Genomic DNA, 57,671 nt, shown 5'->3' with positions numbered 1-57,671 from the left:
AGGATAATCTGGTCAATTTCGTGGTCAACACGCCGGTGAACAACGACCAGACGGCCAACGTGCATGGATGGGAATTCGCGATCCAGCACAGCCTGTGGGACACCGGGCTGGGCTTCATCCTCAACTACACGATCGTCGACGGCAATGTGCACTACGACAATACCAAGCCGGCGACCGTCAACCAGTTCGCGCTGGTCGGGCTGAGCGACACGGCGAACGCGATCGCCTATTACGACAAGAATGGCCTGCAGGCGCGCGTCGCGTATAACTGGCGCGCGACGTACCTGTCGGGCACCGGCGCCAACCCCAGCTACACCGCCGCCTATGGCCAGGTGGATGCCAGCGCGAGCTATGAGGTGCTCCCCGGCTATTCGGTGTTTGTCGAGGGGATCAACCTGACCGGCCAGGGTCGGCGTTCGTACCAGCGCAGCGAGCAATATGTCACGGTCGTCGCGCCGGGCTATGCGCGCTACACGGCGGGGCTGCGCGCCCGCTTCTGAGCGGGCACGCGCCTGATACGGTAGAATGCGCTTCCGGCCCGGTGGGTCGGAAGCGCATTCGCTTGGTGGAATTCGGGAATCGATATGGCGGATCAACGACCAGTCACGTTCGACCTTTATGCGCAGGTGCGGATCGATCGGCGCCGCATGCCGGCGTTGGGCGATGCGGTGCAATTGTGCCTGGTCGTGCCCGACGAGTTCCGCCAGTTGCAGAATGCCTATCCGATCCTGTTCCAGCGCGACGCCAGCCGCACCGCGTTCCAGGCGGTGGCGCTGTTCGGCTTTGCGCCGGGGGAGAATTTGTACCTGGATGGCGCGGGCTGGGATGCGCCCTGCCTGCCTCTGGCGATGGCGACGCGCCCCTTTCTGGCGGGGCCGCCCGCCGTGGAGGGCGGCGTGCCGCAGCTGTACATCGATCAGGACAGCCCGCGCATGCGCTATCCCGGCGATGCCGACTATGCGCAGGGAGCGGCGCTGTTCGATGCGGCGGGGCAGGCCAGCCCGTATCTGGACGCCGTGCTGGAGGGGCTGGGCCGGCTGGACGCGGGCTATCGCGCCGCTGCCGGCTTTTTCGAGGCGCTCGATCGCCATGACCTGATCGAGCCGGTGTCGATCGGGTTCGAGCAGGTGGACGGCACCGTTCGCCAGATCGTCGATTTTCACGGCATCCATGAGGAGCGGTTCGCGGCGCTGGATGGCGAGGCGCTGGGCGAACTGCACGCCGCCGGGCACCTGCTGCCCGCCACGATGGCGATGGCGTCGCTTGCCAATCTGGCGCCGCTGATCGCGCGCAAGAACCGGTCGCTCGTCGATGGCTGAGCCGCAGGGGGACAGCTTTGCGGGCATGGCCGCGATTCCCGAGATTGCCATCGCTGTGGGCGATGCGGACGCGCTGGACCGCGCGCTCCGCCGCGCCGATGCGCCGTTTGTGGTGCGCGGGCTGGTGGCGGGGTGGCCGCTGGTCGCCGCCGGACGCCAATCGGGCAGCGCCGCGCGCGATTATCTGCTCGCGCGGCACCGGAACCTGCCGTTCCCCTATGCCGTCGGTGCGCCGGGCGGCGGCGACCGGCTGTTCTACACCGATGCGATGGCGATGAACCATCGCACCGCCAGCGGACGACTGCCCGACATTTTCGCCCAGATCGATGCGCAGGAAAGCGCGCCCGATCCGCACCTGGTCTACCTCGCCTCGATCGACGTCCGGCGTTTCTTCGACGGGGTGCACGAGGAGAACCCCGTGCCGCTGGGCGCGCGCGATCCGCTGGTCACGCTGTGGGCGGGCACGCAGACGCGCGTGGCGGCGCATAACGACTTTCCCGACAATCTTGCCTGTGTCGCGGCGGGGCGCAGGCGCTTCACGCTGTTTCCGCCCGACCAGTTCCGCAACCTGTATCTCGGCCCGCTCGACAACACGCCGGCTGGCCGCGCGATCAGCATGGTCGATCTGCGCGCGCCCGACTTCGCGCGCTATCCGCGCTTTCGCGAGGCGCTCGCCGCTGCGCAGACCGTGGTGCTGGAGCCGGGCGACGCGATCCATATCCCGTCCAACTGGTGGCACCATGTCGAGGCGCTCGATCCGTTCAACATCCTGGTCAATTACTGGTGGCGCGATACCCCGGCGTGGCTGGGCCAGCCGCAGGACGCGCTGCACCTCGCGCTGCTGACGATCCGCGACTTGCCGGCGGACGAGAAACGCTATTGGCGCGACCTGATCGACCATTATGTGTTTGAAAATCCGCAGGCGATCACCGCGCACCTGCCGAAATCGGCGCAAGGGGTGCTCGCGCCGCTGACGCCCGATACCGCAGGGCGGCTGCGCGCGTTCCTGCTGCGGCAATTGAGCCGATAGCGGCCGCAGGGCAGCACGGCTGGCGACGAAAACAGGGAGAGGTCATGGTCCGCAGGCGACAGACGGTAACGATCCGGCACGTGGCAGCCGATGCCGGGGTGTCGCTGCAGACGGTGAGCCGCGTCATCAACAAGGAGCCCGGCGTGCGCCCCGAAATGGAGCAGCGCGTCCAGGCGTCGATCGCGAAGCTGGGCTATGTCCCCTCGATCGCGGCGCAGCGGATGAGCGGATCGCGATCGTACCTGATCCTCGCGCTCAACGATCGCGAGCGCACGATCGCCGATTGGCGCGCCAAAGAGGGCAATGACTGGATGGGCCAGATGCTGCTGGGCGGGATGCTGACCTGTGCCAGCCATGGCTATCGCATGATCGTGGAACTGGTCGACACGCACAGCGACCATATCGAGCGCGAACTGCTCGCCGCGATCGCCGCGCTCCAGCCCGATGGTGCGATCCTGACGCCGCCGCATTCGCAGAATCCGCGAATCGTGGAACTGCTGGATCGCCACGGCATCAGCGTGGCGCGGATCGGGTCGCTCGCGCCCGGGCCTGGCTTCACGCTCACGCTGGGCGACGAGGCGGCGGCCCGGCTGGCGACCGAACATCTGCTGGCGCTGGGGCATCGCCGGATCGGCTTTATCGCGGGGTCGCCCGAGTATGAGTTGAGCGGATGGCGCGTGAATGGCTGGCGCGCGGCGATGGAGGCGGCGGGGCTGCCGGTCGAGGGGCTGCTGGCGCAAGGTGATTTCAGCTATGCCTCGGGGCTGGAGGCGGCGCGCATGCTGCTCGACGGCGCGGCGCCCACTGCGATTATCGCAGGGAACGATCAGATGACGCTGGCGGCGCTGGCGGCAGTGCGGGGCAGGGGGCGGGAAGTGCCGCGCGACTTGTCGCTCATCAGTTTCGACGACACCCCGATGGTGCGCTTCGCCAATCCCCCGATCACCGCGATCGCCCAGCCGATCGCAGAGGTCACGGCGTGCGCGGTAGAGCGGATCATCGCCGCGCGATCGGGCAAGCCGGTTCCGGATGCGCCGTTCATGGGCCAGTCGACGCTGGTGCAGCGCGACTCCACCCGCGCCATCGCCGACTGATCGCCCGCGACCGCGTTCAAGCCGCTCCCCCGGGATTCGCGTTTGCATTGGGCTGAAGGCGCGATTTCCGCGCTGAAACGTGCTGCCCGCGTGACAATATACTCATGGTATTGCGCTTGACGCGCATATACTCATAGTATTATTACACTCCCTGATAGCGCTACCACATTGGTGCGGACCGCCTGCACAAGCAGGGGTTTTTTTTGGGGAGAACTGAAATGGTGTCTCGTATCGATCTCGCGCGACGCGGCCTTTTGGGCGCCGTTGCCGTTTCCAGCCTGATGCTGCCGACGCTGGCCGCTGCGCAGACCGCGCCGGTCGAATCCGCGCCCGCCGCCGATCCCGCCCAGACCGCGCCCGAGACCGAAGGCGCCGACGCGATCGTGGTCACCGGCTACCGCGCCTCGCTGCAGAGCCAGACCAACGCCAAGCGCGACTCGATCGGCTTCACCGACACGATCTTCGCCGAAGACATCGGCAAGTTCCCCGACACCAACATCGCCGAATCGGTCAACCGCATCCCCGGCGTCACGATCAGCCGCGAAGTCACCGGCGAAGGATCGAACGTCGCGATTCGCGGCCTGGGCACCAACTTCACCCGCGTGCTGCTGAACGGTGCGCCGGTTGCCATCGCATCGGTGCGGTTCGACGCGCAGAGCACCAACCGCGAAGTCGACCTCGACCTGATCCCGACCGAGCTGTTCACTCAGCTGACCGTCAGCAAATCGCCCACCGCCAGCCAGCTTGAGGGCGGCGCGGCCGGCACCGTCAACCTGCGGTCGGCGCGCCCGTTCGACAATCCCAAGCCCTATATCAGCTATGGCCTCCAGGGTTCGAAGGTCAGCGGCGCCGAGAAATGGGGCTATCGTGGCTATGCGCTGGCCAGCGCGACGTTCGGCGATTTCGGCATCCTGGTCGGCGGTGCGGCGGTCAAGAACCGCTTCCGCGTCGACGGGTTCGAGACGATCGGCTGGACTAACCCCAACCTGACCGCGACGCAGAGCACCAGCGCCACGCGTAACGCCACCGGCGGCGGCAACTGGACCATCCCCGGCACCGTGCCGGTCAACGCCGGCAACGGCCTGACCACCGGTGCGACCATCGACCAGGCATTCCTGCTGGCCAACAATCCCGGCGCGACGATCGAGCAGATCGACAACGGCCTGCTGCCGCGCCTGGGCCGTCCGCGTACCGAAATCGGCGAGCGCACGCGCTATAACGGGCTGGTCTCGCTCGAATGGCGGCCGAGCGACGCGCTGCACTTCTACCTCGATGGCATGTACGCAAAGCGCGACACCGATTTCACGCGGTCGGCGATGAACTGGGCGGTCCGCAACGGCGCCACCATTCCGCTCAACACCACCTATGACAAGAGCGACTGCTCGGCCGGCTGCACCGTCACCGGCGGCACCTATGCCAATTCGCAGTTCTTCCTCGAATATCGCCCCTATCGCGATCGCCAGGATTATTGGGGCGTGAACCCCGGCATGGAATTCACGATCAACGACTGGATCAAGGGCGATTTCCAGGCGAACTACACCAAGAGCAATTTCCGCCGCGAAAGCCCGACGGTGCTGGTCATCACTCCGCCCAGCAGCGGCGTGACGACGACCTACACCAACAATGGCGGCATCCCGGACATCAAGGCGAACATCGACCTGAACGATCCGAAGAATTTCGGCTGGGCCGGCGGCGGGCGCGTCAACCTGAACGGCGAAGAGCGCAAGACCGAGACCAAGGGCGTTCGGGGCAGCCTGTTGTTCGGCGATGCCCAGCGCTTCAACATCCGCGTCGGCGCTGCCTATGACGACACCCAGCGTCGCATCCTGGCGTTCGACAACACCAATCCGTGGCAGGCCGCGATCTGCGGCAACAACCCCAGCGTCGTGCTGCCCGGGCCGAACCGCCAGCCGGTGTGCGATGGCGCCAACCAGCCGGGCACCGTCGCGCCCGCAGGCTATCCGACCTATGCGGGCTATGGCACCGGCTATTCCGCCGGCATGCCGCCGCTCACCTATGCCGGGTCGATCGTCCCGACGGCGGCAGTGCCCAGCTATCTGGTCAAGGGCTCGAACGGCTTCGTCACGGTCGACTGGAACAAGTTCAAGGCAGCGACCAACTATGACGCGCTGCTCGCCGGCGCGACCGAAGTCGGTTCGGGCAGCAGCGGCGCCAATGGCGGCCTGATCCGCGAAAAGGTGACCGGCACCTTTGTCGAGGCGAACAACGTGTTCGACATCGGCGACACCGATACGCTGCGCGTCAATGCGGGCGTGCGGTATGTCCGCACCGAACAGATTGTCGGCGGGCGCACCACCGTGCCCAATCCGCTCAACGTGCGCGCCGGCGGCGTGACTTGCCCCGGCACCAGCCCGACCTTTGCGCTGGACGGTTCCTGCTACCCGGCGATCGTGAACTTCACCGAGAATACGCGCAAATATTCCAATTTCCTGCCCTCGGCGAGCGTTGCCTATAGCTTCGGGAACAAGGCGGTGGCGCGCGGCTCGATCTCGCGCACGATGACCCGCCCCGATCCGAACCAGCTGCTCCCCGGCGCGTCGTTCACGTCGCCGTCGGCGGACCTGGGCTCGCTCGGCAACAACGCGCTCAATCCGTATATCTCGAGCAATATCGATCTAGGCTTCGAATATTACACCGGCGGCGAAGGCGTGATCGCGTTCGCGGCGTTCCGCAAATCGATCACCGGCTTCACGGTGAACGGGCTGCGCACCGTGCCGTTCTCGGCGCTGGAACCCTATGGCATCACCTATGCCACGCTGACCCAGCAGCAGCAGCTGGCGCTGATGTCGCGTGCGACTGCCGGCCAGACGGCGGAGCAGGTGCCGATCCAGATCCAGCAGCAGGTGAACGCCGACGGCAAGCTGAAGGTCAACGGCCTGGAATTCCAGGTCACCCAGCCGCTGGACTTCCTGACCAGCGCGATTGGCGTGCGGGGCTTCGGCGTGCAGGGCAACCTGACGCTGATCGACCAGCGCGGCGAGGGCCAGGGAGCGCCCGCGATCGCCCTTGGCGTCGCGCCGACCACCTATACGCTGACCGGCTATTACGAAGGCAACGGCCTGTCGGCGCGCCTGACCTACACCTATAACGAAGGCTCGCAGAATTCGGGGCTGAACCAGAACAGCATCCCGTCCGCCGCATTCTTCGGGCGCGATTATGCGCAGCTCGATTTCTCGGGCAACATCGATCTCGGCAAGATCCTGGGCAACAAATACCTGCCGACGCTGGTGGTGAATGTCATCAACATCACCAAGGAAGCGCAGAGCAGCTACTTCCAGTTCGAGAACGCGACTTTCAACGAATATAATCCGGGCCGCTCGGTGCTGGTGGGTATCCGCGGCCGCTTCTGATCATACTCCTACCCTGGGGTTCCCTTGGGGGCCGGCCGAGCGATCGGCCGGCCCCTTTTTCATGCGCGCGGTTCCGGGGGCGGCGTGCGTCCCGCGAAAAGCAATTCGGCACGTGCGGGCAAGTCGCTCGCCGACCCCCGTGATAGGCAGGGCGCCACACTGGATTGCGACGGAGAAGAATATGGCGACCCTCATCAGCGTGCCCGAGGTGACCGGGGCGGCGGCATGGCGCGGGGATCGGCTGGGGACGAGCGGCGAATGGATCTACCGCCTGAGCGACGCGCAGGTCGCGGAGCTGGAGGCGCTGGGCACGCGCTTCGTCGCCGAAAACCCCGATCTGCGCACCGTGCAGGCCGAGGAGTATCCGCTGGTCGCTTGTGCCGAGGCAGTGGCCGAATGGCGGCGCGACGTGGATTTCGGACGCGGATTCGTGCTGGTGCGCGGGCTGCGCACGCAGCTCTATTCCGACATATTGTCGTCGGCGATCTATTATGTGCTGGGGCTGCACATGGGCGACCCCATCCGCCAGAACGAGATGGGCGACCTGCTCGACCATGTCTATGCCACGTCGGACAAGACGATGGACGATCCGACCGCGCTGTCGTCCAAGGTGCGCGACAAGCTGGTCTATCATTCGGACAGCTCCGACATCGTCGCGCTGATGTGCCTGCGCCCGGCGCGGAGCGGGGGCGCATCGTGCCTGGTCTCGGGCGCGGAGATCTATAACGAGATCCTGCGTCGCCGCCCCGATCTGGCGCCGCTGCTGCTCGAACCCTTCCACTGGGACTGGCGCCGGCAGGACCATAGCGCGCCGGCGGATACCTATACCTCGCCGGTCATCTCGATGGTGGATGGCGTATTCAGCATGTACGCGGGATCGCTGTATATCCTGACCGCGCAGGACTATCCGGGCGTGCCCAAGCTGACCGAGGATCAGATCGAAGTGCTGCGGTTGTTCGACGAGATCACCTATGAACCCGGCATGGCGATCGAAATGGATTTCCGGCCCGGCGACATCCAGTGGCTGTCCAACTATGCCGCGCTCCATTCGCGCACGTCGTTCGACGACTGGCCCGAGCCGCAGCGGCGGCGCCATCTGCTGCGGCTGTGGCTGAGCAGCAAGACCGATCGCCCGGTGGTGCCCGATTTCGGCAAGAACGGCGTGGTCCAGGTCCGCGCCGCGCCGCGCGACGGCAAGCCCGAGCATCCCGACGCGCATTTCGATATCGCATCGGTATCGGTGCCGCGCCTGATTTCCTGAGCTTTCCCCCCGTGGGGCGACCAGTCCTAAAAAGGACGGTCGCCCTTAACGGTCACGCGAACGCGGGGCCGGACGCTCACCGCCTTCTGGGACGGGCCCGGCCTGGTCGGCGCATGGCTCAGCGCGCGCTGAGCTTGACGATCGTCGGCGCGCTGCCGAGCCGGATCGTATAGGCATCGCGCTCCAGCGTGCCGGTGGAGGGGGTAAGCGCCTTCGCGCCGGGCGTCGTTGTCTCGATGCGCAGTCGGGCGACCGGCGTGGCTGCCGTGGCGGGATCGAGCGTCACGTTGATCGCGCCGCTGACCGGCGTGTAGGTGACATTGGCGATCTTGCCCGCGTCCAGCGTGATCCACGCGCCGGCAGGGGCGACGAACAGCCGCGAGCGGGCGCCATCCTTGGGCTGGATCTGCACGCCGTCCTTGCCCTGCGTCACGTCACCGCCAAAGCCGAGCCAGCCAAAGGTGGGATCGTTCACCAGATAAGTCGCGGCGGTGAGCGCATGGCCATAATAGCCCATGCCATAGTCGCCGCTATACGGGTCCCAGTGCATCCGGTCGGGCCAGCTGTGGAACGCCGCCGACGAGAAGCCGGTCTGGTCGATATTGGTGATGCCGCCCATCATCCCGCCATAGGCGACACGCAGCAGATGCAGGTCCGTGGGGTTCTGGCGATAGGCGTCGAACAGCGGCACGGCGTTCAGCGCCGATCCGTAATGGTGGATCTGACGCTCGATCCGCGCATATTTGCCGCCGTACAGGAAATCCCAATAGCGCCGCGCATTGCCGTTATAGCCCCAGCTGGGGATCGTCGGGTCATAGCCCAGGATCACTTCGCGGGTGACATCGGCCTGGGGCTGGTATCCGAAATAGCGCATCCAGGCGTAGACTTCGGGCTGGCCGGTCGAATCCCACGGCATTTCCGACCCGAAGGGGAATTTGAGCGTGCGCCAGTGATCGGCGCGCTGCTTCATCAGCCGCTCCATCTCGGTCGCTTCGGCGGTCAGGCCCTCGCGCTTCAGGTCCTTCAGGATGTCGACGAAGACATCGCCTTCCATCAGCCCGAACTCGGCATAATAGGGCGCGTCGCGCATCATCGCGACGGTGGTCTGGTAGGCATGGTCCAGATACCAGCGCCAGTCGTGCGTCTTGACCATGCCGGGATGGTTGCGCGCGGTGCGATACAGCACCCAATGGCCGATCGCGACATGCGGATAGTTGTAGGCGCGGCCCAGATCGCCCGCGTCCTTTTCCTTCCACGAGGTCCACGACGTCCATTTTTCCGCGTCCTTGTACAGGTCCGGGAACTTGGCGGGGTCATAATAGAACAGGCTTTTCTTCACGGCGCCCGCCTGCGGGCCTTCTGCGACCTGGAGGTTGCCGACCACGGTTTCGGTGACGAGCCGTTCCAGCTTGGCGACTTCGCCGGGCTCGGGATTGTCGAGCTGCTTCATCATCGCGGCGACCCACGATCCGCCGCCGCCTTCGTCGCTCATCCCCGCGATCCATACGCGCGGTTCGACATCGACGATCTTCTTCGCCTCGTTGTCATAGGTCAGGATCGCGGGCGATCGGCCAAAGGGATCGCCCTTGCCCTCAAACCATTGCCGGGTGGTCGAGAAGCGGCCGAGATCGGCCATCGTCTGCTCCAGCGGCTTGGTGACGAAATAGCTGACCGTCTGGACCTGACCGTCGGCATAGGTGAGCGTCAGGCGGACCTGCCCCCATTGGCGCCCGCGCACGGTGAGCTTGGCCCAGCCCTTTTGCGTACCCGCCGGCACGGCCTCGACGGCGCCTGCGGGGAAGCTCTCGATCGAACGGATCGCGCTGGGCGCCTTGACGAACAGCGTCGCGGTCTGGTCCTGGGGCACGACATAGCCGGGGATGCCGATGGCGACCGGGCGCTTGTTGGCGATCAGCGTATCCTCGATCGCGCGGATCGACGGAGTCTGCGTCATGCGCACCCCGACGTCGATCGTCTGGCCGGGCGCGAGCGTGCGGCCGGTGGGGGCGTTCCACTGGGTGCCGGCATCCTTCCACTCGCGGTCGGCATAGCCGATGCTGTGCACCGTCCAGTCGTAAAAGCCTTCGGACGTCTGGCCGCGCTGGCTCTTGTCGGTGAAGATCGCCCCCTTCGCCTCGCGCGGGTTCTTGAGCGGTGCGTACGCTTCCAGCGGGGTGCCCTTTTCCGGGAGCACCAGCAGCGCCGGGCCCTGGCCGTTCAGCCGGGTGATCTGAAGATAGCCCGCATCGCGCCCGATATAGGGGTCGACGAAGCTCGCCTCGGCATGCGCCTGGTCGAGATTGCGGTCGGTGATGATGTTGTCGAACACCATCGGCATCCCCAGCGCGCCGATTTCCAGCGGCGCGCCCGACATGTTGGTGATGCGGAAGCGCAGCGCGAGCAGCCCGGCTTCGTTGACCCAGCGGCGCTCGACCCGGAACGGCGCGTCGGCGCCCATGCTGGCGGTGATGTCCGCCGCGGCGATCACGGTGCCCGATGCGGGCAGCAGGCGGATCGGCTTGCGGGCATGGGCCGAGGCGAAATCGCGCCACGCGCCGCCGGGCGCGCGCACGCGCAGGTTGAGATCGCCGACATGGTTATAGCCATCGCCCGCGCGTTCGGGCTCGCGCGCGGTGGGCACGAAGCTGAACGCGGGTTCGGACGCGGGCGACAGGCGCGCGAGCGTCTGGGTATCGGCGCGCAGCGCGACCTGGAAGCTGCCGACGGTGTGCGCCGTCGTCTGGATGGGGGCATAGACCGGCTTGGCCGGTTGCTGGGGCTGTTCCTGCGCGATCAGCGCGGAGGACGAAAGCCCGGCGAGCAGGAGCGCGGTAGGCGCGAAAGTGCGAAGCGTGACCATGGGGGTTCTCATTTCGTTGTTGCGCCGATCGCGGGCGTGGCAGGGGCGGGCGCGGGTGCCGGCTTTGGCAGGGGCAGCGCAGGCGGTGTCTCGTCCAGCAGGTTGCGCGTGAAATAGTCGCGCAGCTTGCGCCAGAAGAACGGCTGGGCGACGCGGTGGGTGGTGTTGGGCAGGATCACCAGATCGACATCGCGCCCGGCCGTGATGAGCGCGTTGGCGAGGCGCAGGCTTTCGGTGACGGGGACGTTGTCGTCGATGTCGCCATGGATCAGCAGCAGCTTGCCGGTCAGGTTCCCCGCGACCGCCATGTTCGAATTGCGCTCCCACACCGTTTCGTCGGGATTGCCCATCGACACTTCGGGCCACCATGCCTTGTCGAGCCGCAGATCGTGGTTGCCGGACGAGGCGACTCCCACCTTGAAGAAATTGGGGCGCCGCAGCACGAAGCGCGCAGTGTCATATCCGCCCGCCGAACCGCCGTAGACGCCAACGCGGCTGGTATCGATATACGGATATTTCGCCGCCATCTGGCGGATCATGGCGATGTGATCGTCGAGCCCGACTTCGCCCAGATTCTGATAGGCGGGCAGGCGGAAGGCCTGGCCCCGGCGCGACGTGCCGGTGCCGTCGATGGTGACCACGATCGCGCCCAGCTGGGCGACGCTGCCTGCGCCGGCGGTGATCGTTTCGTTCCAGCCGGTCGGCACGTTGGTGGTGGTGGGGCCGGTATAGACGGCGTCGATGATCGGATAGCGGCGCGTCGGATCGAAATGGGCGGGGCGCCAGATCATCCCGTACAGCGGGGTCTTGCCATCGGCGGCGACGCCGGTGAATGGTTCGGGCGGGGTATAGCCGCTGGCGAACAGTGCGCTGGCGTCCGCCGTCGCCAGTTCGCTGACGATGCGCCCGTCACGGCTGTCGCGCAGCACGGTGCGTGTCGGCACAGTCGGGCTCGACATCGCATCCAGGAACCATTTGCCGTCGGGCGACACTTCGACATCGTGGTCGAGCGGCTCGGGGGTTAGCAGCACCGGCTGGCTGCCGTCGCCGGTCACACGGTACAGCGCGCGGTAATAGGGGTTGCGATCGCGTTCGCGCCCGACGCCGGTGAGCAGGATGCTGCGTGCGGCGGCATCGACATGGGCGATGTCCAGCACTTCCCATGCGCCGCGCGTGATCGGGATGCCGCCATCGGGATCGTCGGGGCGGACCAGATACAGCTGGGCCCAACCGGTCCGTTCGGAAATGGCGAGTTCGCCGCCCAGTTCGGGGGCGGGGCGCAGCCCGCTCGACGTGACGGTGACCAGCGGCTTCACGCTTTCGCGCGCGGTCACGCTCGCCTTGCCGGTGTCCGGATCGACTTGATAGACGACCAGCTGCTTGTAGCCGCGTTCGGTCCACTGGACGCGCGCCTTGTCGCCGTTCCAGCCGAAATCGGGATCGGCGGGGTAGAGCAGCGATTCGCTCGGCACGTCGAACGGCACGATCCGCGCGCGGCGGGTGCGCAGCGCGGCCTCGACATCCACGGCGAAGCGCGTCGCCTGGGGCAGTTTGGCGGCACCGGCCAGCGGATACACATAGCGGAAGCTGCGCGGGTAGAAGCTGCCCGGCGGGTTTTCCTGCGTCATCGTCAGCGGCGTGACGCCGCGCGTGTCGAGCCGCCAGCTGACGATATGCCGGCTGTCGGGCGACCACCGCACCGACACCGGCATCTTCGGCTCTTCGGTGCCTTCCTTCAATATGTCGGCAAGCTGGGGGATGCCCCGGCCATAGGGCTGTTCGCGCGTGCCGTCGCTGGTCAGCGCGACTTCGCGCTGCGTCCGGCGATCGCGCACGAACAGGTTATAGTCGCGGGCGACGATCTCGAACCGGCCATCGGGCGATACGGCGCCATCGCCTTCGGGCGCGCCCTTGCTCGCTTCCACCAGCGTGTCGGCGGCGGTCAGCGTAAATTGCCGGTCGGCGACGCCGAAGGTCAGGGCATTGTCGCGCGCGCTGTAATCGGGGTCCTGCAGCCACAGCGTGAACGCGTCGATATCCTTGCCGGTCGCGCGCGACAGCAGCTGCGCCAGATGCGCCTCACCCGTGACTGCGCGCGACTGGCCGGTCGTCAGGTCGAGATAGCGGATCTCACGCGCGCCCGCGCTTCCCACGCGATAGAGAATGCCCGAACCGTCGCGCGTGAAGGTCGCGCGGAGATCGGCGTTGACGATCAGTCGCTCCAGCTTGGGGCGCAGATATTGGTCGGCCCGGGCATAGCGTTCGGCAATCGTCGGTGCCGGGACTGCCGCAGGTGTTGGCGCAGGTGCAGACGTTTGCCCCGTATTGCCCAGCAAGAGAAAGGCGCTGGCCGCCAGCGCGCTTGCCCCTGATCGTATCGGCAAGCCTGCCCGGTGTCCTTCATGTCGCATTATTGGCGCCTCCCTTGCGCGGTGCATACCGCAAGCGTCGCCGCCAGCTCAACAGAAATTATACAGTATATATTATGCGACTGCTGCGGTAGCGTGGCGCATCGGGGGCAGGATGCGATCCGGTGATGCTATAGGGGGATGGGGATGAACAGGGCATATTACCTTCTTCCGTTGGCGCTGCCCTTGCTGTCGGCGGCGCCGCTGCAGAATGCGGGCTACACGCGCCAGTGCATTCCGCAATCCTTGGTCGCGGCCCCCATCGCCCGCGACGACGGCAGTGTCTTTTTTCGCGGCCAGCCCGATGCGCGCCGATCCTATGTCGCGGTGTTCAAGGGGGGGCGGTGCCCCGGCATCAACCGGTTTGCGACCATCGTGATCGAAACCACCGGCGCCGGATATTGCGAAGGCGACAAGCTGCGCGCCGCGATCGCGCCCACGGCGATCCCCGGCCCGATATGTATTCTCGATCATCTGGAGCCGGTTACCGAGGCTTCCGGGGATTGACCCTCGGGGGTGGTCGCGATAATCGTATACAGTATTCTAGGGAGGAAATGATGCGACCGATCTCTGCCTCACGCCGGGAATTGATGCTCGGGGCGGCCGCAATGGCCTTTGGCGCGACGGGCATGGTGGCCCGCGCCGCCGCTGCCGCAGCACCCGGCCTGGCACGCGCCAAGCCGCTTCCGCTCGCCGCCGTGCGCCTGCGCCCGTCGGACTATGCGACGGCTGTGGAGGTCAACCGCACCTATCTCCACCGGCTGAGCCCCGACCGGCTGCTCCACAATTTCCGCAAATATGCCGGGCTGGAGCCCAAGGCGCCGATCTATGGCGGGTGGGAAAGCGATACGATCGCCGGCCACACGCTGGGGCACTATATGACCGCGCTGGTGCTGACTTGGCAGCAGACCGGCGATACCGAGATGCGCCGCCGCGCCGACTACATCATCGACGAGCTCGCCGAAGCGCAGGCCAAGCGCGGCAACGGCTATGTCGGCGCGTTGGGGCGCAAGCGGAAGGACGGCACGATCGTCGACGGCGAAGAGATTTTCGCCGAGCTGACCAAGGGCGAGATCCGCTCCGGCGGCTTCGACCTCAACGGATCATGGTCGCCGCTCTATACCGTGCACAAGCTGTTCGCGGGGCTGCTCGACATCCATGCCGCATGGGGCAACCCCAAGGCGCTATCCGTCGTCGAGGGGCTGGCCGGCTATTTCGAGCGGGTGTTTGCCGCGCTCACCCCGGCGCAGACCCAGGAAGTGCTGGGCTGCGAATATGGCGGGCTGAACGAAAGCTATGCCGAACTGCACGCGCGCACGGGCAACCCGCGCTGGCTGAAAATGGCCGAGACGCTGTACGACACCCGCGTGCTCGATCCGCTGAGCAACCGCGAGGACAAGCTCGCCAATTTCCACGCCAATACCCAGGTGCCGAAGCTGATCGGGCTGGCGCGCATCTATGACATCACCGGCGAGGAAAAGCGCCGCACCGCCGCGACGTTCTTCTGGGAGCGCGTGACGGGGCATCACAGCTATGTGATCGGCGGCAATGCCGACCGCGAGTATTTCTTCACGCCCGACACGGTCGCCGACCACATCACCGACCAGACGTGCGAGCATTGCAACACGTACAACATGCTCAAGCTGACGCGGCATCTCTATGCGTGGCAGCCCGATGGCGCGCTGTTCGACTATTATGAGCGCGCGCACCTGAACCATGTCATGTCGGCGCAGGACCCCGCCACCGGCGGCTTCACCTATATGACGCCGCTGATGACCGGCAGCGAGCGCGGCTATTCAACCGTCGATGACGATTCGTTCTGGTGCTGTGTCGGCAGCGGCATGGAAAGCCATGCCAAGCACGGTGAATCGATCTTCTGGGAAGACGATGCCGGCGGGCTGATCGTCAACCTCTATATCCCCGCGGACGCCGAATGGGCGAAGCGCAATGCAACGCTGCGGCTGGAGACCAACTATCCGTTCGAGGGCGAAGCCCGCCTGACCTTCGCCAAGGTGAAGCAGGGCGCGTTCCCCGTCGCGCTGCGCGTGCCCGGCTGGGCGGCGGGCAAGGCGGTGGTCGTGGTCAACGGCGCGCCGGTGACGCCGGTGTTCGCGCGCGGCTATGCCGTGGTCGATCGCCGGTGGAAGGCGGGCGATACCGTGTCGATCACGCTGCCGCTCGAACTGCGGATCGAATCCGCGCCGGGCGACGAGAATACCATTGCGGTGGTACGCGGCCCGATGGTGCTCGCCGCCGATCTGGGGCCGCGCGAGACCAAGTGGGAACAGGCCGATCCGGCGCTGGTTGGTGCCGATCTGCTCGGCGGGTTCGTGCCCAGCGATCCGGCAAAGGGGCTGTACGCCACGCGCGGCGTGGTGCGTCCGGGCGACCTGCCGTTCGTGCCCTTTTACCGCCAGTATAACCGCCGCAGCGCGACCTATTTCAAACGCTTCTCCGAGGCGGCATGGGCAGTCGAGCAAAAGGCGTTCCTGGAGGAACAGGCCCGGCTGAAGGATGTGGCGGCGCGTTCGGTGGACGTGATGTTCCTGGGCGAGATGCAGCCGGAACGCGACCATAACCTGACGTCCGACCTGTCCTGGCCCGCCACCTATCGCGGGCGGCAGGGGCGCGACGTGCGCTCCGGCGGATTCATGGAATTCACGCTGAAGACCAAGGACGGCCCGCTGATCCTCCAGGCGAGCTATTGGGGCGGCGAGCGCAAGCGCAGCTTCGACATCCTGGTCGACAATGTGAAGGTCGCTACCCAGACGCTGGACAATGACCGGCCCGGCAAGTTTTTCGACGCCGATTATCCGCTGCCCGAGGCGCTGACCAAGGGCAAGGCATCGGTTCGGGTGCGTATCGTGCCCCATAGCGGCAACAGCGCGGGGCCGGTGTTCGGCGTGCGCCTGTTCACGGCAAAGCCGGGCGCCGCGCGTTGAGCGATCCGATGGCGGGCGTGGCGATGACGCTGGACGCGCTGCGCAGCCTGGCGCGGGCCAAGCTGGTGGCGGCGGGGCTGGCGCAGGACCATGCCGACGCAGTGGCCGAGACGATGGTGGCGGGCGAGCGCGACGGATGCGCCAGCCACGGCATCTATCGCCTGCTGGTGGCGGACCGCAGCATCCGCGCAGGCGTGGTCGTGCCCGATGCCGTGCCGACGCTGACCGAGCCCAAGGCCGGGCTGGTCGCCGTGGACGGCGGCGGTGGCTTTGCGCAGCTTGCCTTTGCGCGGGGAATGCCGCTGCTCGTCGAAAAGGCGCGGGCCAACGGGATCGCGGCGCTCGCGCTCAACAACGTCGTTCACTTCGCGGCCCTTTGGCCCGAAGTGGAGGCGCTGGCGGAACAGGGACTGGTCGCGTTGGCGTTCACGCCCAGCCATGCCTGGGTCGCGCCGGCGGGCGGCACCCGCCCGGTGTTCGGCACCAATCCGATCGCCTTTGGCTGGCCGCGCGCCGGGGGCAATCCTTTCGTGTTCGACTTTGCGACCAGCGCCGTCGCGCGCGGTGAGATCGAACTGCACCGTCGCGAAGGCCGCGCGGTGCCCGACGACTGGGGCTATGACGCCCAAGGCAATCCGACGACCGATGCCAAGGCAGTGCTCGACGGGGCGATGCGCACCTTTGGCGGGCACAAGGGATCGGCGCTGGCGGCAATGGTGGAACTGCTCGCCGGGCCGCTGATCGGCGATCATACCAGCGCGGACTCGCTCGCCGCCGATGCGGGGCGGGGCGGTTCGCCGATCGGCGGCGAGCTGATCGTGGCGATCGATCCGGCGGGCTTTCTGGGCGCGGCGGTGCAGGAGCATCTGGCGCGGGCCGAGGCGATGTTCGCCGCGATCGAGGCGCAGGGTGCGCGATTGCCGTCGCAGCGCCGCTATGCCGCGCGCGAACAAAGTCTGGCGCACGGGGTGACGATACCGGCGGCGCTCTATGCGGACATCATGGCGATCGGAGCGTGAAGATGCGGGTATGGCGTAGCACGGCAGTCCTTCTGGCGGGGGTAGCGATGCTGTCGGCTGGGGCAGTGGCGGGGTCGCCCGCCGCGTCGCCCGATGCGCAGTTCAGGAAGCTGTACACCGACGAATATGCCTGGCGGCAGGGGCAACAGGCGCCCAGCGAGGACACGCCCAAAAGCGCGAAGCACGCGCTGCCCGATGTCGGCCCGGCGGCGCAGGCGGCGAAGCTGGCGCGATGGACCGCGACGCTGGCGGCGCTGGCGAAGATCAATCCCGCCACGCTGTCTCCGGCGGAGCAAGTGAACTACGCGGTCTACAAGGGACAGATCGAGGCGCTGCGCAACGAGCAGCTGTACCGCGAATATGAAAAGCCGCTCAATTCGGACACCAGCTTCTGGGGCGACATCGCCGAAGGCGCGCGGGGCAATTTCGTGCGCGAAGAGGATTACCGGGCCTATATCGCGATGCTGCGCGATCTGCCGCGCTTTTTCGACCAGCAGATCGGGAACATGCGCGCCGGGCTGAAGCGCGGCTTCACGCCCGCGCGGATCACGTTGCAGGGGCGCGATGCGGGTGTAGCGCGCGTGGCGGAGGCGAAGTCGCCGGCGGAATCGCCCTTCTTCGCGCCCTTCGCGACGTTCCCCGCCAGCATCCCGGCGGCGACCCAGGCGCAGCTGCGCGCCGAGGGCGAGGCGGCGATCCGCGATGCGGTGGTGCCGGCCCATGCCACGCTGCTGCGTTTCCTGCGCACCGAGTACATCCCCGGCGCGCGTACCAGCCTTGCCGCCTATGACCTGCCCGACGGGCGGGCCTATTACCAGTCCAAGGTCGCCGAGTTCACCACGCTGGACCAGACCCCGGACGAGGTCCACGCGATCGGCCTTGCCGAAGTGGCCAAGATCCGCGCGCGGATGCACGACGTGATGCGCCAGGTGGGGTTCCAGGGCGATCTTGCCGCCTTCCTCCACTTCCTGCGCACCGATCCGCAATTCTATGCCAAGACGCCGCAGGCGCTGCTCGATCGCGGCGCGTGGATCGCCAAGACGTTTGACGGCAAGGTCGCGCGCTATTTCGGGCGGCTGCCGCGCAGCCGGTTCGCGATCGTCCCGGTGCCGGACGACATCGCGCCCTTCTACACCGGCGGGCGCGGCGGGCCGGGCGTGTATCTGATCAACACCTATAACCTGCCGGCGCGCCCCCTCTATTCGCTGCCGGCGCTGACGCTGCACGAAAGCGCGCCGGGTCATGCGTTCCAGATGCCGCTGGCGGCGGAGAACAAGGACCTGCCGGCGTTCCGGCGCGACACCTATCTGTCGGTCTATGGCGAGGGCTGGGCGCTGTATTGCGAGGCGCTGGGCGAGGAAATGGGCATGTACCAGACGCCGTACGAGGTGTTCGGGATGCTCAGCTACCAGATGTGGCGCGCGGCGCGGCTGGTGGTCGATACCGGCATCCATGCCAAGGGCTGGACCCGCGAACAGGCGCAGCAGTTCCTGCACGACAACACCGCGCTGGCCGACCACGAGATCGAGACCGAAGTGGACCGTTACATCGCATGGCCGGGCCAGGCGCTGAGCTATTACACCGGCGAGCTGGCAATCCTGCGCGCCCGCGCCCGCGCCGAAAAGGCATTGGGCGCGAAGTTCAACATCCGCGCCTTTCACGATGCGGTGCTGGCGCTGGGATCGGTGCCGGTGCCCGAGATCGATCGCCGCATCGACCAGCTCATCGCCGATGGCGGCAAGGGCCCTTACCCGGACGAGGAATGACATGACCCGATTGCTTGCCCTCGCGCCGCTGCTCGCGGTGTTGCCCGGCGCGGCGTGCGCCCAGACGCTGCCCGCGCCCGAAACCGTGACCGGCACGGGCAATCCGATCCTGGCCGATGGCCGCTATTATTCGACCGATCCTGCGCCGCTGGTCGATGGCGACACGCTGTATATCCTCACGGGGCGCGACACGGCGGCGCCCGACGTCAACGACTTCATCATGCCCGAATGGCAGATGCTGGCGACCAACGATCCCGCCACGCGGGTCTGGAAACACTGGCCGGGCTTTCTCCGTCCCGAAGCGGTTTTCGCCTGGGCCGAGCCGGGCCGCGCCTATGCGGGCCAGATCGTAAAGGCGCCCGACGGGCGCTTCTATCTCTATGCCCCCGTGATCGAGCGCGACAGCGACGCGAAGGATCGGTTCGCGATCGGTGTCGCGGTGGCGGACAGCCCGCTCGGGCCGTGGAAGGATGCGCACCCGGCGGGGCCGATCGTGTCGCAGCGCGTGCCGGTGGCGAACACGATCCAGAATATCGACCCGACCGTGCTGATCGACGACGATGGCCGCGTCTACCTGTATTGGGGCACGTTCGGCCAGCTGCGCGGGATCGAACTGGCGCGCGACATGGTCACGCCCAAAAGCGCCGAACAGCGGATCGAGGGGCTGACCGGATTCTTCGAGGCGCCGTGGATCTTGAAGCGCAAGGGCACCTATTACATGCTCTATGCCGGAAACCATGCGGGGCCGGACAGCGATTGCACGCCCGCCGTCTATTATGCGTGCCAGGCCTATGGCACCGCGCCGTCGCCGATGGGGCCGTGGACCTATCGCGGCGTCGCGCTGCGCCCGGTGTCGTCGACGACGTCCCATGCCGGCATGGTCGCGTTCAAGGGCAAGTGGTATATCGCCTATCACACTGCGGACGCAGTGGGCGGCGGGCATTTCCGGCGCAGCGTCGCGATCGACCCGGTCGAATGGGACGACAGCGTCACGCCTGCGCGCATCCGCCCGATCACGCCCAGCCGCGCGCCGCAGCCCGCGCCGGCGCCGACCCGCAACATCGCCGGCGCAGCGTCGGCCGTCGCGTCGAACCAGCCCATTCCGCTGCAATATTGGATCGGCGCGCTCAACGACGGCAAGGTGCGCAGCAGCCCGCTGCCGCCCGACATGTGGGGCACGTGGAACGGGAATAACCCCAAGCGGCCCTGGATCGAATATCGCTGGACCCAGTCGGTCACGATCGACGGATCACGGCTATACCTGTTCGCCGATCAGCCCGCCGGTTCGGGCGTGGGTGTGGCCCCCCCCGCGGCCTGGCATCTGGAATATTGGGACGGGGCGTGGAAGCCGGTGCCGGGGGCCAGCGGCTATGGCACCGAACCGGGCGTGTTCCAGGACGTGCGCTTCGCCCCGGTGACGACGCGCTGCCTGCGCGCGGTGTTCGACGCATCGGGCGCAGGCGGCAGCTTTGCGGGCGTCGGGGTGCAGGAATGGGAAGTGCTCGCCCCGCGCGCCGCCGTCCCCGCCGCCGCGCCGAACCCGGCGGCCCCTGCCTGCACCCGCTAAGGGCGGGTGCCGCAGGCCCCGTTCAGGCGAAGGGCCGGTCGATCGAATGCTGCGGCTGGGTGAACCAGGCCGCGCCGGTTTCGGTGACGTACATATGGTCTTCCAGCCGGACGCCATAGCGTTCGGGGACGACGATCATCGGTTCGTTCGAAAAACACATGCCGGGTGCCAGCGGGGTCCGGTCGCCGCGCACGAGATAGGCGGGCTCGTGGATCGCCAGCCCGATGCCGTGGCCGGTGCGGTGGGGCAGGCCGGGCAGGCGATAGTCGGGCCCCAGCCCCGCCTTTTCGAGTACGGCGCGCGCGGCGTAGTCGACGCTCTCGCACGGCCCGCCGGGAACGCAGGCATCGAACGCGGCCGCCTGTGCCTCCTTTTCCAGCGCCCAGGTGGCGCGAATGTCGTCGCCCACCGTGCCAAAGGCATAGGTGCGGGTGATGTCCGAATGATAGCCGTCGATCGTGCAGCCCGTATCGATCAGCACCAGCTGGTTCTCCTCCAGTGCCTGATCGCCGGGCAGGCCGTGCGGAAACGCGGTCGCGCGACCGAACTGCACCGCGCAGAAGGTGGAACCGGCGGCACCGAGCGCGCGATGGGCGTCGTCGATGAAGCGCTTTACCGTGCTGGCGCGGATGCCCGGTGCCAGGATGCGCGCAGCGCGGCGATGCACTTCCAGCGTCATCGCCTTCGCCTGTTGCATCAGCGCAAGCTCGGTGGCCGATTTGCGCATCCGCATCGCGTCGATCACCGGGGCACCCGACACGATGTTGAAACAGGCCCGCAGCGGCTCTGACCAGTGGAACGGCAGCAGCGGATCGATCGCGATCCGGGCGGCCCCGGGCAGCGCGTCGGCGATCACCGACACGGGATCGACATCCTCTTCCCACAGCAGCAGATCGGCAGGGATCGCCAGTTCCGCCTCCAGCGAGCCACGCTCGAAGGCGGGGCAGACGATCCGGGGCGTGCCGTGCACCGGCAGCAGCAGCGCCACCAGCCGTTCGGTCGGCGACCAGGAAACGCCGGTGAAATAGCGCAGGCTGGGCCCGGCATTGACCAGCAGCACGTCGGCGCCGATCGCATCGAGGCGTTCGCGGGCCTGATCCAGCCGCGCGGCGCGTTCGTCGGCGGTGATGCGCGGGGCGGGGCTGTGCCAGGGCGCGAGTGCGGCCAGTTCCTGTTCGATCGTCGATCCGCCGATGGTCATGCGTGTCCTCCTTTGCCGCCGAATCGCTCCAGGTCGAAGGGCGTGATGTCGATGATGGGCCTTTGGCCGCTGGCGATCGCTGAGACCAGTTCGGCGGTGATCGGCGCCAGCGTCAGCCCCAGATGCTGGTGGCCAAAGGCATAGAGCAGGTTCGCCGCGCGGCGCGAGCGGCCGATCGCGGGCAGATAATCGGGCAACGTGGGCCGGGCGCCCATCCAGCGGGTGAAGGGCGGGCGCATCGGCAGGCCCAGTGCGGCGACATGGCGTTCCAGCCGCTCCCATTTGCGCGGATCGGGCGGCGCATCGGGATCGCCCAGTTCGACGAAGCTCGCCGCCTGGACGGTATCGCGGTAGCGGGTGACGATCATCGATCGATCCTCGAACACCACCGGCGGCAGATCGGCGGGCCAGTGCGTGGCGGCGGCGCGGATGTGATAGCCGCGCTCGGCGATGATCGGCGCGCAATGGCCCGCCGCCGCGACCAGCGGCCTGCTGCGCACGCCGGCTGCCACCAGCACGAGATCGGCGGCGTGGCCGGGCACCTGCGCCGATCCGTTGAGGAAGTTTAGGGTTGCCAGCGTCCGCACGATGGTTCCTCCCCGTGCGGTGACATCGCGTTCGAGCGCGTCGGCCAGCGCATCCAGGTCGGCGACCTGCGCCGTTCCCGAAAAGCGGCAGGCCCCGGCGATCGGGGCGGCGCTGATGCCGCGCAGCCGGGCGATTTCGTGCGGTGCAGCATCGTGGAGCCGCGCGGTACCGATGTCCGCCCCGGCCCATGCCGCCTTGCCCGCCGCAGCGCGGGCTGCACTCTCCCACGCGACGAAATGCCCGTCGGTTTTGAGCAGTGCCGCCTCCGCCGCCCAGGGCGCGCGTTCCCAGGCGGGCAGCGCTTCGGCCAGCAGCGCGCGCAGCGCGTCGCCCCCGGCGGCGAAGCGCGACGGCCGCGACGCGGCGAGAAAGCGCAGCGCGAAGGGAAGCCAGGTGCCGATGGCGTGCAGCGGCAGATCGAGCGCACCGCCCGCCGCGAACCGCCGGCCCCAAGCGGAGCGCAGCGTCGCGATCGACGCCAGCGGCGCCACCTGTTCGGTCGCGATATGCCCGGCATTGCCCCACGAGGCGGCATCCCGCTCGCCTGCGCGTTCCAGCACCGTGACACCGTGTCCCGCCCGCAGCAGCGCCGAGGCGCAACTGAGGCCCACGACACCCCCACCAATGATCGTAATGCGCGCCACGGCTATCCTCTATTGCAACGCAAAAATCATTATCGTATACGTTATTCAACTTCAAGAACGGGGTAACAGATGACGATCGGTTGGAAGGGTGTTTTTCCTGCGGTAACGACTCAGCTGCGGGAGGACCTGTCGATCGACCTGGCCGATACGCAGCGTGTTGTGGACGATCTTATCCGCGATGGCGTTACGGGAATCATCGCGCTGGGGACGGTGGGCGAGAATAACTCGCTGGATTTCGACGAAAAAGTAAGCGTGCTGACCGCACTGGTCGAAGTGGTGGCGGGCCGCGTGCCGGTCATCACCGGCGTGTCGGAATATGACACGCGCCGCGCCGCGCATTATGCAAAGGCCGCCGAAAAAATCGGCGCCGATGGCCTGATGCTGTTGCCACCCATGGTGTATGTCCCCAAAACCCACGAACTGGTCGCCCATTTCAAGGGCGTTGCCGACCAGACCGGGTTGCCGATCATGCTGTACAACAATCCTCCCGCCTATCGCACCACGATCGATTCCGACGTGCTGGAGGCGCTGATCCCGGTGCAGAACATCGTCGCGGTCAAGGAATCGGCGCCGGATACGCGCCGCTTCACCGATATCCGCAACCGGTTCGGCGATCGCTTCGTGCTGTTCGCGGGGCTCGACGATGTCGCGCTGGAGGGGCTGTTCCTGGGCGCACAGGGCTGGGTATCCGGCCTTACCAACGCATTCCCCAAGGAGTCGGTCGAGCTGGTCGCGGCGTTCGAGCGTGGCGATTACGCCAAGGCGAAGGAAATCTATCGCTGGTTCATGCCGCTGCTCCATCTGGATGCCGAGCATGACCTGGTCCAGTCGATCAAGCTGGCCGAGCAGGTGATGGGCCGTGGTTCCGAACGCGTGCTTCCGCCGCGCTATCCGCTGGAAGGCGCGCGCCGCGCCCAGGTGATCGCGATGGTCGAACAGGCGGCGGCGACGCGCCCGACGCTGGGCACGGCAGCGGCCTGACACCAGCGATGCGGCACACCTTCTTTTGTATCGACGGCCATACCGCCGGCAACCCGGTCCGGCTGGTGGCAGGGGGTGCGCCATTGCTGAAGGGTGCGACCATGTCGGAGCGGCGCCAGGATTTCCTGGCGCGCTTCGACTGGGTTCGCACCGGCCTGTGCTTAGAGCCGCGCGGGCATGACATGATGTCGGGCGGGTTCCTGTACTCGCCGACGCGCGCAGACAGCGATGTCGGCATCCTGTTCATCGAAACATCGGGCTGCCTGCCGATGTGCGGGCACGGCACGATCGGCATGGTCACGTTTGGGCTGGAGCACGGGCTGATCCAGCCTGCGACACCGGGCACGCTGCGCGTCGAAGTGCCCGCCGGCGTGATCGACATCGCCTATACCCGCGACGGCGACAAGGTGACGGCGGTGCGCATCACCAACGTGCCCGCCTATGTCGCCGCGCGCGGGATCGACGTGGACGTCGATGGGATCGGGCCGCTGTCGATCGACGTGTCCTATGGCGGCAATTACTATGCAATCATCGAGCCGCAGGGCGAATATACCGGGTTGGACGATCTGGGCGCATCGCGGCTGATCGACCTGAGCACGCGCATTCGCGAGGCGGTGCGCGCCAAGTACGAGCCGGTGCATCCGCTGGACCCCACGATCCGCGGCGTCAGCCACATATTATGGGCGGACAAGCCGCGCGGCGACGGCGCCGATGGCCGCAATGCCGTGTTCTATGGCGACAAGGCGATCGACCGCAGCCCCTGCGGCACGGGCACATCGGCGCGACTGGCGCACCTTGCCGCGTCGGGAAAGCTGGCGGTGGGCGCGCAGTTCGTGCACGAAAGCTATATCGGCAGTCGTTTCATTGGCCGTGTCGAGGCGGAAACCCGTCTTGGCGATCATCCCGCGATCATCCCGTCGATCGAAGGCTCGGCAATTGCCACCGGCTTCAACACGATCTGGATTGATCGCGCGGACCCGTTCTGGGAAGGATTTCAGGTCACATGACGAATCCGCTTCCGCGCCGCCAGGCTGTTCCTACTGCGGAGTCGTCGCAGAAGGGGCCTGGGATGAGCATCGTCGTACGAACCTTGGCGGAGCGCGTTTTCGAAATCGTGCGCGAGCGGATCGTGACCGGCCAGCTGGGCGACAACCTGCCGATCCGTCAGGACGCGCTGGCCACCGAGCTGGGGGTGAGCAAGATTCCGCTGCGCGAGGCGCTGGCGCGGCTGGAGCATGAGGGGTTGCTGACCAGCCACGCCAATCGCGGCTATGTTGTCCAGCCGATGTCGGCGGGCCAGGTCGACGAAATCTATGTCCTGCGCCTGGCGATCGAGCCGCCGGCCGCCGTCTATGCCGCCGAGCGCGCGACCGAGGCGGATCATGCCATCGCGATCGAGGCGTTCCACAAGCTGGACGGCGCGGCCGCCACCAATCTTGCCGAAGTGGCAGTGCGCAACCGCGATTTCCATACCGCGCTGGTGCGTCCGGGCGGGCGGCTGCTCACCACCCAGCTGGTCGAGCGGCTTTCGATCCTGGCCGAGCGCTATGTCGTCGCGCATCTGCAACCCGCAGGGCGCGAATCGCGCGCGCACCAGGAACATCGGGATCTGCTCGACGCGTGGCTTTCGCGCGACGGCACCAGACTGACGGCGCTGCTGACCGAGCATCTGCGCGGTACGCTCGACGATCTTCGCCAGCAATTCAGCGTGACCAGCTAACGGTCGGAAAACAATGTTTCGGGGGGAATGGGATGTTTGGTCCGCGCAAGGCGCTTGATTCGGTTACAAAGCATGCGGAGGGCCACGCCCTTGCCAAGACATTGGGCTGGCCGCACCTGATCGCGCTGGGGGTCGGCGCGATCGTCGGCACCGGCATCTACACGCTGACCGGCGTGGGCGCGGAGCGCGCGGGGCCGGGGGTGATCCTGGCCTTTGCCATTGCCGGCGCGGTCTGTGCGTGCGCCGCGCTGGCCTATGCCGAACTGGCGACGATGATCCCGGCCGCCGGCAGCGCCTATACGTTCAGCTATGCCGCACTGGGCGAAAAGATCGCCTGGGTCGTGGGCTGGAGCCTGGTGCTCGAATATTCGCTTGCCTGTTCGACGGTGGCGGTGGGCTGGTCGGGCTATCTGGTCGGCTGGATCGAGGCGGCGGGGGTGCATCTGCCGCATGCGCTGCTCGTCGGGCCGCATGCGGGCGGGCTCATCAACCTGCCCGCCGTCGCCGTGGCGCTGGGCGTGATGGGGATGCTGGTCGCCGGCACGCGCGAGAGCGCGACGCTCAACATCGTGCTGGTCATCATCAAGCTGGTGGCGCTGGGCGTGTTCATTTCGTTCGCGCTTCCCGCGTTCGACGCCAACAACCTGCACCCGTTCATGCCCTATGGCTTCGGGTCGGCCGAAGTGGGCGGCGAGAAGCGCGGCGTGATGGCGGCGGCGGCGATCGTGTTCTTTGCCTTTTACGGGTTCGATGCCGTGGCGACTTCGGCCGAAGAGGCCAAGCGTCCGGGCCGCGACCTGACCATCGGCATCGTCGGATCGATGCTGGTGTGCACGGTCATCTACATGGCGGTGGCGATCGCCGCCGTGGGCGCGATGCCGTTTCAACAGCTTGCCAATTCGCCCGAGCCGCTCGCGCTGGTGCTGCGTTCGCTGGGTCAGCCGGTGGCGGGGCATCTGATCGCGCTGGCGGCAGTGGTGGCGCTGCCTTCGGTCATCCTGGTGATGATGTATGGCCAGAGCCGCATCTTCTTCGTGATGGCGCGCGACGGGTTGTTGCCGCGCGGCCTTGCCAAGGTGTCGCCGCGCACCGGCGCGCCGACGCGGATCACGCTCATCACCGGCGTCGTCATCGCCGCCGTTGCCGGCTTCTTCCGGCTGGATGAAATCGCCGAACTGGCCAATGCCGGCACGCTGCTGGCGTTCATCGCGGTGGGTGCGTGCCTGATGGTGCTGCGCCGCAAGGCACCGGACGCACCCCGGCTGTTCCGCTGCCCGGCGCCCTATGTCGTCGGCACGCTGGCGATCCTGGGCTGCATCTACCTGCTGTTCAGCCTGCCCAGCTCCACCATCCTGCGGTTCATCGTGTGGAACCTGATCGGGCTGGCTGTCTATTTCAGCTATGGCTGGCGCCACAGCGAAGTGAAGCGGCAGCGCGCCGCCGCCTGAACACCACCCGGCCCCCGCGCGGGGGCCGACATTCCCAACCTCGCAAAGGAGTAGCGCCCATGCGCCGCTTGCTGACCACGCTTGCCCTCGCGACATCGCTCACCCCGCTGGGTTCGGCCCATGCACAGACGGCGTTCGACGGCGTCTGGCTGGTCGATCATGCCGCGCCCACACCCGGCGTCACCATGGTACAGGTGGCGAGCGAAGGCGCGCGCATCACCGGTGCAGTGACCACTTTGTGGTACGGCCCGGTGACGATGCAGAACGCCCGGCTGGACAAGGGCGTGCTGCACTTCGACGTGCGCAACCTCAACGATCGCGCGCATCCTACCCAGCACTGGACCCTGCGGCGCACTGCGCGCGGCGTCCAGCTGGACGGCAAGCTGTGGGAGACGACGATCGACGTGCAGGGGCGGCGCGGCACGGTGCGCGATGCGGAGGCGCGGGCCTTCCGCTTCCAGACGCTGCCCGCCTGGGCGCCCGTCGCACAGGCCCCGCTGGCGCCGACGCCGCCGATGGGGTGGAGCAGCTGGAACAAGTTCGCCGAGAAGATCGACGACAAGACGATCCGCGCGATGGCCGATGCGATGGTGTCCACCGGGCTGCGCGACGCGGGCTATGTCTATGTCAACATCGACGATGGCTGGCAGGGCACGCGCGGGCCGGATGGGCGCATCCGCCCCAACGCCAAGTTCCCCGACATGAAGGGGCTGGCCGATTACGTCCATGCGCGCGGGCTCAAGCTGGGCATCTACAGCTCGCAGGGGCCGCGCACCTGTGCCGGGTATGAGGGCAGCTATGGCCATGTCCGGCAGGACGCGCAGACCTTTGCCGACTGGGGCGTCGACTATCTGAAATATGATCTGTGCTCGGGCGAATATTTCTACGCCGATGCCGATACGGTGCAGCGCAGCTATGCCGAAATGGGTGCGGCGCTGCAGGCGACGGGGCGCCCGATCGTCTATTCGCTGTGCGAATATGGCCGGTTCGACGTCGGCAGCTGGGGGCGGCAGGCCGGCGGGCATCTGTGGCGCACCACCGGCGACATCACCGACGATTACGCCACCATGGCGCGCATCGGCTTCGACAAGAACGGCAATCCGGCCCATGCCGGCCCCAACGGCTTCAACGATCCCGACATGCTCGAAGTCGGCAATGGCGGCATGTCGCTGGACGAATACACCACGCACATGACGCTGTGGGCGATGTCCGCCGCGCCGCTGCTGATGGGGCATGACCTGCGCCAGACGCCGCCGGCGATGCTGGCGCTGCTGGAGAATCGCGACGTGATCGCGGTGGACCAGGACGCGAAGGGCATCCAGGGCAAGGCGGTGCGCAAGGATGGCACGGCAGAGGTCTGGGCCAAGCCGCTGGCAAATGGCGAAGTGGCGCTGGCGCTGTTCAACCGGGGCGATGCCGGGGCGAATATCGAAGCGCGCGCGAGCGACGCCGGGCTGGCGACGATCACTGCCGCCCGCGATCTGTGGCGCGGGGCGCCGGTGGCGAGCGACGCGCTGGCATTCGACGTGCCCGCGCACGGCGCGGTGCTGCTGCGCGTCCGGGGGCAGTAAAGGGGGGACTTCCCCGCTCGATCACTCGGGCACGACGGCGGCCGCCGACAGCGCACTGCTCTTCGCGCGTGCCTGATACCAAGGACTCATCCCGCCCGCCCCGGTGCTGGTCTCGCCCGTCGCGGAACAGCGCATCGCCAGCCCGTCATGGCGTTTGCCCGCCAGCAACCGATCCTTTGCCAAAAAAAAGGGCGGGTCGCCGGTATGGCGCCCGCCCAGGTGAGGATAGGTGATGGCGGCGCTTAGAAGCGGAAGCGCGCGCTGGTTTGAATGGTCCGTGCCTGAACGCGGACGCCCACCGGCAGCGCATTATAGGCTCCGAAATAGGAGTCGGCATTGTCGTGCAACAGGTTCGTTGCCTCGACACTCAGCGTCAGGAACTTGAGCGGCGTGTAGTTGATCGCCGCATCCAGGCGCGACGTGGCCTTGGTGTAGACCGAGTATCCCGGGTTCACATAATCGATGGCCGTCTTGTACTTCGACCGATAATTGTACGCGAGGCGCGCGCTGAACACGGGCGTGTCATAGAGCAGCGCGACGTTGCCCGAATATTTGGACGTGTAGGGGGCGTCGTAAAGGCCCTTGGTGGCAACATCATCCTCGGCATAGGCCAAGTGCAGCGTGGCTTCAGGGATATAGGTGAAGTTCGCATTGATGCCGAAGTGCTTGGCAAAGCCCGGCAGGAAATCGAAGAACGTGTTCAGTTGCCCTTCGAAACCAAAGATCTTGCCCGGGCCAGCGTTGCGCGGCTTACCGACGATGTACAGGCCATCGGCAGAAAGTGCATTCGGGGCCAGGCCAGGCACTGCCTCACGCTGTTCGGTGTAGTACATAAAGCCCGTCTGGTTCTTCAGGAAGGTTCCCAGCGAAATCAGGCCGCCCTTGCCCCAGTAATATTCGAGCGAAGCGTCGTAGTTGTTCTCCTGCGTCGCCTTCAGGTCCGGGTTGCCAGCGTACACCCGCCCCGACGTGGTCGCATCGAGGATGTTGAGCGCCGAGCGCAAGTTGTAAAATTCGGGGCGCTGGACGTTGTGGGTATACGACAAGCGCAACTGCAATTTCGGCGTGAAGTGCAGCATCGCCGTGGCGCTGGGCAGCAGGTCAACATAGTTCGCCTTGCTGTCGGTGGGCTGATAAATCACGCCCTGTGCATAGTCGGGCTTGCCATTGGGGAGGAAAGCCTTCCACGCATAACGCGAGCTGATCGCCGTGCCCCACGTGTTCACGTAGCGCAGGCCGACCGTGCCATCCACGGGGAAGGAGGCATCGAAGGCGTAGTTGAGCTGGCCGTAGCCCGCGAACGTGCGCTCGTGCTCCTGGAAGCTCTCGCCGGGATCGGTGGTCGTGGGCTCGTCGGTGCTCCAGGTTTTGGCGACCAGGCTGGCGCCGTTGTTGATGAGGTAATTCCGCATCGCCGTGAAATTGTCGTACAAGCCGGCGCCGCTCAGGTGATACCAGGTCGGCGAACCGTCGATGTCCGGGGTCGTCGAATCCACGCTGATGCCGGTGGCAGTGCCCACGGCGTTCATGGTCGGCGCGGTCGCTGTCCGGTCGTAGAACGCGTCGCGATAGCCATAATCGCGGACCGCAGTGCGCTTTGTGAAGCGCGCGCCGAATTGTGCGGAACGCAGCAGGCCGGTCGCGCTGGTCTCAACCGTGAAATCCAGTTTTGATGTAAACAGCGTGTCGTTGTTGGTGCCGCGCTGATCGTGGATCTGGAACAGTTTGTAATTGGCGGGATTGCTGATGTCGACGCCCGGAAACGTGACATAGGGCCCGCCGCCGGGGACGTTGGGCGAATTGAAGTCGACATTCGCTACCGTGCCGCCACTGAAACGGTACTGGCTCTGAACAAAATACTGGCTGACGTCGGACCAGTTATACTGCGCGCCGAAGTTGATCTGTACCTTTTCAGAGCGCCAGTGTGTCTCGAAATTGGTGTTGTAGGTGTCGCTGTTCGTCTTCTGGTAGATGTTCAGCGGACCGCCGGGTACGCCCTGGGCGCCGGTATTCGTGATCGTGACCGAACGGATCGTCCCGTCCTGGTTCACGACCAGATTGCTGAACGTTCCCTGATCGTTGTTCGTCTGGATGCGGAGATTGCTGCGTTCATCGGTGGAGCGAACGCCGAAGTATGAACCCTCGAGCACGAAATCGAGATGGTCGTTCGCGCGCCATTGCCAAGAAGCGCTCAGCGACGGCCGTTTTACCGATCCCCTTTCCACGCCATAGTTGATCGCATAGGGAATGATCGTGTTCCGCTGCGCTGCGGGAAGCGCAAGGTTAGAGGCGCTGCCGCTGAAGAACCCGATCTGTTGCGGCGATTCACTGACGACGTAATTCTCGAAGTAGTTGTTCTTCGTGTACGAGCCGTTGAGTAGCACACCCATTTCGCCGATCGGCGTTTCGAAGCGCTCCGCGAGCAGCAGGCTGGCATAGGGGCTCTTTGTGTCCCCCAAATCCGAGAAGGTTTCGCGGAAGCTGCCGGCGACCGTCAGGCCCTTTTGCAGGTCGAGCGGGCGGCGCAACTCGACGTTGACCGTGCCGGCGATGCCGCCCTCCACCTGATCGGCGCTGCGGGTCTTGTAGACCTCGACCGACTTGAGCAACTCGGCAGGGATGTCGGCGAGGTTGAGCGCGCGCGATCCGGCCGAACCGGCTTCCGCGCCGTTGATCGTGGTCTGCACGTCGCCCAGACCGCGAATCGTTACGCTTTGGCCTTCGCCGCGCGCGCGATCGATCTGCACGCCGGAAACACGGGCCAGCGCCTCGGGCACGTTGTTGTCCGGGAGTTTGCCGACGTCTTCGGAGACGACCGAATCGACGATCTGCTTCGCCTTGCGCTTCTTCTCGTTGGCGGAGTCGATGCTGCCGCGGATGCCTACAACGATGATGTCGTTGGTGCGGCTTTGCGCCGTTTCGGTTTCAGGTACGGTGGTATCTGCGCTGTCGGTGGGTTGCGCCGCCGTCTGCGCCATGGCGTGCGTCGCGGTCAGTGCGCCCGTCGAAACGCTGGCCAGCGCGACCGCCTTTGCGAGCTGTCGAAGCCGGTCCCTGGTGAATCTCCGCATGTATCTCCCCCTTCTTAGTTGTTTCACGACCCGTAATACGTTATATGGTATACCATATAACAGTCATTTTGGGTGTCAAGGGTTTGAAACAAACGATTCATGATCGGCCGTCTGGCCGACATTAAGGTGCAGTGGTGCGGGGTATGAGCACACTTCGTTCCACGCGCGGCGCCAGGGCAATACGGATCGCCCGTAGCGTGTTGATGTGCTGAAGTTTCCCCCCGTGGGGCGACCGATCCTAAAAAGGACGGTCGCCCTTTACGGTGACGCGAAAGCCCGATCGCGTTTGCGGGAAATAGTCCCAGATCGCCGAATGCTGGACCGCGCGATTGTCCCAGAAGGCAATGGAATGCGGGCGCCAGCGGAAGCGGCACTGGAATTCGGGGCGTTGCACATGTTGTGTCAGGAACGCGAGCAGTGCGGCGCTCTCGTCCTTCGGCAGCCCGTCGATCTTCGCCGTGAACTGCTTGTTGACGAACAGCGCCTTGCGCCCGGAGACGGGGTGCGTGCGCACCACCGGATGCGACGAGACGTTGAACCGCGTGCCGGCAGGCGCAATCGCGCCAAACACGCGCGCGGCATCGTGCGTCGCGGTCAGCCCGTCCAGATACGCCTTCATCCGGTCCGACAGCGCGGCATAGGCGGCGAACATGTTGGAAAAGGCGGTGTCGCCGCCGCTCTCGGGCACGGTATGCAGATAGAGGATCGACCCCAGCGGCGGCTCGGGATCGCAGGTCATGTCCGAATGCCAGTCCTCGCCCGGCACATATTTGGAGTCGGCATCGGTGTGCATCCGCGTCACTTCGGGGTGACCGGGCACCGCCCAGGCGGCAGTGGCGGCGGCGATGTGGATGTCGCCAAAGACGCGCGCCAGCGCCTTGTGCTGGTCATGGTCGATCGGCTGGTCGCGGAAGAACAGCACCAGATGCTCGGCCAGCGCCGCGCGCAATGCCGCGCCCTGCGCGTCGGACAGCGGCGCGGTCAAGTCGATGCCGCCGATCTCGGCGCCCATGTGCGGCGTGAGGGGGTGGACCGTAATCATTGCGCGTGCGCCGTCGACAGCGAGAGCGTTTCCCAGCGCCGCATTTCACTCTCCAGCATCTCGAAATGTTCGCGGGCATGGCGCAGCGCGTCTTCGCCCAGGAAAAGGTGGCGCGGCGGCTCGGGCGCGTCGAGCGCGGTCAGGATTGCCTGCGCCGCCTTTGCCGGATCGCCATGCTCCTTGCCGCGCCCGGCGAGCAGGCTTTGCTTCGACTGGCGGGCGCCGTCGTCATAATCGGGGATATGCCGCTCGGCTTCGACCAGCGCGCTGCCGGCAAAGCCCGTGCGGAACCCGCCGGGGGCGACATTGGTGACGGCGATGCCCAGCGGCGCCAGTTCCTGCGCCAGCGTCTGGCCGATGCACTCGAACGCATATTTGCTCGCGCCATAGATGCCGGTGCCCCACCAGGGGGCGAAGCCGCTGAGCGAGGTAATGTTGACGATGTGCCCGGCGCGGCGTGCGCGCATCGCGGGCAAAACTGCCTGGAGCATCGCGATGGGTCCGAACACGTTGACGTCGAACAGCGCCCGGGCCTGATCGATCCCGGTTTCCTCGATCGCGCCGACCATGCCGTATCCGGCATTGTTGACCAGCCGATCGATCTGCGGAACCATCGCCTCCGCCCGCGCGACCGCGGCTGCTGCGGCGCCCGGGACCGCGAGGTCGAGCTGGATGCCCAGCGCGCGCCCCGGCGCCTGCGCTTCGAACGTCACAAGGTCGGCTTCGCGCCGTGCCGTGCCGATCACAATGTCTCCGCGCGCCAGCGCTGCGGCGGCGAGCGCCTGGCCCAGTCCGCTGCTCACGCCCGTTATCAGCCACGTCGTCACCGGCACGCTCCCCCAATATTCGCGCCGCAGCTTAGGGGCGCCACCCCACGCCGCTCTTGGCGTGCGTCGCCGCAAAACTTGGCGGGGGGCGCATCGTGGCGAAACGCTGTTGCCTCCAGCCGACGGGCGATGTTCGTGTGCGCGCGACAAGGGAGCGTGGCGATGGCGGTGTGCGTAGTGGGGTCGATCAACGTGGACGTGATCGCGCGAGTCGAGCAGCTGCCGCTGCCCGGTGAGACCGTGATGGCGCACGAGACGCTGCGCCTGCCGGGCGGCAAGGGCGCGAACCAGGCAGTGGCGGCGGCGCGGATGGGCGCGGCGGTGCGGATGGTTGGCGCGGTCGGCGACGATGAGGCCGGGCGCTGGATGCTGGCGGCGCTGGGCGAGGCGGGCGTGGACGTGCGCCCGATCGCGCGGCTGGCGGAGGCATCGACCGGCACCGCCTATATCGCCGTCGATGCGCGGGCGGAGAACCAGATCATCGTCGCGTCGGGCGCCAATGCGCGGCTGACGCCGGCGATGCTCGCGCCGGGGGACACTGGCGATGTCGTGCTGGCGCAGATGGAAGTCCCGGCGGAGACGCTGGCCGCCGCCTTTGCCGCCCCCGCCCGGCTGCGCATCCTGAATGCCGCCCCGGCATTGGCCAGCGCATTGCCGCTGTTCGCGCTGGTGGACGTGCTGATCGTCAACGAGCACGAGCTGGCCTGGTATGCCGGGTGCGCGGCTGCCGAAACGCTGGAGGCGACGGTGGAAACCGCTCGGACGCTGTGTGCGCGCGCGGATCAGGTCGTCATCGTCACGCTGGGCGCGGCGGGCGCCGTGGCGGTGTGGGCCGACCGGCATTTCCATGCACCCGCGCTGCCGGTGCGGCCGATCGACACGGTGGGGGCGGGCGATTGCTTCTGCGGCGCGCTGGCCGCTTTGCTGGACGAGGGGCTGGCGATCGACGCCGCGCTCGGGATCGCCAACGCCGCCGCCGGACTGTGTACACTGGCGCCGGGCGCGGTCTCGGCGATGCCGGCGCGCGCGGCCGTCGAGGCGGCATGCATGGCGGCGGCAACTTAATATGCGTGGCCGATCAAGAACCGCGCGGCCGCACCTCTAAGCTGCGGTCCACAAGCAAGGGGTGGCGAGTATGACGAGCGAGTTTGTGCCGACGCAGTTCGATCTTCCATCGGACACGGGCGGCAAGGATCTGGGCGTGTTCATGCCCATGGCGAACGGCGGGTGGATCCTGTCGAAGAACGCGCCGCCGCTCGACGGCTCCTACGCCTATAACCGCAAGGTTGCGCTGGCGGCCGAGGCGGCAGGGCTCGACTTCATCATGTCGATGTCCAAGTTCCGCGGCTATGGCGGTGAGACCGGGCACTGGAACAGCACGCTCGATCCCGTGGTGATGATGGCGGCGCTCGGCGAGGTCACGTCCAAGGTGAAGGTATGGACGACGATCCACACGATCCTCCAGAACCCCGCCGTCGCCGCCAAGATGATCGCCACGCTGGATCAGGTGACCGGCGGGCGTTCGGGCCTGAACGTCGTGACCGGCGCGTACAAGGGCGAGTTCTCGCAGATGGGTGCCTGGCCCGAAGGCGTCGACCATGACGGGCGATACGATCTGGCCAAGGAATGGATCACCGCGATCAAGCGGCTGTGGACCGAGGATTCGGTGACCATGGACGGCAAGTATTTCCAGCTCGAGGACTGCCAGTCCTGGCCCAAGCCGGCGACGCGCCCCTTCCTGGTGTGTGCCGGATCGTCGAAAAAGGGGATGCGCTTCACGTCCGAGGAGATGGATGCGATCTTCCTCACCGGCGGCACGGCGCAGGAGCTGGCGGTGGCGAGCCGGCAGGCCAAGGCAGATGCCGCCGAACTGGGCCGCTATGTCCGCACCTATTCGATGATGACGGTGGTGTTCGCCGACAGCGACGCCGATGCCGAAAAGACCGCCGCAGACTATCGCGCGGGGCTGGACGAAGGCGCGCTGTGGGGGATGATGCGTGCCTATGGCTTCCTGGATGCCGAGATCGGCAAGGAAAACGCCTTTGTCGCCAAGAGCCGCTCGACCTTCATGACGCCGCATGTGCTGGGCACGCCGGAGACAGTGATCGAGCGGCTGAGCGAGATTTTCGAAGTATCCGACACCGACGGGCTGATGCTGATCTTCCCCGATTACCTGACCGGCATCCCGACCTTCGGCACGCACGTCCTGCCGGCACTGCGCGAGCGGTTCCCCGGCAAGGTCAAGGTGCCGGTGCATGGTTGAGGCGAGGGGGCTGCCGCATGTCGATGCGGCGGCGGTGAAAGAGATGCTGCCCCCGGCGCGCACCGCGCTGGTGGTGGTGGACATCCAGACCGATTTTGCAGCGCCCCATGGCCTTATCGCCCGATACGGCGCCAACATGGCGCCGGCCGAGGCGGCGATCGACCGGATCGAGGCGCTGATTGCCGCCGCGCGCGCGGCCGGCGCTACGGTGGCGTTCATGCGCGTGGTGACGCGGCCCGAGACGGACTCGGACGCGCTCAAGACGCTGTATGCGCGCAAGGGGATGCCGGGCGGGCAGGGCATCTGCCGCGTGGACGATGGCGGCGCCGATTATTACCGCGTCGCGCCGCAGCCCGGCGATATCGAGATCCAGAAGCTGCTGTTCGACAGCTTCCACGGCACCGACCTCGACGCGCAGTTGAAGGCGCGCGGGATCGAGACCGTGGTGATGACCGGGCTCAGCACCGATTGCTGCGTCGATCAGACCGCGCGGTCGGCGTTCCACCATGGCTATAGCGTGTTCGTCGCATCGGACGCCTGCGCGGCGTACGAGCCCGACCTGCACAGCGGCACGCTCAACGTGCTGCAAAAGAACTGCGCGCTGCTGACGACCAGCGACGCCGTGGTCGCGGCATGGGCGGCGTGAGGCTGGGCGCGGTTACGCTGTTCGCGCGCGACGTCGATGCGCTGGCGGGCTTTTACCAGGCCGCGCTGGGGCTGGAGGCGGCGGTGGATGATTCGCCGCGCTATCGCGAACTGGCGGGCGGCGGCGTGCGGCTGGGGTTCGCGTTCCAGGGCGCCTATGATTTGCTCGCGCTGGACGATGCGCGTGACCCCACCGGCTTGCGTTCGGTGCTGACCTTCGACCTGGCAGCGGACCTGCTCGACGCTGCGGTCGCGCGTGCGACCAATGCCGGGGCGGTCGTGGCGAAGCCGGCCTATGCGACGCATTTCGGCGCGCGCATGGCGGTGCTGCGCGATCCGGAGGGCAATGCGTTTCGCCTCAACGCGGTGGCGGCGGCATGATCCCCTATACCCCGCCAAAGGCCGCGACGCGGATACCCGTGATCGACCTGGCGCCCAGCTTTGCCGAGGGGCCGGGCAGGGCGGCGGTGGCACAGGCGATCCACCGTGCGTGCCGCGAGACGGGGTTCTTCTACGTCGCGGGGCATGGCGTCGATCCGGCGCTGGTCGAGGGCCAGATCGAGGCGGCGCGCCGCTTCTTTGCGCTGGACGATACGGCCAAGCGCGCCGTCGACCGCAGCCTTTCGCCCTGCTGGCGCGGCTATGAGGGCGTCGGTGCGCAGGTGCTCGATTCGGGTTCGGCGCCGGATCACAAGGAGAGTTTCGCGATCGCGGTCGACCTGCCGCCCGACGATCCGCTGGTGCTGGCCGGCGTGCCCGGACAGGGACCGAACCAGTGGCCGGCGGACCTGCCGGGGTTTCGCGCGCAGATGCTGGCCTATCAGGCCGCGATGATCGCGCTGGGGCGGCACCTGATGGGCCTGCTCGCGCAATCGGTGGAGCTGCCTTTCGGTTATTTCGACGCGGGGCTGGGCGCGCCGCAATGCGGGGTCCGCCTGCTGCGCTATCCGCCGCAACCCGAGGGGGCGGCGGGCAATCTGCTGGGGGCGGGGGCGCACACCGACTGGGGTTCGATCACGATCCTGTTGCAGGACGGGCAGCCGGGGCTGGAGGTGTGCAACGCCGATGGCGAGTGGATCCTGGCGACGCCGATCCCCGGCACCTTCGTCATCAATATCGGCCAGATGATGGAGCGGTTCACAGCCGGCGTGTATCGCGCCAACCTGCACCGCGTGCGCAACGGCGCCCGCGCCGCGCCGCGCTATTCGGTCGCCACCTTCTTCGAACTCGAACCGCTGTATCGCATGGATCGTGCCCCAAGCTGCCCGCCGAACCCGGCGTTCGAGGCGCTCGCGGGGCTCACCGTTAGCGACCATATCGAACAGATGGCACGCGCGTCCTACGCGGCGGCTTGAACAGGAAACGGGCTTATGGATCAGACACTTCCCACGCCCGTCGACCTGCTGATCCGCAATGCGTGGGTCGTGACGATGGATGCGGAGCGGCGCGTGTATCGCGATGGCGCGATTGCGGTCAGCGGAGACCGCATCGTCGCGGTCGGCCCCTCGGCAAAGGTCGAGCGCCAGGTCGCGCCACGCGAGACGATCGACGGGCGCGATCGCTTCGTCGTGACGCCGGGGCTGGTCAATTGCCATATCCACATCACGGGTGAGCCGATCACGCGGGGCAGCGTGCCCGACGATGCCGATTGGCGGACCAATGTGTTCGACTGGCTGATCCCCACCTATATGGCGCAGAGCGCCGCCGACGAGCAGCTCTCGGCCACGCTCGCCGCGCTGGAGATGCTGCGCACCGGCACGACCTGTTTCGTCGAGGCGGGAACGATCCTGAACCTGGACGCGGTGATGGAGGCGCTGGCCGCCACGGGCATCCGCGGGCGGCTGGGCCAATGGGTGCAGGACCGCGCCTTTGCCCCCGATGACGACCAGACGGCGCTGACCACGCGTGCGGTCGCGGCGATGGAGGCGCAGGCGGCGCGCTATCCGGTGGCGGGCGACCCGCTGCTCGCGGCGTGGCCGTGCCTGGTCGGGCACAACACCGCGACCGACGATCTGTGGCGCGAAGCGACGGCGCTGGCAGCGGAGACGGGCGCGGGCATCACTGCGCATATGAGTGCGGACCCGGCGGACCCCGATTTCTATCTGGAAACCGCCGGATGCCGCGCAATCACGCATCTGGCGCGGATCGGCGCGCTGGGGCCGCATCTGTCGCTGACGCATGCGATCCATCTGGACGACGAGGAAGTGGCGCTGCTCGCGGCAAGCGGCACCAACGTCACGCATTGCCCGATGACGGCGATGAAGGGTGCCTATGGCGCGAGCGCAGTGGGCAAGTTCCCCGAGATGGCGGCGCTTGGCGTCAACCTCCAGCTCGGCACCGACGGCAACAACAACGGCAACGCGGCCGACCTGATGCGGGCGATGTTCGTGACCGCCGGGCTGTTCAAGGATTCGCGGCGCGATGGATCGCTGTTCTCCGCGTATCGCGTGCTGGAAATGGGCACGATCAACGGCGCGCGGGGGGCACGGATGGCGGACAGCATCGGATCGCTTGAGCCCGGCAAGAAGGCCGATTTCGCCCTGCACGACCGCGACCGGCCCGAATGGCGTCCGCTGCTGAATGTCGTGAACCAGTTGGTCTATTCCGCCGACGGGCGCGGCGTGCACAGCGTTTGGGTGGAGGGACGCCGGGTGGTGGACAATTATCGATCGACCTTGATCGACGAGGAAAAGCTGTATGCCGAAATCGAGGCGGCGGGGCCGGCATTGCTGGCGCGCGCGGGCATGAGCGTTCCCAGCGCATGGCCCGTGCTGTGAGCGCGGACGCCGCCCGCTACCGGGTGCTGGCCGCGTGCACGCTGGGCACGATCGTGAGCATGACGCCCGCCGTGCATTCGGTGTTCGGGCTGTTCCTGTTGCCCCTGTCCGAAACCTTCCAATGGCCGCGCGCGCAGATTTCGGTCGTGCTGGGGATGATGGCGGTGGTGGGGGCGGTGGTCTATCCGCTCGCGGGGCGCTTTGCCGACCGGCATGGGGCGCGGCGGATGCTGATCGCCGCAAACCTGGTGTTCGGCGTGGCGATCGCTGCGCTGGCGCTGACGACGCGGCATATCGGGCAATTCTACCTGACCTTCTTCGTCGTCAGCCTGGCGGGCAGCGTGGCGGGAACGCCGCTGTTTTCCAAGGTGATCGCGGAGTGGTTCGACAAGGGGCGCGGGCTGGCGCTGGGGATCAGCGCGGGGATGGGCAGCGGGGTGGGCTCGATCGCGATTCCGGTGATCGCGGCGATGGTCGTCGGTGCCTATGGCTGGCGCGCAGGGTATCTCGCGATCGGTGCGATTGTGCTGGTTATCGGCTTTCCCGCGCTGTTCCTGATGCTGCGCGATGCGCCGCGCGGGGCGGTTGCCGGTGTGGAAGCGACGGCCCCGGCGGAGGGCGCCTCGCTGGCCGAGGCGGCGCGGACGCCGCGTTTCTGGCTGCTGCTCGTCTCGATCGCGGTGGGCGCGGGGGCGACGACGGCGATCTTCAGCCATGTCGTGCCGATCGTGGTCGATCGCGGCTTCAGCATCGCGGCGGGGACAGCGGCGGTGAGCATGTTCGCGCTGGTCGGATCGACCTGGCAGATCGTCACCGGGCGCATGCTCGATCGCAGCACCAGCCCCAAGGTGGTGATCCCGATGTATGCGATGGCCGTGGTCGGGCTGGCGCTGCTGGAACTGGGCATGGGCACCCCGGTGCTGATGCTGGGCGGCGCGCTGCTGGGCGTGGGGCTGGGCGCGCAATATGGCACGCTCCCCTATCTGATCGCCCGCTATTTCGGGTTGCGATCGTTCGGGACGATCATCGGGGTGATGTATTCGGCGGTGATCGCGGCGCAAGGGATCACGCCGGTGCTGCTCGATGCGGCCTATGATGCGCAGGGCAATTACCGGATGGGCGTGCTGGTGTGCGGGCTGTGCCTGTCGGCGGGGGCGGCGCTGATGCTGCTGTTGCCGCGCTATCAGGCGGACGCGGTTGCGTCGCCGTCCCCGCTCGCGCTCGCCTGACACAGATAGGGCGCGCAGGATCAAGACAGGCGCGGCAGGACGCGGGACGAAGGGGCATGAACACAGCACCCTTGCGCGCCCATGGCTGACGGACCGGAACCCGCCGGCGCCTTTGCGGACCCGAAGCGCGCGCCCTATGCCGTGACTCAGGCCGAACGCGACGCGATTGCCGCCGCTATCGACACCGACGAGCTGGTCGAGCTGGCGCTGACGCTGGGCAACATCCCGGCCCCGTCGCGCAGCGAGGCGGCGGCGGCGGAATTCGTCTATCAATGGATGCAGCGCGAGGGGTTCTGCCCACGCAAGGTGGGGGCCACCCCCGATCGCCCGAATGTGATCGGCGAGACCGGCGGCACCGGCACCGGCGCGAACCTGCTCTTCACCGCGCATCTCGACACCGAAAGCCCCAGCGGGATCGCCGAACAGGACAAGTTCCGATACCGCGAATCAACGCTGGCCGATCCCGAATGGCAGCAATGCTGGATCGAGGACGGCGCGCTGCGCGGCTATCCGATCTCGAACGATCGCGGCCCGATGGCGTGCTTCCTGATCGCGGCGAAGGCGCTGCGCAAGGCGGGGATCACGCTGGCGGGCAAGACCTGGCTCACTGCTTGTCCCGGCGAGATCGGGCCCGAGCCGATCGAGGAATTCGCCGGTATCGATTATATGGGCAAGGACATCGGCGCCCATTACCTGTTCCACCATGGCGGCGTCGCGCCCGACTACGCGATTGCTGCGGAAGGCTGCGATTTCGGCGCGACCTGGGTCGGGTGCGGCTATGCGCTGTTCCGCATCCGCATCTTTGGCAGCGGCGTGTTCACGCCGATCCTCGACGCGCCCGCCGACCCGGCGCAGCATCCCAACCCCATCTACCGGCTGGGTCCGGTGATCGACGCGCTGCACCGCTGGAGCCAGCAATGGGAACGCGAGTCGGTGATCGACCTGCCCGGCGGGCGCGTGGTGCCCAAGGTGCAGTTCTCATCCGTGCGCGGCGGCATGCCGTTCGATTTCGGGGCGGGCACCGAAGTGTGTGCGCTGTACCTGGATGTGACGCTCAATCCCAGGCAGAAAGCGGCGGATGCGATGCACGGCATCGTCGCGGCGATGCGCGGGGTGGATGTCGCCGGATTCGATGTCGAGCCGATGGTGGTGCGGCACGGGTTCGAGGCGCCCGACGCCGCCGTCGCGCCGCTGGCGGGTGCAGTGGACGCCGCCACCCGCCTGGCGCGCGCCGCGCCGCTGGAGCGCGCGCATCCGGTCTATTCGAGCATGTGGCGCGACCACAATGTGTTCAACATGCACCGCGTGCCAGCGCTCACCACCGGCATGCCGCGCTGGCGCCCCCGGCCCGAAGACATGGCGTCGAGCGCGCTCGTCTATGCGCTGACGATGCTCGCGGTATGCGGGCGAGGGCCGGACAGCGCGGGCCCCGCCGGCCCCACATCGGTGTACGGTGCCGGCACGTCGCCGTTCTGACCGGCACCGTAACGGGATTGACGTGATACTGCACTGCAACATAGGCTTCGGCAAAGGTCGGCAGCTGCCGGCCGAGAGGAGCCGAATGATCCCTCCAGGCACTGGTTGCTGACGTGCGTTTTACGACGAATGCGTACCCCAAGGAGCAACGGCACGAGGCATGGCGATTTGCCTTGCAGCGGGTCTCGCTCCAGCTCGATGCCGCCGACGAGGGATTGTACGGCGAAATCATCCATTTCCGCGGCAGCCTGGGCATCGATTTCTTCCGCCTGACCGGTACGGCACAGGCCTGGACGATTGACTTCAGCGACCAGCAGGGCAGCTTCTGGCTCTCGTTGCTGCTCGACGGCACGGCGCATCTGGCGAGCGGTCCCGAGCAACTCCTGCTCAGCGACGGCGACATTGTGTGCGGGCGGGGCGAGTCGGTGGGGCGCCATGTGTTCAGCAGCGACAACCGCACGCTGATCGTCCGGGTGCCGCAATCGTTGCTCACTTCGCGGCTGAAGGCGCCCTTGCCCGAAGTGCCGCGCCGGATCGGCACCGATGCGGGGGCCGCGCGCGTCTTTTCGGGGATGCTGCGCGCGCTGGCCGATGGCATTGGCGAGATCACCACCGATCAGGCGCGCCCGGTCGAAATGGCGCTGCCCGAATTCCTGCTCGCCAGCCTGCTCGACAATGCCCCGCCCAAGGCGCTGGGCGGGGCGGCGGGGATGCGCGCCGCGCTGCTCGAGCGGATTTTCCAGACGATCGAGATTCGGCTGGGCGATCCCGACCTCAATTACCAGCAGGTTGCCGCCGAACACGGCATCTCGCCGCGCTATCTGCAAAAGCTGTTCGAATCGATCGACGACAGCTTCGGCCATTATGTGAAGGTGCGCCGGCTGGAGCGCTGTCGCCTCGACCTGCGCAGCCCGCTGCACGTCCAGAAATCGATCTCCGACATCCTGTTTCAGTGGGGCTTCAACGATTCCGCGTCGTTCAGCCGGGCGTTCCGCGAGCAATATGGCATCTCGCCGCGCGAATATCGCAAGGCGCCGGTGGCGGACGAGGAAGCCTTTGCCAAGCTGCATCGTGGGCGCCCGGCGCGGCGCGAGCGGCTGGCCGCCGAAGTCGATGTCGAGGACTTGTCCGAAGACGACGTCGCGCCGCCGCCGACGACGCTCGCCGACGTGCCGCGCGGCGACACGGTGCGCCACCATCACTTGCCGGTCAGTCCCAGGACGATCCACTGGGGCTTTCTGAGCCGCGCGCTCAAGCCCGTGCTGCACGTCCGCTCGGGCGATTTCGTGACGATCGAGACGCTGACCCACCACGCCAATGACGATCCCGAACGCATGGTGCAGGGCGATCCGGGGGCGGAAAGCGTCTATCAGTGGGACCATCAGTGCAAGGCAGTCGACCGGCGCGGGGCAGGGCCGATGGACGCCAGCGCGCTGGGGCGCGGCCCCGGCGAGGGGTTCGGCGTGCACATCTGCACCGGCCCGATTGCGGTGCAGGACGCGATGCCGGGCGACTTGATCGAAGTCCGCATCCTCGACCTGAAACCCCGTCCCAGCGGCAACCCGCGCTTCGCCGGCAAGGCCTTCGGCAGCAATGCCGCGACTTATTGGGGCTTCCACTATCAGGACCTGCTGACCGAGCCCAAGCAGCGCGAAGTCATCACCATCTACGAAGTCGAGGCCGAAAGCGGCCGCCCGGCGAGCGCGCATGCGGTGTACAGCTATCGCTGGACGCCGCAGACCGATCCCTCGGGCCACCTGCACCCGCGCTATGACTATCCGGGCGTGCCGGTCGATCCCGCGACGATCGAACGCAATTACGATGTGCTGCGCAACGTCGAAATCCCGATCCGCCCGCATTTCGGCTTCATCGCGGTGGCGCCGGCCTATTCGGGGCTGGTCGATTCGGTGCCGCCGAACAGCTTTGGCGGCAATCTGGACAATTGGCGCACCGGGCCGGGCGCGCGCGTGTTCCTGCCGGTGCAGGTGCCGGGGGCGCTGCTGTCGCTGGGCGATCCGCATGCGTCGCAGGGGGATTCGGAGCTGTGCGGCACGGCGATCGAATGTTCGATGACTGCGCTGATCCAGGTGATCCGCCACCCGGCGGGCGAGCTGCGCGATCAGTTGCGCGACCTGGACTATCCGCTGATCGAGACTGAGCAGGAATGGGTGATCGTCGGCTTCAGCCACCCCGATTACCTGAAGGAACTGGGCGAGGACGCGCAGAGCGAGGTGTACAAGAAATCCTCGATCGATGCGGCGATGCGCGACGCATTCCGCAAGGCGCGGCGTTTCCTGATGACGACCAAGGGGCTGACCGAGGACGAGGCGATCTCGCTATTGTCGGTCGGTGTCGATTTCGGCGTGTCTCAGGTCGTGAACGGCAATTGGGGCGTGCACGCGGTAATCCGCAAGGCGTTGTTCACCGGCTGAGCGCAAGCAGCGCGCGGTTGGCGAGCATGCGCAGCGCTTCCTTGCGCGCGTCGAACGGTGGGGGCGTGAGCACGCTGGTCATCAGCACGATGCTGGTCCCGCTGGCCGGATCGACGACGAAATAGCTGTTGCCCGAGCCCGCCCAGCTCGCGGTGCCGGCGGGCGGGCCGCCTATGCTCTCGCTGTGCGCATCGCCGATCGCGAAGCCATAGCCGAAGCCGGTATCTTCCACGCCCGTCCCGCCGGTTCGCAACCGCGTGGTGAGCATCGCCTGCACCGTTTCGGGGCGCAGGATGCGGCGGCCGCGCCACTGCCCGCCGTTCGCCAGCATCGCGGCGAAATGGGCATAGTCCCGCAGGGTAGCCACCAGCGCGCCGCCGCCGTCGCGCAGCCGCGTGGTATCGCGATACTCGGACGCCGCCGCTGTCTCCACGGGCGCGATCCCCGCCTGCGTCGCGGTGTAGAGCGTGCCGAAGCGGTCGAGCCGCGCGGAATCGACAACGAACGCGGTGTCGCGCATGTCGAGCGGCTGGAACACGCGCCTTGCCAGGAAATCCTCCAGCGGCATCGCGGCCACGCGCTCGATCACCGCGCCCAGCACCGTCGTCGAATAGCCATAGGAGAAGCGGGCGCCCGGCTGGTGCAGCAGCGGTGCCTCGCCCAGCCGGGCGACCAGCGCGTCGAGCGTCTCCGCCGGGGGCGCGTCGCCGGCCTTGCGCCCGACTGCCGTGGTGCGCTGGACGCCGTGCGCGCGGTAATAGCGCTGCACGGGGCCGTCGCCCATGAACGGATAAGTGAAGCCGGCGCTGTGGGTGAGCAGGTGGGCGATCGTTACCGGGCGCTCGGCAGTGACGGTGCGGTCGTCCGCGCCGCCGGCATGGACCCGCAGCCCGGCCAGTTCGGGCAGGAAGCGCGCGGCGGGCATGTCGAGCGCCAGCACGCCGTCCTCCACCAGCAGCATCGCGGCGACGCTGGTGATCGGCTTCGACATCGAAAACAGGCGGAACAGCGCGTCGTCGGGCAGCGCCTGCCCGCGCTCGCGGTCGAGCATCCCCATGCCAAAGGTCGCCAGCGGCGCGCCGTGCCGGTGGATCGCGACCTGCGCATTGGGGATCGTCCCCGCCGCGAGCATCGCCGCCAGTCCGTCGCGGAGTCCCGAGATCGCCGGCGCCGTGCTGCTGCGGGCCAGCGCGGTTCGGGGCAGCGCGCACGCCGCCAGCCCCGCCAGCACCGCCCTGCGGTTCAAAACGGCTTGTCGCCCGCGATGGTGACGCGGAAGCCCGAGCGCGTGTCGGGGAAATAGTCCCAGGTCGCGAAATGCTGGGTGCAGCGATTGTCCCAGAACGCCACCGAATCCTTTTGCCAGCGGAAGCGGACCTGGAAATTCGGGTCCTTCACATGCTCGAACAGATAGCCGAGCACCGCATTGCTCTCGTCCTTGGACAGTTCGTTGATGCGGATCGTCTTCGACTGGCTGACGAACAGGCATTTGCGTTTGGTCACAGGATGGGTGCGGACCACCGGATGGGTGTTGCGCGGGTATTTCTTGTCCACGTCGGGAAAGAGTTCGCGGTAGATATGGTTGCTGTCGTGCACCGCCGTCAGCGGATCGAGGAACGCCTTCATCGCCGGGGACAGCGCGTCGTAGGCGGCGTACATGCTCGACCACAGCGTATCGCCGCCATCGGCAGGCAGCGTGTGCATGTGCAGGATGCTGCCCATGGGCGGCTCGGCATCTTCGCTCAGGTCAGAATGCCAGTTCTCGCCGGCGATGAACTTGCTGTTGGCATCGGCATGGATCGCGACGATCTCAGGGTGGTCGGGCAGCCCCGCCACGCCGCTGTGATACGCCAGGTCGCCGAAATAGCGGCCCAGCCGCTTGTGGCTTTCATGCGTCAGCGGCTGGTCGCGGAAGAAGATCACCTGATGCGCCATCAGCGCGTCGTGCAGTTCGCTAACTTCCTGGTTGCCGAGCGGCTGGTTGAGATCGACGCCGAACACTTCGGCGCCGATGCGCCGCGTCATCGGCCGGACGTCCAGCACCTGATAGGTCACGGTCTTTCCTCCACTTCAAAAGGCGCGCGGGGACGCACGATGCAGGCCCCGCGCGCGCCTGTCATCCCACGTCCTTGACGATACCCTTGCCGCCAAAGATCTGGCGATCGATCCGGCAATGAATGCCCTGGGTGCCGTCCACCACCTGCGTCACGCCGAAATCGGCGGCGACGCTCATCAGCGAATAGGCATCGACCTTGGACAGGCCCTGATGCTCGTGCAGCAGGTGGAGCATGTCCATCGAGGCGCTCTTCATCGCCTGGTCCAGATCGCCGCCAAAGCCGTGGACGATCCAGCAATCGGGCGTCTCGAGCAGCGGCGAGGGGAATTTGAAATCCTTGCGCAGGATGATCTGGAACAGCACGTCGAGCGACGCCTCGATCGCAGTGCCGCTGATCTCGCCATCGCCCTGGCTGACATGCGGGTCGCCGATCGAAAACAGCCCGCCCTTGACCTGCACGGGGTAGAACATCGTCGCGCCCGCGCCGATCCGCCAATTGTCGATATTGCCGCCGTGCAGCCCCGGCGGGATGGTGCTCACCGGATCGTTGACCGCCGGCGCAACGCCCGCCGTGCCCAGATGCGGGCGCGCGGGGATGGTGATGCCGGGCAGCGCGGGCTGGCGATCGCATACCGGGCAATTGGTGATCCGCCCCGGCGTGACGTATTTGTCGGGCACGTCATAGGCATAGAGCGCGCTGGCGGTGTTGGCGTTGGGATCGAGGCGATAGATGGTGACGCGCTCGGTCTCGCCGAATTCCTGGTACAGATGGCCCCAGTTCGCCTGGAGGTTCGATCCATAGGCGAAGCGCGGCGTCATCTGGAAATAGCGGACCTCCAGCATGTCGCCGGGCTCGGCACCCTCGACATAGATCGGGCCGGTCATGATGTGGCAGCCGGGCGCGCGCGTCTCGGGATCGATTTCGGTGAAGATGCGGCGGATGTCGTCGTCGAACATCAGCACGGGATCGTCGCCGGCATGGTGCGTCACGGCCTGTGCCTGGATCAGGTCGCCGCTCTTCACCGTCAGCGCGGGCGGGATTTCGGGCGAGAAATAGCCCCAATGCACCGTCTCCGGCGTGGCGCGCAGGAAATGCAGCGCGCCGGGCCGAACCTGTTCGCGGACGGCGTTATTCTCGCGGACCAAAGACATCAACATTTCCCCCGTGGTGAAAGCGTACCGGGCGCGGTGTTCATGCGCCGATCACGATGCTCGTCATGCCGAGCGACTTGTGGTGGATGAAATCCGGGCCGAACGTCGCGGCTTCGCCGGGATGGCGCGCGCCGAGGACGTAGAGCAGCGGCAGGAAATGGTCGGGCGACGGCACCGACAGCGCCGCATCCTCGCCCAGCGCCGCATAGTCCACGACGCGCTCGGGCTGGTCGGTGGCGACCGCTTCCAGCATCGCGGCGTTGAAGCGTGTGGCCCAGGGATAGGGCGGCGCATCGGGATTGCCCCAGTCCATCGCCGGCAGATTGTGGACGATGTTGCCGGTGCCCATGATCAGCACCCCTTCGTCGCGCAACGGACGCAGCGCCTGGCCCACCGCCCAGTGCTGGGCCGTGGTCTTGCCCAGGTCCATGCCGAGCTGGACCACGGGAATGTCGGCGTCGGGATAGGCATGGACCAGCACCGTCCAGGTGCCATGGTCGAGCCCCCAGCCGGTATCGAGCGCCACCGGCATCGGCGCCAGCAGGTCACGGACGCGGTGCGCAAGCTCGGGATCGCCGGGCGCGGGATATTGCTTGGCGAACAAGGCGGGCGGGAAGGCGCCGAAATCGTGGATCGTGCGCGGCTGGGGCATCGCGGTGACGGCGGTGCCGCGCGTCTGCCAGTGCGCGGAGATGCACAGGATCGCCTTTGGCCGGGGCATCCGCTCGGCAATGCCGCGCCAGGCGCGCGTCGTGTCGCTGGTCTCCAGCGCGACCATCGGGCTGCCATGGCCGAAGAAGACGAGGGGCATACGGGCCATTATCGGGCACTCGTGCGGATGCGGGTGGAGGGGCGCATGGTTCTCGTCATCTCTGGGGGCGGACCCCTTGTTCGTGATGGGCAAAGGCTAGGGATGCGGGCGGGGGCGGGTCTTGTGCCGATGCGCACACATTGTTGGCCCGGCCCCCGGACGCCCGACTATTCGCGCGTGTAATTGTCGGGAATGGCGGGGTTTTCGCCGGCCTTGCCCCATAGCAGGATCTCGTTGCCCCACGGATCGGCAAAGGCGTGGTTATATCCGTTGAACTCCGCCCAGTAATGATCGCGCCACAGGATCGTCGCGCCGCGCTCCTCGGCGGCGGCAAGGATGCGATCGGCGCTGTCGTCGTCGCCGATCAGGATCCAGATGCGCGGCTTGCGCCCCGTCGCGGCGATCGTGCGCGGCTCGACCCCTGCGGGGTTCGGATGCGGGCGCGCGTTGGCGGCGTCGAAGATGCCCAGATGCAGATTGCCGATCTGGCTGTCGCTGCCGTCCTTGTGCTTGAAGAATCCGCCGGGGACCATGCGGTGATAGATGCCCTGCGGACGCGCATCATTCTCCCAGCCGAACACCTCGGCATAGAAGCGCCCGGCGGCGGCGGGATCGTCCGAGGCGAGGTCAACGAAGATCAGCGTATTGGTCATGGGCAGGGGCCTTTTCGAATGGGCGCAGGGCGCCGGCGGCCAGCATGGGCTGACCGGGTGGGAGTGGGGTTTGGAGCTGTACGTATTGGACCTCACCCGTTTGCCCTGAGCCTGTCGAAGGGCAATGGGACTCACCGTGCTTCGACAAGCTCAGCACGAACGGGGAGGGGGCTATTCCATCCTACGACGCGCGCTTGATATGGCTCACCGGGGCGGAGGGGCCGCGACGGCGGTCCCATTCGCTCCAGTAGCGATCGACCAGCCACTGGTTGAACTGGCGCTGGGCATCCTCCTGCCAGCTATAGCGGCCGCGCGGCGCGAACTTTGAGCCCAGGCCCTGCTGGACGAGCAAGTCGACATGCATGTCCTGCGCGACGATGTGCGCGGTATATTCGTCGTTGATCGCGCGCTTTTCCTCGAACGCCGGGTCTTCCATCGCCTCGGGCAGATACAGGCTGCCGAAGGTGAGCCCGTGCGTGCCGGCCGAGCGCGCGTCCATGATGAGGTAGATCACCACGTCGTTGAGCACGACCAGCGACAGCGACGGCGGCAGGTTCACGAACAACAGCCGGTTCTGCTCCTCGTCGGTCAGCTTCGGGAAGACCGGGAACAGCGCCTTTTCGGTCGGGTTGAAGCTGGCATTGGGATGCAGCGATCCGTTGAGCCGGTAATAGCCCGCCGTCTCGCGCGGGACTTCGGGGAAGCTGGCGAGCGAGCTGGGCACATAATCGTGCAGCCCGTGATGCAGGCGATTGGCGTGATAGCCGTCATTGTTGTTCTCGAACTGGACCTTCCAGTTCCAGGCGAATTCGTGCTTCGCGGGCGCGGGGCCGCGCAGCCGGGCGAATTCGTAATTGGCGACGACCGGTTCGATCGCGGCGAGGCGCGGGGCCAGCGGCGCGGCCTCGGCATCGAAATTGACGAAGACGAAGCCGTGCCACAGTTCGACCTTGAGCTTGGGCAGGCCGTTGGCCTTGCGATCGAAGTTGCAGGTCTTGCCCATCGCGGGCGCGTTCACCAGCGCGCCGTTCAGGTCATAGGTCCAGTGGTGATAGGGGCAGACGAACGCGCGGGTATTGCCCTTGCCCTCCGCCACGAGCATCGCGCGGTGCTGGCACACCGACGACATCGCCTGGATCGCCCCGGCGCGGTCGCGCGCGATGACCAGCGGTTCGTTGGCATGGGTGCAGGTGAAGTAATCGCCGGGCTTCTCCACCCACTCCTCGCGCCCGACGCACAGCCATTCGCGATAGAACAGCGCGTCCTTTTCAAAGCGGTAGAAAGCTTCGTCGGTGTAGCATTCGGGGGGCAGCGTCTCTGCCTCCTCGGTCGGCTTCACCGAGCTGGCGAAGCTGTCGAAGAACTGGTCGGTCAGGATCGTCATCGCATTTCCTCTTGGCCTGCGCCGCTGGGCGCGTTGGGCAGGCGATCGTCCGGGGCGCTCGCGGTCACTCGGCGGGGACGATTGCGCCTTCGGGGATAAGTTCGGCGTCGGGCCGGGCCGTGGCGGGCGTGCGCAGCGCCATGGCGCAGACGACGGCAGCCAGTGCCAGCAGCCCGGCAAAGACCATGAACATCGGGGCATAGCTGCCCGTCTGGTCCGCCACCCAGCCCGCGGTCAGCGGCCCGAGCACGGCGAAGGTGGTGGCAGTGGTCGCCATCGCGGTCAGGTCCGCCGCAAGCCCCGCGCCGAAATAGCGCAGCAGCAGGATATGGGCGCTAAGCCAGCTCAGACCCCAGCCGATGCCGAAGACCAGCGCCGCGCCGATCGCGAGCACCGGCGTGCCGATCACGGCGAGCAGCGTCATTGCGACGAACTGGAACCCCAGCCCGGCGATCAGCAGCGCGCGGGGCGATACCTTTTCGGTCAACGCGCCGGTCGCGCCCTTGGCCAGCGTGCCGGCAAAGGCGAGTACGCTCATCGCGATCGCGCCGGGCGCGCTGCCCGCGCCCATGCCGGCGACATGGGTGACCAGCACCGAGTGCATCGTGGTCACCACGGTCTGCACCACGATCATGGCGAAGGCGATCAGCAGGAAGGCGGGACTGGCGAGCGCGGCGCGCACGGTCCAGGGCGAGGGGGCGGCGACGGGTTCGGGCGCAATCCCGGCATGCTTGATCTGGTCGACCGACTCGACCTTCACCGCGTCGCGAATGGTGACGAGCATCAGCACGGCCAGCGCGGCGGCGGCGGCGGCCATCACCATCCAGTGGACGCGCCAGCTGCCGGTCAGACCCACGACGGTGCCGACGATCAGCGGCCCGGCGACGCCGCCGAGCGCGCCCGCCATGAAATAGAATCCGATCATCCGCGCCGAGGTCTTGGGAAACCAGGTGGCGATCAGGAATACGGCCGGTGAAGGCGCGATCAACGAGAAGCCCGCCCCCATCAGCGAGGTCGCGACGAAGAAGGCGCCGATGCCATGGACCATGGATGCGAGCAGGAAGCCGGCGGCGAGCACCATGCCGCCTGCGAACATCGTCATCCGCGTGCCGATCCGCTTCATCAGTACCGGCGGCAATGGGCTGCTCAATCCGCACGCAAGCCCCAGGAACGAAAAGCTCATCCCCGCCGCCGCCTGCGACCAGCCCAGTTCGGCGACCATCGTGTAGAGGACGTAGCCGAGCGACGTGAAGGTGGTCGCGGTGACGAAGAAGAAGCCGAGCGAGGCGGCGATCATGATCTGCAGGTTGCGCGGCATGGCTGAACCTATTCCTTCACTCGAATTATGCGGGAAAGCCTATCGCGTCGCGGTCCGCGCGGCTTGACCCGGAGCGCCCGAAGAGTTGCGCGCGTCGGCATGTCGTGTCGGGGCGGCGCATAAAAAAGGGGGCAGCGTGTCGCCACGCCGCCCCCAGTTGCCGCAGAACACTGTTTGAAAATTCGCGGAAGAGCGAATTTCCAGCCGGTGCCGGCCCGCTCCCCCACCCGGCCACCCATAGAATACTGCCGTTGGGTGGCCGGGTGGGGGAGCGGGCCGGCACCGCGAAACGCGATCAGAACTTATAGCCGATGGTCCCGAACACCTGACGCGGGGCGATGTACGTGTCGTAGGTCTGGGCGCTGCCATAGGGGTCCGAGAAGCGCGAGTTGACGCCCGCCTTGTCGAACAGGTTGGTGACGGTCAGCGAGCCCCAGAAATTGGTGCTGTCGGGTGCGTATTTCAGGAACAGATTGACCTGCGCATAGCTGGGCGTCTTGTCGAACCCGGCGTCGTTGAACAGTCGGTACTGATAGTCGCCGCGATAGATGATCTGCGCCTTGGCGGTCAGCTTGCCCGGGCCGACCTGGTCGGCATAGGTGATCGCCGCCGTGCCCTGGAACTTGGGCAGTTTCGGTACATCGTTGCCGTTGATGTTGGCACGCGCGCTTTCGCGGGCGACCGAGGCGGCGTAGAAATTGGACCAGAACAGATAGTCGGGATAGCCCGCCGCGTTCTGTGCCCGGCTGGCGTTGACCGGATCAAGTGCGTTGTAATCCTTGTTGAATGTCCCGTGCAGCAGCGAGAACGAGCCGTCGAGCGTGACCGTGCGCGTCGCCAACCAGCTGCCCTCAACTTCGGCGCCATAGATGCGTGCGCTGGGCGCGTTGCTGATGCCTTCGCCGAACAGGATCGGATCCTCTTCGAGAAACTGCATGTTCTTGTAGTTGTAGATGAACGCCGAAACGTTGAGCTGGGCGCGGTTGTCGAGGAAGCGGTTCTTGAGGCCCACTTCGAACGAATCGAGCTGTTCGGGCGCATAGGTCGGCTTGACTCCGTCCTGCCAGCCGAGCGCCAGGAACGAGCTGTTGCCGCTGGCCGCCGAGGAATTGATCCCGCCCGGCTTGAACCCGCGCGTGAAGCTGAAATAGGCCATATTCGCGGGCGTCAGCTTGTACTGGATCGCCGCCTTGCCGGTCCAGCGGTTGGTCTTCAGCCCCTCGGTGGGATCGGGCTGGAGATAGGCGCCACTGGTGTGGCTGCTGGTGCCGCCGGACATGCTGTCGGCATTGCCGCTGAATTCATCATGGTTGTACCGCAACCCGCCGGTGACCTTGAGCGCGTCGGTCAACTCGTACGATGCCTCGAAATAGCCCGCCCATGCCTTGCGCGTGATGTCCGACAGTTCGGCATAGGTGATGTTCGCGACCGCAGGGTCGTTATACGCGGTGTTTTCCGAGATCGCGGGTTGCAGGATGTTGCGGTTGGCGCCGCTGCGATATTCGACGATGTACTGCGAGTTCTTCGACTGGAGATACACCCCGCCGACGATCCAGTTGAACGGCCCCGAGCCGTTGGAGGTCAGGTTGAATTCCTGCGTCCAGCTCTTTGTCTTGGTGCGCCATGCGGGGACGTGATCGTAATAGGTGCCGACGAAGCTCTTGGGATTGTAGGTGGCGGCGTAGAACAGATCGGTGGTCAGCCCGTCCGCGTCCCATGCCTGGAGGCTGTACAGCGTCTGGTAGCTGGTGATCGACTTGAGCGTCGCGAACCCGGCGTCGTACTTCATCACGCCGTAATACAGCTCGGTGTTGACGATCGACTTGCCGGTATAGTCCTGCGTCAGCACGCGCGGGTCGGTGCTGGGGTCGAGGACGTTCTTCTGCGCCGGGCCGTTGTTGTTGCTGCGATACTGGACCGTATCGAGCGTGATCGAGAAATTGGCCGTGGGCTGCCACAGCGCCGCTGCCTTCCAGCCGGTCTCGTCCTGGTTGTCGAGCTGGTACTTGGAAAAGCCGGGCACGGCAGTGGCATAGGCATAGCCGTCATGCGAATTGTGCTGGATCGCGCCGCGCACGGCGAAGGTCGAGGTGATCGGCACGTTCAGCGCGGCGTTCGCCTTGATGAAATCGTAATTGCCCGCGCTCAGGTCCATCGATCCGGTGAGCGCGTCGACCGAAGGCTGGTTGGTCACGACGTTGATCGTGCCGCCGGTCGATCCCTGGCCGAAGGTCGTGCCCTGGGGGCCACGCAGCACTTCGACCTGGGCGACGTCGATGAACGCGGCGTTCGCGGCGATCGAGCTGAAGATATAGACGCCGTCGATATGGTAGGAGACGCCCGGCTGGGTATTGGTGTTCTCCGGCGTTTCGGAACCGACGCCGCGGATCGAGATCATCCGCTCGCCGCCGCCGCTGCGCGCGACGACCAGGCCCGGGACCAGGCCGTTCAGGCCCGTCACTTCGGTGACGTTGGCTTCGGTCAGCGCCTGTGCGGGCACGGCCGAGACCGACAGCGAGGCGTCCTGGAGCGACACGTCGCGCTTTTCCGCCGTGACGACGATTTCGGCGAGTTGCGCTTCCGCCTCGGTCGTCACGGGCGTTGTCTGGGTTGCGGTTACGCTGGCGGCGCCGGCCGTCTGCGCGAACGCGCCAGCCGGGAGCATCGCGCCGACGGCGGACGTCGCCGCCAGTAGAACTGTCTTTGTACGAAGCCTGCTCATCGTTTCTTCCCCCGACCCGATTGTTCGCCTCTCCAAAGGCCTGTCCCGCTTGCGGGGACTTTTTGCGTAGCAGGAGTGAACCATCTCCGGGGCAGGGGGGTCTTGTTGTCCGGCGAATAACTAATTGACGGCTTTGTTGCAGCGCACACCGGCGCGCGTATGCGCTCTGCGGGCAACCGGCGCGCCATGGCTGTAGGAAAATCGTCACTTGCCGGGACCATAGCGGCAACCGGCGCCCGGCATGGGCGCGAAGGAAGCGTGGAAATGATGATGCGAACGGCGCTGGCTGCTTTTCTGCTGGCGACTCCGGCACTGGCGCAGGAGCGCGCGCCGCTGCGGATCAACGACATCGCCGTGGTCGGCACGCACAACAGCTACAAGCAGGCGATGCCCGCCGCGACGATGGAAAAGGTCCGCGCCGCCAGCCCGCAAATGGCCGATGCGCTCGATTATGCCCACCGGTCGCTGGGCGAACAGCTCGACGCAGGGGCGCGCCAGCTCGAGATCGATGTGAATTACGATCCCGTGGGCGGCCATTATGCGAAGGGATCGGACGATCCCCTGCTGCGCCGGCCGGGGTTCAAGGTGCTGCACATCCCCAGCATCGACAATGCGAGCAGCTGTGTGCTGCTGGTCGATTGCCTGAAGGCGATTCGCGCCTGGTCCGACGCGCATCCGCGCCATGTGCCGATCCTGCTGATGTTCAATGCCAAGGACGAGCAGAATGCGGCGCGCGGCGGGATCGATGCGCTGCCGTTCGATGCCGCCGCCTATGACGCGCTGGATGCCGAAATCCGTTCGGTGCTGGGGCCCGACAAGCTGGTGACGCCCGACGATGTGCAGGGGCGCTATCCCACGCTGCGCGAGGCGGTGCTGGCCAACAACTGGCCGACGCTGGCGGCATCGCGCGGCAAGTTCCTGTTCGCGCTGGACGAGCCCCCGGCCAAGGTCGCGGTGTATCGCGGCGCGCGCACCTCGCTGGAGGGGCGGGTGTTCTTCATCAACACCGACGAGGACTCGCCCGCCGCCGCATACCTGACGCTCAACGATTCCGTGCGCGATGCCGATCGTATCCGGCGCGACGTGGCCGCCGGCTATATCGTGCGCACCCGCGCCGATGCCAACACGCGCGAGGCGCGGATCAACGACACGCGCCCGCGCGACACCGCGCTGGCGGGCGGCGCGCAGTTCGTGTCGACCGACTATCTGTGGCCCGATCCGCGCTTTCCCGGCGGCTATCGCGTGGCCAATCCCGGCGGGGTCGCGGCGCGGTGCAATCCCGTGCGGGTGCCCGCCGGTTGTGGCGACCTGGAAGCGCCGGGGCGTTGACGCACTGCGTTTGCCGGTCGATCTTTGCGGCGCGGTCGCGTATCGCTGCGCCTTGCCCGGAATAGCGAAGCCCATGCAGACCAGTGCCCCCTCCACCGCCCCGAGCCCGTCGCCAGCCCCGGCCGGGACCATCCTGCTGGTTGAGGACGATGCTAAGCTCGCGTCACTGATGACGCAGCAGCTCACCGCGCTCGGCTATGCGGTGCAGGGAGCGGGCGACGGGCGGGCGGCGCGCGCGGCGGTCAGCACGGCGGCGTTCGACGTGATCCTGCTCGACCGGATGCTCCCCGCGATCGACGGCATCGACGTGCTCAAATGGCTGCGCGCCGAACAGGTGCATACGCCCGTCATCCTGCTGACCGCGCTGGGGCGGCTGAGCGAGCGCGTGGAGGGGCTGGATGCCGGCGCCGACGACTATATCGTCAAGCCGTTCGAGATTGAGGAAGTCGATGCCCGCATCCGCGCCGTGCTGCGGCGACAGGTGGTGCCGGCGGTCGACAGCGGCACGCTGATCGCCGGCGACATCACGGTCAGCCCGCTCCAGCACCGCGCCTTTCGCAGGGGCACCCCCATCGACCTGCACAAGACCGAGCTGAACCTGCTCGCCGAACTGGCGCGCAATGCCGGCAGCGTGGTGACGCGGGCGATGCTGCTGGAGCGCGTCTGGGGCTATGATTTCGTGCCGACGACCAACATCGTCGAGGCGTATATCCGGCGGCTGCGCGTCAAGCTGGCCGTGCCCGGCCTGCCCGATCCGATCGCGACGGTGCGCGGCGTGGGCTATCGGCTGCGCGCCTGAGCGGGATGGCGCTCCGCTCGCTCCGCACGATCGCCGCGACGTTCCTGGGGCTGATCGCGGTCGCGACGCTGCTCACCGGGCTGGGCGTCCACCTGTTGATCCTGCGCACGGTGGACCGACAGGTCGACAAAAGGCTGGCGAGCGAGGCGGCGGAGATACTGGATACGCCGCCGCGTCCCGATCTGGCGATGATCGGCGCGCGCATCGTCGACGAGGCCGGGCGGCGCGACAGCGGCGATATCGGCTTCACCCTCACCGACGGCGAGGGGCGGACCCGCGCGGGTAACATCGCGCTGCGCCGGCGTCTGCCGCCGGGGGCGTCGGTGGTGCATGCGAACGACGGCATAGCGGGGCTCACGCGCGGAAGAGCGCTGGTGGTGCCGCTGGCGGACGGTGCCCGGCTGACGCTGATCGCCGAAAGCGAGCCGATCGACGAGTATGACGCGCGGCGGCTGTTGATCCTGTCGTGCGGGTTCGGGCTGATCCTGCTGCTGTTCGGCGGCGGCGTGGCGGTGTTCAGCGTCGTGATCGGGCGCCGGATCGAGGCGGTGCGCGCGGCTGCCGATGCGATCGTCGGCGGCGATCTGCGCCGCCGCGTGCCGCTGTCGGGCACGGGCCGCACCTTCAACCGGCAGGCCGAGGCGTTCAACCGGATGCTCGACCGGATCGAGGAGCTGATGGCGACGCTGTCCAGCGTCTCGAACGAAGTCGCGCACGACCTGCGCACGCCGCTGGCGCGGCTGCGCGGGCAATTGGTGGCGATCCGCGACTCCGCCGATAGCGACGCGCTGCGCGATTCGCTGGACGAGGCCGTGGCGCAGAGCGATGCGATCCTGGCGCTGTTCGCCGCGATCCTGCGCATCGCCGAAGTCGAGGGCGGGGATCGGCGTGCGCG

General features: G+C 66.9%; 44 protein-coding genes (2 of these 44 running past the window's edge). 28 read left to right on the top strand and 16 right to left on the bottom strand.

The annotated features are described in order from the left end of the window. The 6 genes from ACG3SL_RS15010 to ACG3SL_RS14985 all read left to right on the top strand — a co-directional run. Positions 1 to 500: the end of a TonB-dependent receptor gene (locus ACG3SL_RS15010; protein ID WP_448661987.1), read on the top strand. The gene continues 2,494 nt to the left of window position 1, outside the view; only the last 500 of its 2,994 coding nucleotides appear in the window; its start codon lies beyond the left edge, outside the window; its stop codon occupies positions 498 to 500. 84 nt (positions 501 to 584) lie between these two features. Next, positions 585 to 1,319, top strand: coding sequence for a SapC family protein (locus ACG3SL_RS15005; protein ID WP_448661986.1), 735 nt, complete (start codon positions 585 to 587; stop codon positions 1,317 to 1,319). Beyond that, positions 1,312 to 2,349 carry a cupin-like domain-containing protein gene (locus tag ACG3SL_RS15000; RefSeq protein WP_448661985.1) on the top strand — a complete coding sequence of 346 codons (1,038 nt, stop codon included), beginning with the start codon at positions 1,312 to 1,314 and terminating at the stop codon, positions 2,347 to 2,349. Before ACG3SL_RS15005 ends, ACG3SL_RS15000 begins: the two co-directional genes overlap by 8 nt. A gap of 44 nt (positions 2,350 to 2,393) precedes the next feature. Further along, positions 2,394 to 3,443 carry a LacI family DNA-binding transcriptional regulator gene (locus ACG3SL_RS14995; RefSeq protein ID WP_448661984.1) on the top strand — a complete coding sequence of 350 codons (1,050 nt, stop codon included), beginning with the start codon at positions 2,394 to 2,396 and terminating at the stop codon, positions 3,441 to 3,443. 218 nt (positions 3,444 to 3,661) lie between these two features. Next, positions 3,662 to 6,814: a TonB-dependent receptor gene (locus ACG3SL_RS14990; RefSeq protein WP_448661983.1), complete on the top strand. Its 3,153-nt coding sequence runs from the start codon at positions 3,662 to 3,664 to the stop codon at positions 6,812 to 6,814. A 181-nt stretch (positions 6,815 to 6,995) separates the two neighbouring features. Further along, positions 6,996 to 8,075, top strand: a complete 1,080-nt coding sequence (locus ACG3SL_RS14985; protein WP_448661982.1) for a TauD/TfdA family dioxygenase — start codon at positions 6,996 to 6,998, stop codon at positions 8,073 to 8,075. Positions 8,076 to 8,193: 118 nt separating this feature from the next. On the opposite strand, the gene ACG3SL_RS14980 is transcribed toward ACG3SL_RS14985, so the two are convergent. After that, complete coding sequence (locus tag ACG3SL_RS14980; protein WP_448661981.1) at positions 8,194 to 10,935, bottom strand: DUF5695 domain-containing protein; 2,742 nt, start codon at positions 10,933 to 10,935, stop codon at positions 8,194 to 8,196. Between the two features lie 8 nt (positions 10,936 to 10,943). Beyond that, positions 10,944 to 13,319: a DPP IV N-terminal domain-containing protein gene (locus tag ACG3SL_RS14975; RefSeq protein WP_448661980.1), complete on the bottom strand. Its 2,376-nt coding sequence runs from the start codon at positions 13,317 to 13,319 to the stop codon at positions 10,944 to 10,946. 171 nt (positions 13,320 to 13,490) lie between these two features. On the opposite strand from ACG3SL_RS14975, the gene ACG3SL_RS14970 reads away from it, so the two are divergent. Genes ACG3SL_RS14970 through ACG3SL_RS14950 form a run of 5 tightly spaced genes read left to right on the top strand, consistent with a single transcriptional unit; the run spans position 13,491 to position 20,637 of the window. Beyond that, positions 13,491 to 13,850, top strand: coding sequence for a hypothetical protein (locus ACG3SL_RS14970; protein WP_448661979.1), 360 nt, complete (start codon positions 13,491 to 13,493; stop codon positions 13,848 to 13,850). A 50-nt stretch (positions 13,851 to 13,900) separates the two neighbouring features. Further along, complete coding sequence (locus ACG3SL_RS14965; RefSeq protein WP_448661978.1) at positions 13,901 to 16,285, top strand: beta-L-arabinofuranosidase domain-containing protein; 2,385 nt, start codon at positions 13,901 to 13,903, stop codon at positions 16,283 to 16,285. An 8-nt stretch (positions 16,286 to 16,293) separates the two neighbouring features. After that, complete coding sequence (locus ACG3SL_RS14960; RefSeq protein ID WP_448665138.1) at positions 16,294 to 17,304, top strand: Ldh family oxidoreductase; 1,011 nt, start codon at positions 16,294 to 16,296, stop codon at positions 17,302 to 17,304. Between the two features lie 2 nt (positions 17,305 to 17,306). Beyond that, positions 17,307 to 19,070 (top strand): DUF885 domain-containing protein, encoded by a 1,764-nt coding sequence (locus tag ACG3SL_RS14955; protein WP_448661977.1) that lies wholly within the window; start codon positions 17,307 to 17,309, stop codon positions 19,068 to 19,070. 1 nt (position 19,071) lies between these two features. Then, complete coding sequence (locus ACG3SL_RS14950; RefSeq protein WP_448661976.1) at positions 19,072 to 20,637, top strand: family 43 glycosylhydrolase; 1,566 nt, start codon at positions 19,072 to 19,074, stop codon at positions 20,635 to 20,637. Positions 20,638 to 20,659: 22 nt separating this feature from the next. On the opposite strand, the gene ACG3SL_RS14945 is transcribed toward ACG3SL_RS14950, so the two are convergent. Together ACG3SL_RS14945 and ACG3SL_RS14940 are read right to left on the bottom strand one after the other, a co-directional pair. After that, entirely contained in the window at positions 20,660 to 21,838 is a 1,179-nt protein-coding gene (locus ACG3SL_RS14945; protein ID WP_448661975.1) for a M24 family metallopeptidase, read from the bottom strand. After that, entirely contained in the window at positions 21,835 to 23,070 is a 1,236-nt protein-coding gene (locus ACG3SL_RS14940; protein ID WP_448661974.1) for an NAD(P)/FAD-dependent oxidoreductase, read from the bottom strand. Before ACG3SL_RS14940 ends, ACG3SL_RS14945 begins: the two co-directional genes overlap by 4 nt. 69 nt (positions 23,071 to 23,139) lie before the next feature. Here ACG3SL_RS14940 and ACG3SL_RS14935 point away from each other — a divergent pair, with 69 nt between their 5' ends. From ACG3SL_RS14935 to ACG3SL_RS14915, 5 genes are all read left to right on the top strand, one after another. After that, the gene (locus tag ACG3SL_RS14935) at positions 23,140 to 24,051 is read left to right on the top strand and encodes a dihydrodipicolinate synthase family protein (RefSeq protein WP_448661973.1); all 912 of its coding nucleotides are present in this window, start codon (positions 23,140 to 23,142) and stop codon (positions 24,049 to 24,051) included. Between the two features lie 8 nt (positions 24,052 to 24,059). Next, on the top strand, positions 24,060 to 25,058 hold the full coding sequence (locus tag ACG3SL_RS14930; protein WP_448661972.1) for a 4-hydroxyproline epimerase: 999 nt from the start codon (positions 24,060 to 24,062) through the stop codon (positions 25,056 to 25,058). Positions 25,059 to 25,120: 62 nt separating this feature from the next. Continuing rightward, a complete protein-coding gene (locus ACG3SL_RS14925; protein WP_448661971.1) occupies positions 25,121 to 25,771 on the top strand; it encodes a GntR family transcriptional regulator in 651 nt (216 codons plus the stop codon). A 32-nt stretch (positions 25,772 to 25,803) separates the two neighbouring features. Next, a complete protein-coding gene (locus tag ACG3SL_RS14920; RefSeq protein ID WP_448661970.1) occupies positions 25,804 to 27,219 on the top strand; it encodes an amino acid permease in 1,416 nt (471 codons plus the stop codon). Between the two features lie 59 nt (positions 27,220 to 27,278). Then, on the top strand, positions 27,279 to 28,790 hold the full coding sequence (locus tag ACG3SL_RS14915) for a glycoside hydrolase family 27 protein (RefSeq protein WP_448661969.1): 1,512 nt from the start codon (positions 27,279 to 27,281) through the stop codon (positions 28,788 to 28,790). A 21-nt stretch (positions 28,791 to 28,811) separates the two neighbouring features. Here ACG3SL_RS14915 and ACG3SL_RS14910 read toward each other — a convergent pair whose 3' ends face one another. From ACG3SL_RS14910 to ACG3SL_RS14895, 4 genes are all read right to left on the bottom strand, one after another. Then, a complete protein-coding gene (locus ACG3SL_RS14910; protein ID WP_448661968.1) occupies positions 28,812 to 28,958 on the bottom strand; it encodes a hypothetical protein in 147 nt (48 codons plus the stop codon). Between the two features lie 74 nt (positions 28,959 to 29,032). Then, the gene (locus tag ACG3SL_RS14905) at positions 29,033 to 31,768 is read right to left on the bottom strand and encodes a TonB-dependent receptor (protein WP_448661967.1); all 2,736 of its coding nucleotides are present in this window, start codon (positions 31,766 to 31,768) and stop codon (positions 29,033 to 29,035) included. A gap of 331 nt (positions 31,769 to 32,099) precedes the next feature. Beyond that, positions 32,100 to 32,903 carry a TauD/TfdA dioxygenase family protein gene (locus ACG3SL_RS14900; RefSeq protein ID WP_448661966.1) on the bottom strand — a complete coding sequence of 268 codons (804 nt, stop codon included), beginning with the start codon at positions 32,901 to 32,903 and terminating at the stop codon, positions 32,100 to 32,102. Then, a complete protein-coding gene (locus ACG3SL_RS14895) occupies positions 32,900 to 33,730 on the bottom strand; it encodes an oxidoreductase (RefSeq protein WP_448661965.1) in 831 nt (276 codons plus the stop codon). Before ACG3SL_RS14895 ends, ACG3SL_RS14900 begins: the two co-directional genes overlap by 4 nt. Positions 33,731 to 33,892: 162 nt before the next feature. Between ACG3SL_RS14895 and ACG3SL_RS14890 the strand changes: the two genes are divergently transcribed. From ACG3SL_RS14890 to ACG3SL_RS14850, 9 genes are all read left to right on the top strand, one after another. Continuing rightward, complete coding sequence (locus ACG3SL_RS14890; RefSeq protein WP_448661964.1) at positions 33,893 to 34,795, top strand: ribokinase; 903 nt, start codon at positions 33,893 to 33,895, stop codon at positions 34,793 to 34,795. Between the two features lie 70 nt (positions 34,796 to 34,865). Next, positions 34,866 to 35,993 carry an LLM class flavin-dependent oxidoreductase gene (locus ACG3SL_RS14885; RefSeq protein WP_448661963.1) on the top strand — a complete coding sequence of 376 codons (1,128 nt, stop codon included), beginning with the start codon at positions 34,866 to 34,868 and terminating at the stop codon, positions 35,991 to 35,993. Further along, entirely contained in the window at positions 35,986 to 36,639 is a 654-nt protein-coding gene (locus tag ACG3SL_RS14880) for a cysteine hydrolase family protein (RefSeq protein ID WP_448661962.1), read from the top strand. Before ACG3SL_RS14885 ends, ACG3SL_RS14880 begins: the two co-directional genes overlap by 8 nt. After that, positions 36,627 to 37,019, top strand: a complete 393-nt coding sequence (locus ACG3SL_RS14875) for a VOC family protein (RefSeq protein WP_448661961.1) — start codon at positions 36,627 to 36,629, stop codon at positions 37,017 to 37,019. Before ACG3SL_RS14880 ends, ACG3SL_RS14875 begins: the two co-directional genes overlap by 13 nt. After that, positions 37,016 to 37,993 carry an isopenicillin N synthase family dioxygenase gene (locus tag ACG3SL_RS14870; protein ID WP_448661960.1) on the top strand — a complete coding sequence of 326 codons (978 nt, stop codon included), beginning with the start codon at positions 37,016 to 37,018 and terminating at the stop codon, positions 37,991 to 37,993. The genes ACG3SL_RS14875 and ACG3SL_RS14870 overlap by 4 nt, the downstream gene beginning before the upstream one ends. Before the next feature lie 15 nt (positions 37,994 to 38,008). Then, the gene (locus tag ACG3SL_RS14865; RefSeq protein ID WP_448661959.1) at positions 38,009 to 39,415 is read left to right on the top strand and encodes an amidohydrolase family protein; all 1,407 of its coding nucleotides are present in this window, start codon (positions 38,009 to 38,011) and stop codon (positions 39,413 to 39,415) included. Beyond that, positions 39,412 to 40,644 (top strand): MFS transporter, encoded by a 1,233-nt coding sequence (locus tag ACG3SL_RS14860; protein ID WP_448661958.1) that lies wholly within the window; start codon positions 39,412 to 39,414, stop codon positions 40,642 to 40,644. The genes ACG3SL_RS14865 and ACG3SL_RS14860 overlap by 4 nt, the downstream gene beginning before the upstream one ends. A gap of 81 nt (positions 40,645 to 40,725) precedes the next feature. Next, positions 40,726 to 42,120, top strand: a complete 1,395-nt coding sequence (locus ACG3SL_RS14855; RefSeq protein WP_448661957.1) for a peptidase M20 — start codon at positions 40,726 to 40,728, stop codon at positions 42,118 to 42,120. A gap of 113 nt (positions 42,121 to 42,233) precedes the next feature. Further along, a complete protein-coding gene (locus ACG3SL_RS14850) occupies positions 42,234 to 44,552 on the top strand; it encodes an acetamidase/formamidase family protein (RefSeq protein WP_448661956.1) in 2,319 nt (772 codons plus the stop codon). On the opposite strand, the gene ACG3SL_RS14845 is transcribed toward ACG3SL_RS14850, so the two are convergent. From ACG3SL_RS14845 to ACG3SL_RS14810, 8 genes are all read right to left on the bottom strand, one after another. Next, positions 44,542 to 45,798, bottom strand: coding sequence for a serine hydrolase domain-containing protein (locus ACG3SL_RS14845; protein ID WP_448661955.1), 1,257 nt, complete (start codon positions 45,796 to 45,798; stop codon positions 44,542 to 44,544). The genes ACG3SL_RS14850 and ACG3SL_RS14845 overlap by 11 nt on opposite strands. Next, positions 45,795 to 46,607, bottom strand: a complete 813-nt coding sequence (locus ACG3SL_RS14840) for a TauD/TfdA dioxygenase family protein (protein WP_448661954.1) — start codon at positions 46,605 to 46,607, stop codon at positions 45,795 to 45,797. The genes ACG3SL_RS14845 and ACG3SL_RS14840 overlap by 4 nt, the downstream gene beginning before the upstream one ends. Before the next feature lie 61 nt (positions 46,608 to 46,668). Continuing rightward, positions 46,669 to 47,760: an acetamidase/formamidase family protein gene (locus ACG3SL_RS14835; protein WP_448661953.1), complete on the bottom strand. Its 1,092-nt coding sequence runs from the start codon at positions 47,758 to 47,760 to the stop codon at positions 46,669 to 46,671. Between the two features lie 40 nt (positions 47,761 to 47,800). Continuing rightward, positions 47,801 to 48,580: a 4,5-DOPA-extradiol-dioxygenase gene (gene ygiD, locus ACG3SL_RS14830; RefSeq protein WP_448661952.1), complete on the bottom strand. Its 780-nt coding sequence runs from the start codon at positions 48,578 to 48,580 to the stop codon at positions 47,801 to 47,803. Positions 48,581 to 48,738: 158 nt separating this feature from the next. Continuing rightward, on the bottom strand, positions 48,739 to 49,224 hold the full coding sequence (locus ACG3SL_RS14825; RefSeq protein WP_448661951.1) for a VOC family protein: 486 nt from the start codon (positions 49,222 to 49,224) through the stop codon (positions 48,739 to 48,741). A 181-nt stretch (positions 49,225 to 49,405) separates the two neighbouring features. Then, positions 49,406 to 50,608 (bottom strand): aromatic ring-hydroxylating oxygenase subunit alpha, encoded by a 1,203-nt coding sequence (locus ACG3SL_RS14820; RefSeq protein ID WP_448661950.1) that lies wholly within the window; start codon positions 50,606 to 50,608, stop codon positions 49,406 to 49,408. A 64-nt stretch (positions 50,609 to 50,672) separates the two neighbouring features. Next, on the bottom strand, positions 50,673 to 51,926 hold the full coding sequence (locus tag ACG3SL_RS14815) for an MFS transporter (protein ID WP_448661949.1): 1,254 nt from the start codon (positions 51,924 to 51,926) through the stop codon (positions 50,673 to 50,675). A 295-nt stretch (positions 51,927 to 52,221) separates the two neighbouring features. Continuing rightward, positions 52,222 to 54,648: a TonB-dependent receptor gene (locus ACG3SL_RS14810; protein ID WP_448661948.1), complete on the bottom strand. Its 2,427-nt coding sequence runs from the start codon at positions 54,646 to 54,648 to the stop codon at positions 52,222 to 52,224. A gap of 264 nt (positions 54,649 to 54,912) precedes the next feature. On the opposite strand from ACG3SL_RS14810, the gene ACG3SL_RS14805 reads away from it, so the two are divergent. From ACG3SL_RS14805 to ACG3SL_RS14795, 3 genes are all read left to right on the top strand, one after another. Further along, positions 54,913 to 55,977, top strand: coding sequence for a phosphatidylinositol-specific phospholipase C1-like protein (locus ACG3SL_RS14805; protein ID WP_448661947.1), 1,065 nt, complete (start codon positions 54,913 to 54,915; stop codon positions 55,975 to 55,977). 73 nt (positions 55,978 to 56,050) lie between these two features. Continuing rightward, positions 56,051 to 56,776 carry a response regulator transcription factor gene (locus ACG3SL_RS14800; RefSeq protein WP_448661946.1) on the top strand — a complete coding sequence of 242 codons (726 nt, stop codon included), beginning with the start codon at positions 56,051 to 56,053 and terminating at the stop codon, positions 56,774 to 56,776. A gap of 5 nt (positions 56,777 to 56,781) precedes the next feature. Next, positions 56,782 to 57,671: the 5' portion of an ATP-binding protein gene (locus tag ACG3SL_RS14795; protein WP_448661945.1), read on the top strand. It continues 457 nt past the right edge of the window; 890 of the gene's 1,347 nt are visible here — the first part of the coding sequence; the start codon lies at positions 56,782 to 56,784; the stop codon falls past the right edge of the window.

The organism is Sphingomonas degradans (assembly GCF_053502645.1).
This window is presented reverse-complemented; position numbering and strand designations above follow the sequence as displayed.

Excerpts from the sequence above, each read along its gene's own strand:
- ACG3SL_RS14985 (WP_448661982.1), top strand. The coding sequence starts at position 6,996 with ATGGCGACCCTCATCAGCGTGCCCGAGGTGACCGGGGCGGCGGCATGG.
- ACG3SL_RS14915 (WP_448661969.1), top strand. The coding sequence starts at position 27,279 with ATGCGCCGCTTGCTGACCACGCTTGCCCTCGCGACATCGCTCACCCCG.
- ACG3SL_RS14990 (WP_448661983.1), top strand. The coding sequence starts at position 3,662 with ATGGTGTCTCGTATCGATCTCGCGCGACGCGGCCTTTTGGGCGCCGTT.
- ACG3SL_RS14835 (WP_448661953.1), bottom strand. The coding sequence starts at position 47,760 with ATGTCTTTGGTCCGCGAGAATAACGCCGTCCGCGAACAGGTTCGGCCC.
- ACG3SL_RS14970 (WP_448661979.1), top strand. The coding sequence starts at position 13,491 with ATGAACAGGGCATATTACCTTCTTCCGTTGGCGCTGCCCTTGCTGTCG.
- ygiD (WP_448661952.1), bottom strand. The coding sequence starts at position 48,580 with ATGGCCCGTATGCCCCTCGTCTTCTTCGGCCATGGCAGCCCGATGGTC.
- ACG3SL_RS14810 (WP_448661948.1), bottom strand. The coding sequence starts at position 54,648 with ATGAGCAGGCTTCGTACAAAGACAGTTCTACTGGCGGCGACGTCCGCC.
- ACG3SL_RS14945 (WP_448661975.1), bottom strand. The coding sequence starts at position 21,838 with ATGACCATCGGCGGATCGACGATCGAACAGGAACTGGCCGCACTCGCG.
- ACG3SL_RS14890 (WP_448661964.1), top strand. The coding sequence starts at position 33,893 with ATGGCGGTGTGCGTAGTGGGGTCGATCAACGTGGACGTGATCGCGCGA.
- ACG3SL_RS14930 (WP_448661972.1), top strand. The coding sequence starts at position 24,060 with ATGCGGCACACCTTCTTTTGTATCGACGGCCATACCGCCGGCAACCCG.
- ACG3SL_RS14865 (WP_448661959.1), top strand. The coding sequence starts at position 38,009 with ATGGATCAGACACTTCCCACGCCCGTCGACCTGCTGATCCGCAATGCG.
- ACG3SL_RS14820 (WP_448661950.1), bottom strand. The coding sequence starts at position 50,608 with ATGACGATCCTGACCGACCAGTTCTTCGACAGCTTCGCCAGCTCGGTG.
- ACG3SL_RS14815 (WP_448661949.1), bottom strand. The coding sequence starts at position 51,926 with ATGCCGCGCAACCTGCAGATCATGATCGCCGCCTCGCTCGGCTTCTTC.
- ACG3SL_RS14855 (WP_448661957.1), top strand. The coding sequence starts at position 40,726 with ATGGCTGACGGACCGGAACCCGCCGGCGCCTTTGCGGACCCGAAGCGC.
- ACG3SL_RS14955 (WP_448661977.1), top strand. The coding sequence starts at position 17,307 with ATGCGGGTATGGCGTAGCACGGCAGTCCTTCTGGCGGGGGTAGCGATG.
- ACG3SL_RS14825 (WP_448661951.1), bottom strand. The coding sequence starts at position 49,224 with ATGACCAATACGCTGATCTTCGTTGACCTCGCCTCGGACGATCCCGCC.
- ACG3SL_RS14980 (WP_448661981.1), bottom strand. The coding sequence starts at position 10,935 with ATGGTCACGCTTCGCACTTTCGCGCCTACCGCGCTCCTGCTCGCCGGG.
- ACG3SL_RS14920 (WP_448661970.1), top strand. The coding sequence starts at position 25,804 with ATGTTTGGTCCGCGCAAGGCGCTTGATTCGGTTACAAAGCATGCGGAG.
- ACG3SL_RS15005 (WP_448661986.1), top strand. The coding sequence starts at position 585 with ATGGCGGATCAACGACCAGTCACGTTCGACCTTTATGCGCAGGTGCGG.
- ACG3SL_RS14800 (WP_448661946.1), top strand. The coding sequence starts at position 56,051 with ATGCAGACCAGTGCCCCCTCCACCGCCCCGAGCCCGTCGCCAGCCCCG.
- ACG3SL_RS14950 (WP_448661976.1), top strand. The coding sequence starts at position 19,072 with ATGACCCGATTGCTTGCCCTCGCGCCGCTGCTCGCGGTGTTGCCCGGC.
- ACG3SL_RS14870 (WP_448661960.1), top strand. The coding sequence starts at position 37,016 with ATGATCCCCTATACCCCGCCAAAGGCCGCGACGCGGATACCCGTGATC.
- ACG3SL_RS14905 (WP_448661967.1), bottom strand. The coding sequence starts at position 31,768 with ATGGCGCAGACGGCGGCGCAACCCACCGACAGCGCAGATACCACCGTA.
- ACG3SL_RS14995 (WP_448661984.1), top strand. The coding sequence starts at position 2,394 with ATGGTCCGCAGGCGACAGACGGTAACGATCCGGCACGTGGCAGCCGAT.
- ACG3SL_RS14880 (WP_448661962.1), top strand. The coding sequence starts at position 35,986 with ATGGTTGAGGCGAGGGGGCTGCCGCATGTCGATGCGGCGGCGGTGAAA.
- ACG3SL_RS15000 (WP_448661985.1), top strand. The coding sequence starts at position 1,312 with ATGGCTGAGCCGCAGGGGGACAGCTTTGCGGGCATGGCCGCGATTCCC.
- ACG3SL_RS14875 (WP_448661961.1), top strand. The coding sequence starts at position 36,627 with ATGGGCGGCGTGAGGCTGGGCGCGGTTACGCTGTTCGCGCGCGACGTC.
- ACG3SL_RS14805 (WP_448661947.1), top strand. The coding sequence starts at position 54,913 with ATGATGATGCGAACGGCGCTGGCTGCTTTTCTGCTGGCGACTCCGGCA.
- ACG3SL_RS14935 (WP_448661973.1), top strand. The coding sequence starts at position 23,140 with ATGACGATCGGTTGGAAGGGTGTTTTTCCTGCGGTAACGACTCAGCTG.
- ACG3SL_RS14960 (WP_448665138.1), top strand. The coding sequence starts at position 16,294 with ATGGCGGGCGTGGCGATGACGCTGGACGCGCTGCGCAGCCTGGCGCGG.
- ACG3SL_RS14965 (WP_448661978.1), top strand. The coding sequence starts at position 13,901 with ATGCGACCGATCTCTGCCTCACGCCGGGAATTGATGCTCGGGGCGGCC.
- ACG3SL_RS14900 (WP_448661966.1), bottom strand. The coding sequence starts at position 32,903 with ATGATTACGGTCCACCCCCTCACGCCGCACATGGGCGCCGAGATCGGC.
- ACG3SL_RS14925 (WP_448661971.1), top strand. The coding sequence starts at position 25,121 with ATGAGCATCGTCGTACGAACCTTGGCGGAGCGCGTTTTCGAAATCGTG.
- ACG3SL_RS14885 (WP_448661963.1), top strand. The coding sequence starts at position 34,866 with ATGACGAGCGAGTTTGTGCCGACGCAGTTCGATCTTCCATCGGACACG.